The following is a 57,671-nucleotide window of genomic DNA, read 5'->3' on the forward strand; positions in this document are numbered from 1 at the left end:
GACGTCGTCGTGAACCGACACGCCGAGCTGAGATGCGAAGCGGGCCGCGCGCATCATCCGCAGCGGATCGTCCGAGAAGGACGCTTCAGGAGCGCCGGGCGTTGCGAGCTCGGAGGCATGGAGGTCGCGGACGCCGCCGAAGGGGTCCACCAGTTCCAAGCTCGGCAACCGCAACGCCATGGCGTTGATGGTGAAGTCGCGGCGGAGAAGGTCGTCGGTCAGGGAGTTGCCGAACGCCACTACTGGCTTGCGTGAATCGGGGTCGTACGCTTCGGCGCGGTAGGTGGTGATTTCAATCTGGAAGCCGCTCTTCTTCATCCCGATGGTGCCGAAGGCGCGTCCGATTTCCCAGAAGTTGTCCGCCCACTTCTTGATGACGGAAATGGTCTGGTCCGGCGTGGCGTCAGTGGTGAAGTCGAGGTCCGGGGAGGTCCTGCCGAGGAAGAGGTCGCGCACGGGCCCGCCCACCAGGGATAGCTCGAAGCCGGCATCGACAAAGCGCTGCCCGAGGTCGAGCACCACCGGATCGATGGTGAAGTTAACAGAAGAGCTGTCCAGTACGTGCGCCATAGTCCCTTAAGCTTGGCAGATTTTTACTCGGCAGTGGGCCACTGTTCCATGCAATATCAGGCATGCATCCGTGGACCGTCTCTTGGAGTCCATCTTGTGGCCATGTCCCGGTCATCACTCCGGGGCAAGAGTCGTTAGAGTGGACCTCATGGCCAACCCGATCCCGAGCGCTCCTGGCAGGAGGACAAACGCACCGTTGCCGTCGGCAATCGGCGCGCACGTCGCCCCTGCCCCGCAGCACCCGGTGCAGGCCTCCCTTCCTACTGTGGAGGAAGTGTCGGCGGGTGGCGTTGTAGTAGACACGTCCGACGGCGAACTCCGGGTTGCGATTATCGCCCGCCTTAATAGGGGTGGCCGGCTTGAGTGGTGCCTGCCTAAGGGCCACCCGGAAGGCCGCGAGAACAACGAGGAAGCTGCAGTCCGCGAGATCGCCGAGGAAACCGGCATCGAAGGCAGCATCCTGGCTCCTTTGGGGAGCATCGACTACTGGTTCACCGTCAGCGGCCACCGAGTCCACAAGACCGTGCACCATTTCCTGCTCCAGGCCACAGGTGGCGAGCTGACCATCGAGAACGATCCCGACCAGGAAGCCGTGGACGCTGCCTGGGTTCCCATCCAGGAACTCGCCCGCAAACTGTCCTTCCCGAACGAACGCCGCATCGCTGATTTGGCACGGGAAGTGCTGCCCGAACACCTCTGACCCGGGTACATGGGACGATAAAGGCGATGTCTGAAGCCAAAACCACTGAGTCCGTTCAATCCGGAGAAGCACGTTCCAGCGCCATCATGGCAGCAGGAACGCTCGTTTCCCGGTTCCTAGGCTTCGCCAAAACGTGGATGCTCGGCGCCGCGCTCGGCCTTGGTTCCACGGTCAATGACACGTTCATTAACGCGAACAACCTGCCGAACCTGATCTTCCTGCTGGTGGCGGGCGGCGTGTTCAATGCCGTCCTCGTCCCGCAGATCATCAAGGCCAGCAAGGCCCCGGACCGCGGTGCGGACTACATCAGCCGTCTGCTCACACTCGCTGTCCTGGTGCTGTTGGCCCTGACGGCCCTGGTGACGCTGGCGGCGCCCCTGGTCATCGACCTCACCACGCAGGGGTATTCCGAGCAACAAAAAGCCTTGGCTGTGACTTTTGCGTTCTGGTGCCTTCCCCAGATCTTCTTCTACGGGCTCTATGCCCTGCTGACACAAGTCCTGAATGCCCATGGCGCGTTCGGTCCGGCCATGTGGGCGCCCATCCTGAACAACCTCGTGGCCATCGCCGGCCTGGGCATGTTCATCTGGATCCTGGGCGCCAACATCGACAACCCGCACACCATAGATAATTGGGGCCCAACGCAGACGTTCCTGATCGCGGGGTTCGCCACCTTCGGTGTTATTGCCCAAACAGCCATCCTGCTGATCCCCGTCTTCCGCCTGCGCCTCGGCTTGCGTCCCCGCTTCGGTTGGCGCGGCGTTGGACTGGGCCAGGCTGCCAAGCTGAGCGTCTGGACGCTGGCGACTGCCGCCGTCGGGCAGTTGGCTTTCCTCTATGTCATGAGGATCGCCACGATCCCCGGCGCTGAACGTCTCCGCCTGAGCAACGCGGGAAACAACGTTGCCGCAGCCGTCCTGCCGGGTAACGCCGTCCTGGAAGTCGCCAGCCAGCTGTACCTGCTGCCGCACTCGATCATCGCTTTGTCCTTGGCCACCGTCCTCTTTAACCGGATGACACGGGCCTCCCAAGATGGCAACAAAGCCGAGCTCCGCGATGCCTTGTCCCACGGCCTGCGCACCATGGCCGTTGCCACGGTTTTCGGTGCCTTGGCCCTGTTCGCCTTGGCCGGACCACTGGGTATGTTCTTCTCCGGAGGGGAGCCGCAGGACGGCGTCATGCTGGCCCAAACGCTCACCATCCTGGCCCTTAGTACCCCGTTCCTGAGCGCTAACTTCATGATGTCCCGCGTGTTCTACGCCAACGAGGACGCCCGCACGCCCCTGTATGTCCAGTTGTGGCTTGCCGTGATCTACGTGGTGGGCGCCTTCTTCATCCAGTTCCTGCCCGTCGGCCAGATCATTTACGCGATCGCCATCCTCTACACGCTGGGCAACATCCTCTCCGTGGTCATCAGCGTGGTCTTCTTGCGCAGGCTTCTGGGTCACCTTGACGGGCCGAGGATCGCCAACTCGTACATCCGCATGGGATACGCAGGTTTGGGTTCCGCGCTTGCCGGCGCCGCCGCGCTGTGGCTCCTGGGAAGCTACCGGGCGGACGGTTTCGCGTGGAGCAGCCGCCCGGCCGCCCTGGTGACCGTAGTCGTCGTCGGGCCGGTCATGCTGCTGGCCTATCTGGTCCTGCTCCGCGTCTTCCACGTCACTGAACTTCGCGACCTCCTCCGCCCGCTGATGGGCCGCTTGGGACGCGGCGCACCAGCGCCTGCCGGAGCCGCAGCAGAACCCACGACGGCGGCACGCGCCACGGTCTCGGACGATACCGGCTTGATTCCGCGCATTTCCGGTGAGTTCGACGCCGCCTCCTTCAGGGCAGGCCCGGCCGTTGAACCCCGGCGGGTCGCCCCGACGCCTGCCCCTGATGCTCCCAAGACCTACCTGCCCGACGAAGACGTGCCCAGCACGGCCCAAGGCGGCAAGTTCCGTCCGCAGGTCCCGTTGCCGGGTCGACGCACCTACCAAGGCGATGCAGGCCGCAATCCATACTTCCCCAGCGGGCGGAAACGGAAGTGAGCCGGTGCCGCCAACACGGGCGGCGGACGCTAATCGGCTAGGCTAGAAACGAATATAGGTAGTTGCAAAAGCGGTTGAACCGGCTCGCCGGGCCAGCCGCGTGCAGGACCCGCAGCTCCCGGACAGCCTAGGAGGAACACGTGTCCCACCCGATCGACGTCGGATCAGTACTTGGCGGCCGCTACAAGGTCACGGCCAATGTGTTGACCTCGCATGACCAAGATCAGGTGCTCGACGGCGTGGACCAGGTCCTCAACCGTCCCGTGAGCATCCTGGTGGCCGGACCTGGGAACGCCGAACAGGTGGCGCAGAGCGCCCGTGAAGTGGCAACCGGGGAGCGCCCCGGACACGTCCAGATCTTGGACCTCGGCGTCAGCGACAACACCACCTACCTCATCACCAACCACAGCACCGCTCCGGACCTCCTGGACCTCGTGGTGGCTACCAACCCGCCGTACATTGAGCCGTTCTTCACGGAAACGCTCGGCAGTGAGATCTTTGGCCAACCGCGCACATATGAGCCGGAAACGTACGACGGGCTGTATGAGGACGACGAGCACGACGCCGAATACATCCAGTACGACGAAAACGGCTACCCCATCCCGTCCGAGGACGACGCTGAGCCTGAAGCAGCTGGCTCCCAGCCCGGCCATGTGCCGCCCATGCCTTCCGCCAGCCCGTCGTCGTCCAAGAGCGGCATCGCCGGTAAGTTGGCCGCTGCCGCAGCGGGCGCGGGCGCAGCCGGTCTCGCAGCTGCCGCTGCGCTGAAGAACTCGGGTTCCAAGAATCACGACGCCGGTGCGGCCACCGGCGCTGGCGCCGCCGCTTCCGCCGGGGGAGCATCGCCTGCAGTGCCGGCCCAGCCACCTACCCAGGCCGTAGCTTCGCAGCCCACCGCCGCGCCTGCCGCACCGGTCGAACCGCCGACGCAAGCAGTCACCTCGCAACCGGCGCCGGCCCGGGAGCCTGCCGACCCCAAGGTTTCGCTCTGGTCCGAAGAGGACTACGGCTTTGCTGGGGGAGGCGGCGCTGCTGCTGGCCGCAGTACCCCGGACGCAGGTTACGACCGCGCGCCAACCAGCTTCCCGGCGTCGGCCGCTGTCCAGGACGACTACCAGGATGAAGAGGTCTACGAGGACGAAGCTCCCGAAAAGGAGCCCCGTTCCTTGCGCTGGCTGGTGGGCGGCCTGCTCGCTGCTGTACTTGTAGTGGGCCTCGTCCTCGCCGTCACCAACCTTGGCAGCCTGTTGCCCAGCAACACTCCTGCAGCGACGCAGAACACCACGGCTCCGCAGTCCACCGGCACGGAAACCGAAGAGCCCGGGCCAACCCAGGCTCCGCCGCCCGCGGCACCGCCCGCAATCGAGGGGATCACGCGCCTCGGCGACTTCCCCTTCGCAGCTACCTACGACAAGGACCTCGTACGGGCCTTCGATGGCAATGCGGCCAGCTACTGGTCGGATATGGAATTCGCCACGGCAGACTGGGGTGGACTCTTCGTTGATATGCCGCTGGTCATCAAGCTCAAGGAGAAGACCGAGGTCAAGTCCATTGTGCTGAACCAGTTGGGCGGCTCCGGCGGCAGCATCAGCGTTTACACCAACGACCGTCCCGCCATGGACGGCGCGAAGCTGGTGGGCACCAACAGCTTCACCTCCCCGGAGCTGACCATGCCGCTCGCAGCGCCCACCCAGACGCAGTACGTCATTGTGGTCATCAAGGCTCTTCCCAAGCTGGCTGCACCGAAGACCCGCTTCGGCTTCGGCCTGCGCCTGGCGGAAGTCACTGTCCAGTAGTACCCCTTCTGTGACCGTTGGGGCTGCCGGTCATTCGGGGTCCCCACTTCGATTCGGCGTGTCCGCAGACGGTACCCTGAATGTTGGTGGCTTTTAAGGTCCCCAACTCCAACGGAATATTTGGGGCATTACAGGGGTTGAGTCAGGTGGCTGCCCCGAAAGCCGCAGCATCGACTAAGGAAGAGGTTCACGCCACGTGAGCATTGCAGAAAACAGCGCATCGCAGGTGCGTGACGTCATCATCGTAGGTTCAGGCCCGGCCGGCTACACAGCCGCCGTTTACACCGCCCGCGCCAACATGAAGCCTCTGCTCATTGCCGGTTCCGTCACCGCTGGTGGCGAACTCATGAACACCACCGACGTGGAAAACTACCCGGGCTTCCCCGACGGCATCATGGGCCCGGACCTGATGGAGAACTTCGAGAAGCAGGCCGCCCGGTTCGGCACGGAGATCCAGTTTGAGGATGTCACCGAACTGGATCTCGACGGCGACATCAAGACCGTCACCATCGGCACGGGGGAGACCTTCCAGGCGAAGGCCATCATCCTGTCCACGGGTTCGGCCTACCGCGAGCTTGGCTTGGCCAATGAAAAGCGCCTGTCAGGCCACGGCGTTAGCTGGTGTGCAACCTGCGACGGTTTCTTCTTCAAGGACCAGGACATCGCCGTTATTGGTGGTGGCGACTCCGCTATGGAGGAAGCACTGTTCCTGACCAAGTTCGCTAAGTCAGTAACTGTTATCCACCGCCGCGATACCCTGAAGGCTTCCAAGATCATGGGTGACCGCGCCCAGGCACACGAGAAGATCAACTTCGTCTGGAACACGGCCGTTGAGGACGTCCTCGGTGAGGATAAGGTCACTGGACTGAAGCTGAAGAACCTGGTGGATGGCACTGAGTCCGAGCTCGCAGTCACCGGCGTTTTCGTGGCCATCGGCAACGACCCCCGCACGGATCTCATCAAGGGCAAGGTTGATCTGACCCCTGAGGGAACCATCGCCGTCGAGGGCCGCAGCTCCCGTACCAGTATTAAGGGTGTCTTCGCTGCCGGCGATGTCATCGATCCCACCTACCGCCAGGCCATCACGGCCTCGGGTTCCGGTTGTGTGGCTGCTCTCGATGTTGAGCACTACCTCGCAGACCTGCACTCCTAAGCTGCATCCAAGCAACCATACGAAGGGAAGAGTTATGAGCAACGCAAAAGACGTAACTGACGCAAGCTTCAGCACGGATGTCCTGGCTTCAGAAAAGCCGGTCATCGTGGACTTCTGGGCAGAATGGTGCGGCCCCTGCCGCAAGCTCGGCCCCATCCTCGACGAGATCTCCGTTGAGTACAGCGAGAAGGTTGACGTCGTGAAACTCAACGTTGACGACAACCCTGCCATCGCAGCCGAATACGGCATCACGTCCATCCCGGCCGTGTACCTGTTCAGCGGGGGAGAAGTTAAGAGCACAGTCATCGGTGCCAAGCCGAAGCAGTTCTTCGAAAAGGAATTCGCGGACGTCCTGTCCTAGTTCCACACTGATCACCTGAAACCGGCGGTTGCTGCTCCCGAGGGAGTGGGAACCGCCGGTTTTTTTGTTGTTTCTTAGTGAAATGAACGTCATCAGGTAGTTTTTCTACGTTTCGTTCTCTGAGCCGGTTTGTGGGACGTACTGCTGCTACGTTTCACTTCGCCTTACCTGGGGTAGGGGCGAATCGTCCCTCTCTCACCTCCCACCCCCACTACCGTCGTCCCTCTCTCACCTCCCACCCCCATACCGTCGTCCCTCTCTCACCTCCCACCCCCATACCGCCGTCCCTCTCTCACCTCCCACCCCCATACCGCCGTCCCTCTCTCACCTCCCACCCCCATACCGCCGTCCCTCTCCCACCTCCCACCCCCATTACCCCGGCCGCCTCGGCTTGCTTTACAGATCCCCCTAGCTACTCGCGTGCCGCGTCTAACGTCTCACATGAGAACCTGTTCGAGAGAAACAACAGGAGCGCGGGGCGCGCTATACGGCTTTCAATTGGTGGCGATAGTGCACACGCAAAGGTTCGCTAACGGTGCCTACGTGTTTCACGTGAAACACCTTAGGGATGCACGGCGCAGGGCTAGTTCTCCGACGAATTCCTGGCTGTCACCCGCTCGTTTCACACAGAACGTCGGCCTATGGCCAAGGTTGTCCGAAACCAGCTATTGACTTTCCATGCGACGAAGCCATCGCCGACACTAAGACTGTCATCGCTGGAATCAGGCACCTAGGACTCTCGACGCATACGGGTGGTTGGCTGAGCTTTCACCACATCGATGCAGCTCCACTGTCGTCCAAAAGCGCTTGATGATCATAGGCTGCGGTCGCTTGAATGGACGCACTAAGCCCTATTCGGTGGAATCGTCACGACCTTTAGTAGTGCAAAGATCTGCGAGGCAGCAACGCCCTCGGACTTCTCAAGACCGCTATCGTTTCCTGCATGGCAACTGACTTCGCATGGTTAGCGACAGCCACTGCCGCTAAGCATGCGTTCATCTGGAGCTACCTGCGCAGACTGTTGGGAACTCACCAGCGAACCATGGGCCAGCCCATCCCACCGTTGACCGCCAATCGCGCGTATCGGAGGGAGAAATAGGGGCTCACTACGTGTGATTGTGCTTTCCTAACCCGACTTCTATCGCCGTGTTCCACCTAGCTGGCGGGCACACTGAAGATGAGTCGGTCCAACGATGCTCCCTTCTGACCGCCGGTCCACCCTTCTGACAACGCCTCTCGCTCTATCCGCCCAAATGAGGCCGTACAGGCCGAGGACATAGTCAGCAGGCCACGGTGGAGAATCATCTTAGGTCAACTAAACGGGTATCGATGCAATAGAACCCGGTTGGAGGCCTATACGTTTGCACTTCGTCAGCCGAAAAGATGTAGTAGAGCCGCTCCGGCCAACGGGGTAACTACGCTAGGCCCTATGCCGGCTACTCCGAGGCTCGGCGTCAGTTCGTGACCCGGGCGCCGGTCTGGATCAGGCAAACGCGCACCAGTGCGACATACGGCAGTTCTAGCGGTCAGTGGCATCGGCCAGCGAGCCCAGGCGGTCTAGGTTTAAGGCATCGCTCCACGGGGCCAGTACGACCCGTAGATGCATCGTCTCAGCTCAACGCGGCGCCGCGACAGGCATAAACGTACGGCTCGCCTAGTTGAGAAGCACCCCACACGCCATCTGTACACCGTGTGCTGGTGGGTAAGAGCAGCTATTTACACCGGCTAAACGAGTCGCCAGGGCTTCTTTTAGGCTGTCAGCCTGCGTCTGCACCGTGCCACCGTTCATGACCGCCTGGGCCAACGAGGCGGCAGTTGGGAATTTCTGCTACCCAGGTGGGTATCGTCTGTTGGCCGCGTTTCGCGGGTCGCCCACCGGAGACCCCTGCTCTAGCACAGCTATCTGTCGTTGCATCTGGGTGAGTTCGTATCAGACCTGATTTCCTAGCGACTTGTGCGGCGTAAGGGCAGTTTGTGGCTTCTCCTGCTCTGACGCTGGGCGTCCCAGGCAAGCAGCATCCTAAAACTTGGCTCGGAATATTGGCGTCGTCCTGATCTACAAAGAGCTTGACCGAACTGCAGCAACCCGCTGTGGCTCATGTTTCACGTGAAACACAGGTACCGAGACTAAGGTGCCCCCGGTTCTTCCCAACGTCGTACACCGAGGACTGTCTCATTTACATCCCTCGGCATCACCGGCCTGCCTCGTCGCGCGCCTAGTCGGAATACTGAGCGATTTACATGGGCTAAAGCCGCCCGAAACGTGAACGTGTCAGCTCCATGCGAGAGGTCCCTTATCGGACAAGGATCTGAGCCGGGGGAGCTGGCGCACCGACTAAGAGAGGAAGGCGTCTACGGCACCCCCACCGCGACCGAATGACGAAGGGAAATTCAAGTATCTATCCTCAGCGACAGTCTTCACGCCATTCGGCCATAGTGTCTTTGATGGCGGGCCCGCAACTTCGATTACGCCTTCCTGGCCTTGTTTCGCGTGTAAGGTCTCCACATCCTTTCCGATGCCAATTAGGCCTGTCGCTCGGGTCAGCACCGCTACTGCAGTGTTTCACGTGAAACGGAACCGCCAAAGAGCATGCACCCCGTCCTAACCACCGGCTGGGGTCGCGAGCCCGATCAGCCAATGCGGCTGCACCCACACTACACGAGCTGAGAACACGGGGGAGCTGTCAGTCGAAACCACAGCCAAGCATGAGCCAGTACCCACGCTCAACGTGGGTGGAAGTCTCGTGAAAACAGAATGCTCCAATACCCCCTAACAGCCTGCTTCCTCAACGGAGGGGACTCATCCGTAAGTGGTATCTCAGCCCCGCACCCTTGGTCAGTGTGCCCGCGTCCTAATGACAGCAGACGCACATCGGAGTCCGGAACTGGCATCTTTCCACCTTCCCATGATCATCAGAGCTCTTGCCGTCCGTCAGTGTCACGGGTCCACTGCATATCCGGCATACCCCGGATTGCACAATAGGATGCGGAGACATCGGATCTATACCTACCAACCCGTTCGACGACAGCCCGCCGCCGAATCGGGATCTCCGCCTCGCAGTTTCGGGAACCTGGAAGAACAGCAGATGAACGATCATGCCTAGTCGCGAGGTGCAGTATTGGCTGTACCAGGGATGCGGTGTGATCCCACACTCGTGTCGGAACACCACTCATGAGCTCCGCGGGTCCAGGCATCTTCTTGGCCTCTGACCATATGGACATGGCTTGAGTCCGGCTTCGCATGACAAGTTTTGCACAACTTTATCCACAGGCTTATCCACTGCTCATGAGACTGACCACAGCTCAGCGGATGGCCGGAGAGATTGAGCATCCTATATAGAGATTCAACATCTCAGTACTCGACATATAGGTGGGAGAGCCAGCAGCCCCCCTTAGCCTGCGAAGATCCCTATAAATCAATGAAATACAGGCGTTATGCGCTTCATCATGACTGGAAGATGCGTAGGGCACCCAGCGTGAAGTGGATGGAGGTCCGGGCCAGTGGGACGCACATTCATCAGTGCCGACTATAGTCATCACCCCGCCCGTATCAAGCCGCAAGGAAGCTCTTTGTCCACAAAGTTATCCCCACTGTTTTCCACAGGGATATCCACTGGGTTATCCACGTCTCCGGTCCTTGAAGCTATTGGTCCCGGCGCCGAGTAGAGCGTCGCACTGCGGCTCCGTTTCACGTGAAACACTGCAGCCTTTGGTCGCCTTCGGATTTGCCGAATTTGGCGTTCAGGATCTGTCTCGACGGGCTGCCTGAGTCACGGTCACTGTCACGAGCCGCAGCACAAACTAGCACCAACGACGATCTTCAAAGATGACATATCAACATCGGACCAATCGCCCACTGAACTTCAGTCTTTGAGTCCAATTCGCCATCTTGTACGTACGTAATACCAGCCCCTCGCTCATGAGATTCCGGTCTGGCGAGGATGGTTGGAATATGTGGCAGGCAGCCCGGTTTGGAGACAATGAACAGACCATTCCAGGGTCACAGTGAGTCCGGAAGACGCCTACGGCAGAGTACCCGTGGTCAGCTGAGGCGTGCGTCCCACTGGATGCCTTCGTCACAGCCCGCTCAAACGGGTGTCGAGCCGCCCAGGCGATCGACATCCCCCGTATGTAGCCATGTCAAGGTCTAGGTGCGTTGCTCGTGCCTAGGAGGCTTTGCGCTGACCACAGGGGACACCCACACGAGGTACGCATGCTCCAAATAGCTTCCACTACCATTTCACTGGCGACAGATCAGAAAGGCGCTCAGAACCGTCAACGCCTAGAGTGGACCTCGTGGTTCGTGCAGCCGCCGCTAATGCGAATATTGCAGCATCTTTGGAGAACCTGGAACCCTGTGGGTTGTACCGGTCACTATTGATGCGCCTTCCTTCAGGCCGCTAATGGTGCGTTGGGGGAGCGTGGTGCGCTGATCCTTCTCACCCGGGACTCCGTTTATCCCTTGGGATATATAGAGCGGAACGAAGCGCATAGTGCCGAACATAGAATCGGCCCGCTCGGTCCGCTCCGTCCGCACCCACGCCCACGCGAGTTCGAGGCCCATAAGCCCGACTAGTCGGCAACCGCCTGCATGAGGCAACCAGCAAGCCTGTTATCCGTATGCTGACGAGAACACGATCGCGGGCACAACTCAAGTACTTCGTGGACTGTCGGATGGTAACCAGGTTTTGGATGAATGGGCTGAGCTCTGCATGGATGCGCGTGCACGAATCACATCGGAGCCGCCTTCCCAATTCGCTGTCGCGCTCGTCCATTTACCTGGTCACGGTCTCCTGGTGAAACCGAATCGGCAGTGAGGTGCCCGACTGATTCACAACCAAGATTAGGACGGTTCTCCCGCCTGCCCGTCACGGTCCCTAAGAGGTGCACTCGGCCCGTTTAGGTTTCATTACACTTGAGGGATCGGATGATGTTTCACGTGAAACCGTGCGCTGTGATCCTACCCTTTACACAGCCGGCTACTGGACCATTAGTCTATGTTGCTAACACCAAGATTCCCCCCCCCCCCCGAATGGGGATCGTGTTGTTGCCCATAAATTTGTCTAGTGAATGCTGTCCTTTCGAGCATCGGCCGCTCATTACACTGCCTCATGTCCCTGCGGGCCCCATTCATATCGGTGTCCCCGACTCACTTCTCATTTCGAGACTGCCCATCTACCAGATTTGGGATGGTGAATCCTACTTCGTGTTTCACGTGAAACACCAACACGTAAGGGGTTGCCACGCCACGCCACGCCACGCCACGCCACGCCGAGTATTGTTGAGTCCTCCACGCGATTAATACCCTAGCGATACAGGAATTGCTCTCGCCCGGGTTTCGGAGAACAAAAGCAGTTTACGATGACAATCACGGTCCATGGGGAAGCCCTCACCTCCAGAAAAATCCCTCTTGGGTGATGGAATTTACTTACAAGGCAATGTCTGTACCCGAGAGGCCCTACGGAGACTCCCTAGGGGGACTGCAACGCAGCTGACATACCGCCGTGTGCACACCGGCGTGATCGAGCCGCGCTGATGGCCCATGACTACGTAATTTGGTGTAGTCCATAGAGTCGCACGGAAGGGAACGCGCTTCGGAGCTTAGCAGGTCACAACTTGCACGGAATCCGGCCGCTCAAAGGGAGCATCAGCGTCATGTTTCACGTGAAACGAAAATTCAAAAGGATGCGGTGAGGGCGCGAGCAGTGCAGGGGAAGGGTTCGGGTGCCGCTAAACATTCAGTGAGTCAGTGTGTAAGTCGGAGAAAGCACATCTAGTCGCCAACCCAGGCCAGACTTGCAGTTCATCTGGCAACAAGGTGAACAGAGGACGCCGAAGCCGGGGCGCACTGCATGTGGGTACCACTAGCACCAAATGCTCTATTCATCGCATCGGGGTAACAACTCGTTCCCACCATGGACTCATAGAGTACATGTGAGGACCATCTCCGCTGTCGGCATCGCGTATCTGGAACAACTGATTAGCACTAATGCATAGGGAGCGTACCCGAATCCAATGAAGTAGGGCTTCGGGACCGATTCGTATCAATGGCCGCCTAACACACCGGTCAACAAGCCACTAAACAATAGGGCACCCACCAGATCGGGTCGACCTAGTTCAGCCGACCCGATAACAAGCCACTTTGAACAAGTAGGCCACATACCGTTTCACGTGAAACATTCCCTAGAGATGCGACAGCTTAACTATGTATGACCGTCCCGACGCCCGAACCGCCAAGACGAGAAAAATGGGGCCCACATCAAATGTGAACCCCATTCCATTGAAACAGTCGACTTAGTCCTCTGCGCCTGGACCCAAAACGTCCATAATGCGGTTGAGATCCTCAACACTTGCAAACTCGATACTCACGCGTCCCTTTCGGGCGCCAAGGGTGATCTTCACGTTCGTATCCAGCCGATCGGAAAGCGACGAAGCGAGGTAGTCAAGACGCTCATGGCGGGCATTCGGCTTGGGAATGCTGCTCTTCGCAGGAGTTGCAGGGTCCTGGTAAAGCGCAACGGCTTCCTCTGTGGCCCGCACGGACATACCCTCTGCCACGATCCTCTGGGCAAGGCGTTCCATTGCAGCGGCATCCGGAAGTGCGAGCAGGGCACGTGCATGGCCAGCAGAGAGAACGCTCGCAGCTACACGGCGTTGAACCAGCGGGGGAAGCTTCAGCAAGCGAAGTGTATTGGAAACCTGCGGGCGTGAGCGACCGATGCGGTCTGCCAACTGCTCGTGGGTGGTACCAAAGTCTTCCAAAAGCTGCTGGTAAGCCGCAGCTTCTTCCAAGGGGTTCAGCTGACTGCGGTGCAGGTTCTCCAGGAGGGCATCCCGGAGAAGGTCGTCGTCGGTGGTGTCACGAACAATGGCGGGGATGGTTTCGAGCCCAGCCGCCTGCACAGCGCGCCAACGACGCTCACCCATGACCAGCTCGTACGGTTCTCCACCCTTTTCGGTTGAAGTCCGTACAACAATTGGCTGGAGGACGCCTATTTCCTTGACGGAGTGCACCAGCTCGGCCATGTCGTCTTCATCGAAGACGGAACGCGGCTGTTTGCGGTTCGGGTGGATATCGCCGACTGGAATCTCGGCGAACCGGGCACCAGGTACCTCCACCAACTCGACGTCGGGAGCTACGGGCGCGGCAGCCGCCGTCGACCGTTCCGTAGTATCAGCAACGTCCGGAACAGTGCGCTTGGCAGCCGGCTTAGACGCCGGCGCCTTCGTGGGTGACTTAACCGCAGCTGGCGCCTTGGCGGCAGCAGACTTGGCGGCCGGCTTCATTGGAGCATCAGCCTTAGCAGACTTGGTGGAGGGCTTAGCCGCGGGTGCCGTGGAATCAGCACTCGGTTCATCCCGAGGTGCATCTACCGTGGGCTCCGCCGTCTTCCGTGCCTCTGGGAAAAACAGATCGACGGGACGCGACGGCGCAGCACCGTTGCCCTGGGCCGCGGCCGAGCTAGGAATGAGAGCCCCAAGACCCCTGCCGAGGCCCCTTCGCTTTTCGCTCATTGATTCATCCCTCCGATGGAATAGCCGAGCACGAATCGGCCCTGGCTGTTGCAGTGTTTCAAGAATTCTAGCGTTCAGCGATTTCGGCAGCGGCTTCCATGTAGGACAACGCGCCGCTCGATGAAGGATCGTACGTCATGACCGTTTGCTGATAGCTCGGAGCTTCAGAGATGCGCACGGAACGGGGAACCACAGCACCCAGGACCTGGTCCGGGAAGTGCTGGCGGACCTCGGACGCCACCTGCGCTGCCAGGTTTGTCCGGCCGTCATACATGGTCAGGAGGATGGTGGAGACTACCAAGTCTGCATTCAGGTGCTTCTGGATCATCTCAATGTTCTTGAGAAGCTGGCTCAAGCCTTCCAGGGCATAGTACTCGCACTGGATGGGGATGAGTACTTCGCTGGCAGCGCAGAAGGCATTGACGGTCAGAAGGCCAAGGCTTGGCGGGCAGTCTATGAAGATGAAGTCCAGCCGTCCCTCACCGTTCTTCTCGCGTTCCTTGGCGTAGACGTCGATAGCACGGCGAAGCCGTTGTTCGCGGGCTACCAGCGACACAAGCTCAATCTCGGCGCCGGCCAAGTGAATGGTTGCGGGCGCGCAGATCAAATTGGGGATGTCTGGGCACGGTGCCACGACGTCCTTCAACGGAAGATCGTTGATCAAGACGTCGTAGATGCTGTCCACGTCGGCGTGGTGCTCAATACCCAAAGCAGTGGAGGCATTGCCTTGGGGATCAATGTCGATCACCAGCACGTTGAGGCCGGCAGATGCCAGAGCGGCCGCGATATTCACGGTGGTAGTAGTTTTGCCTACCCCGCCCTTTTGATTGGACACAGTGAAGATTCGGGTCCGGTCCGGCTTAGGCAGTTCGCGGCCAATCAACCGCTCTCGACGACGCGTCTCGTTGGCCAACTGCCGAGCGATAGGGCTTGAATCATCGATGGAATCCATAACGTTATGCGCTCCATCTGAAACAGTTTCACGTGAAACGGCAACGTTTTCAACCGAATCAGTACGCACAATCGCGGACTGGAGAGATGCAGAGGGTGTAGCCATGGCCCGCGCGGACCCCAAAGACATAAACGGGGGAATCCGCTGCGTGGAGGTTTCACTACTACCCACTGGTCACACTCTCACTCTCATTTCGGCGCTTGCTGCCGTTCTCTAGCCTAACCGCTCAGCCGCCGACACGCGGGAAACCGAGCGGGACCTAGGCCGTCTTTCCGGGCTTGTTGACGATGATCCTCACCACGGTGGTGGGTTCCTCCAAAAGCTCCTGTCCGCAAACAACAACGGATGTCGCCACGCCGCCAAGTTTGCGGATGACCTTTGTGGCCTTCTCGATCTCTTCGGCAGCACTGCGTCCCTTGATCGCAACCACTTCACCATGGCCGTTCAACAAAGGAATGGTCAGGCCGGCGAGATTAGTCAGAGCAGAAACGGCGCGAGCCGTCACGACGTCCGCGTCCACCATCCCCACTGCAAGCTCAGCGCGCGTACGCATAATGGTCACGTTGTCCAAGCCGAGGTCGTCAACGACTTCCTGAAGCCAGATAACACGACGTTCCAGCGGCTCTATCAACGTCAGCTCGAGATCCGGACGGGCAATGGCAAGGCAAAGACCCGGCAGGCCTGCGCCGGATCCGACGTCGGCGACGTGGCTGTCCATGGCAATCGCAGACTCGATGACGGCACAGTTCAGGACATGCCTGCTCCACAACCGCGGGATCTCGCGGGGGCCAATCAGTCCACGTTCAGTACCCGACGTAGCCAGGTGTTCAACGTAGCGCTTGGCCAGATCCAAGCGCTCCCCAAAAATCTTTTCGGCCGCTTCCAGTTCAGCTACGGTGATTTCAACCATGAGCTGCTAGTCAGCCGAGACGACGATGTGGCGGCCGGCGCCTTCGCCTTCGGACTCAGAAACGAATCCAAGGTCAGCTACGGCGTCATGGACAATCTTGCGCTCGTAAGCGCTCATCGGTTCAAGGGCAACGGTTCCGCCGGATTCCTTGACCTTGGCCACAGCGTCTTCGGCGATCTGCTGAAGAACGCCGGCGCGCTCCTTGCGGTAACCGTTGATGTCCAGAACGAGGCGTGAGCGGCTTTCCGTGGCGGACAGGACCGAAAGACGGGCCAGTTCCTGCAGTGCCTCCAGGACCTCGCCGTCGCGTCCGACGAGGCTGTCCAGGGCCGCGGACTCTTCATCAGCACCGATGGAGATGTACGTGCGTCCGTTGCGGATCTCGATATCGATGTCGCCGTCGATATCGGCGATATCAAGAAGTTCTTCGAGGTAGTCGGCGGCGATGTCGCCCTCCTCTTCCAAGCGGCTGGCCGTCTTGGACTGCGTCTCCTGGGGCTCTTCCTGCTCTTCAGTCACAGCGGCGATAACTTCTTCGGTGCTCTCGGCAGACATTACTTCTTCTTCCTGTTCTTACGTTGTGGCTGGACGCGCTGGGCCCGGATCTCGGCGGCTGCAGCGGCAGCAGCTTCGGCTTCGGCGGCGGCGTCCGCGGTCTTTTTACCACCCAGCAGCGGGGGCAGGCCCTTGGCGGCGCGGCGCTCCTCCAGTGCCTTGGCGGCAGGGGAACCCGGGGTGGGCATACGGCGGATGACGAAGAACTGCTGGCCCATGGTCCAGAGGTTGGTGGTGGTCCAGTAGATGAGGACACCGATCGGGAAGTTGATGCCACCAATGCCGAACACGAGCGGCAGGATGTAGAGCATCATCTTCTGCTGGCGCATGAACGGGCTGGCCATGGCCTCTTCGGACATGTTCTTGGCCATGATCTGCTTTTGGGTGATGAACTGCGAGGCCGTCATGGCGATGATCATCACGATGCTGAGAACCCAGACAGCAACAGCGCTGTTTCCACCACTCGGATCGCCATGCAGCAGTGAAGCGGACAGTGGCGCGCCGAAGATGCTGGACGAATCGAACTGGACAACCTGTTCGTGGCTCATGGCGCCCACGCCCTGGCCCGCCTTGGCGTTCGTCGAAATACCCGACAGCACCTGGAACAGTGCGAAGAAGAACGGCATCTGGATCAGCATCGGCAAACATGCCGAGAACGGGTTGGTTCCGTGCTTCTTGTACAGTGCCATCTGCTCCTGCGCCATGGCCTGGCGGGAGAGCTGATCGGTCTTGCCCTTGTACTTGGTCTGAAGTTTCTTCAGGTCCGGCTGTAGCAGCTGCATGCCGCGCTGCGCTTTGATCTGCTTGACGAAGACAGGAATCAGGGCGGCACGGATCACCAACACGAGGCCGATGATGGACAGAGTCCACGTCCAGCCGTTCGCGGCGGGCAGGCCAATGAAGCTCAGTCCCTCGTGGAAGCCAACCATGATGATTGACACCAGCCACTTGAACGGAAACATGATTGTTTCAAAGAAGTCCATACGATATCCCTATTCGTTAGGCCGCCGAGCGGCCTTCTTCATCAGCCTGAGCAGCCAGGAACTGGTCCGGGTTGTTCAGTACAACAATTGTGGGCGTCCGGCCTTCGGGCCAGTGACGGTGGCCAGCGGGGACATGGTCCACTCCGCCGGCGTTCCAAGGGTGGCATTTGGCGAGCCTTTTGGCTGCGAGCCAGGTACCCTTCACGGCACCATGCACCGTCACTGCTTCCAAGGCATAGGCCGAGCAGGAGGGAAAGAAACGGCAGACCTGGCCGTACAGGGGCGAAACGACCTTACGGTACGTCTTCAGCAAAAGAATGAGGATGTTGCGGGGCAGGTTCCAGAGAAACGTGCCAACCACCGCCGGCATGGTCCTTTCAGGAACCTTGCCGGAGGGGTCGCTTGAAGAAGGAACGACGGCGGTGCTTATGTCATGCACGCGGTGTCCCTTCCGTTGTGGTGCCGTTGTGGTCCGGCGAAGCGTTGCGTGGAGCTGAGCCACCCAATCGCTTCGTCGTCACTGCCAATGCGGCGTTGTAGTCCGAAAGCAGCTGCTCCCAGCTGGCATGTGCAGCTGCGGGCAGTGCCCGGACCACGACCGCCAGGCCCGTTCCATGCGTATGCAAAGAAAGTGCGCCTACTTCTCTCAGTCTCCTCTTAACGAGGTTCCTGGTCACGGCGTTCCCGACGGCTTTGGAGACAATGAAGCCGATTCGACTCGGCTCCTCGGCCCCGATAGGGGCCGTATATAACACTAAGTTCCGGCGTCCATTGCGGACGCCGGAACGTACAGTTGTTGAAAAGTCGGTAGACGTCCGCAGACGGTTAGGGGTGGCTAGCACCGTCGAACCCGCAAAAAGACCCTGACCGACAAGTCAGTTATTTACGCCGACAGTTCGACGCGGCCCTTGCCGCGACGGGCAGCCAGGATGGCGCGGCCGGCACGGGTGCGCATACGAAGGCGGAAGCCGTGCTTCTTGGCCCGACGGCGGTTATTCGGCTGAAAAGTCCGCTTGCTCACGTTAGTTACTCCAGTGGATCAAAGGTGCGCCCACCCGATCAAAAAAGGGGAAGAACTGGCCGACGCTAAGTTTTGTATGTGCCTGCCGCCGTTGCCTCCCGCACGCTGAACGTACGGACTTACAACTGATCTCAAAAGCGGACACAAAGGACTTCACAACGTTAGGGCAAAAAGGCACCCTCAGTCAAACCGGGAGACTGCCGGAGGCCTATCCACAGCTGTGTCCAACCACCGTTGCCAGCCTGTGGATGAAGTAGCTCACAGGCCGCTTTAGAGAACCACAACCGTGTAATTATCCACAGGCAAGTTCCCAGCTATCTTCTGGCGATTCCATCCCCTAGAGTGGCTCAGTAGCCCATTGTCCACCCGCTGTGTATAACTCTGTGGATTAACGCCCGGAACAGCGACGCCGGAGACACTTCGGCTGCCAGCAACGCCGGCAAGCAAGTATTTAGGAACTGATTGATGACAGTAGACGAAGCCAACCACGCCAACACTGTCGGAAGTTCCTGGCGCAGGGTGCTGAGCCTCATGGAACAGGACGACCGGGTCACACCCCGTCAGCGCGGTTTCGTCATCCTCGCCCAGGCGCAGGGCCTCATCGGTTCCACCCTTCTGGTGGCCGTTCCCAACGAACTCACCCGCGAGGTGCTGCAGACCCAGGTCAAGGATGCCCTGGACGATGCTCTCCGCAACGTGTTTTCCGACGACATCCGCTGCGCTATAGACGTCGATACCGATCTGGTGCCTGTCCACGCAGAGCCGGAACCCGCCGTCGAGCTTTCCGCAGTCCCGGACTTCGCCGAGCCGAAACCGCAACCTACCCCGCCGAGCACATCGCATGAGTTCGGTCGACTGAACCCGAAGTACATCTTCGACACCTTCGTGATCGGTTCATCCAACCGCTTTGCGCACGCCGCCGCCGTCGCGGTCGCTGAAGCCCCCGCCAAGGCGTACAACCCGCTCTTCATTTACGGTGACTCGGGACTGGGCAAGACCCACCTGTTGCACGCAATCGGCCACTATGCCCGGCGGCTCTACAGCGGCATCCGAGTCCGCTACGTGAACTCCGAAGAATTCACCAACGACTTCATCAACTCCATTCGTGACGACGAAGGCACCAGCTTCAAGACCACGTACCGCAACGTGGATGTCCTCCTCATTGACGACATCCAGTTCCTGGCGGGCAAAGACCGGACACAGGAAGAGTTCTTCCACACGTTCAATGCCCTCCACAATGCCAACAAGCAGGTGGTCATCACCTCAGACCAGCCACCGAAGATGCTCGCCGGCTTCGAGGACCGCATGACGTCCCGCTTCGAATGGGGCCTGCTGACGGACATCCAGCCTCCGGAACTCGAGACCCGAATCGCAATCCTCCGCAAGAAGGGCCTCAGCGAAGGCCTCTCCGCACCGGACGACGCACTTGAGTACATCGCCTCAAAGATCTCCAGCAACATCCGCGAACTCGAAGGTGCCCTGATCCGCGTCACGGCATTTGCCAGCCTCAACCGCCAGCCGGTGGATGTTGCCCTTGCCGAGATGGTCCTCAAGGACCTGATCACGGATGACGGCGCCCAGGAGATCACGGCGAAGCAGATCCTCGACCAGACTGCTGACTATTTCAAACTCAGCATGGAAGAGCTCTGCAGCAAGTCCCGTACGCGCACCCTGGTGACAGCCCGCCAGATCGCCATGTACCTGTGCCGCGAGCTGACGGACATGTCGCTGCCAAAGATCGGTCAGGAACTCGGCGGCCGCGATCACACCACGGTCATCCACGCGGATCGCAAGATCCGCGAGCTGATGGCGGAGCGTCGTGTGATTTACAACCAGGTCACCGAGCTGACCAACCGCATCAAACAGCAGCAACGCGACTCCTGAAACCACATCGCGTCCGCCACTACATACCTTATTAACAGGTGCATGTGGATAAGCCTGTGGATACTTAAGGGGACAAGCGTCCTTAATGGGCTTAAAACCCTTAAGCCGTCTGTGGATCGTTAAAAATGGCCCTGGGAGTTGTCCCCATCCACACCCTGTTTAAAACCCAGTTAACGCACAGTCCGTGAACAGGGCTTAACCGCGGAACTGCGGGGCGAGATGGGGTTATCCACAGTTTCCACAGCAGTTATTAACACTACGAATCCCAAAAAATTGAAATCCCTCAAATAACAATCTCGTTCTGCCACACTTCGAGCCCGGCCAGCGGCCAGGCCAAGGCCAGCCTGCGGCTGTCCACATACGGGGGGTCCGAGCGTGCGGGGATGGGTTAATCGCGGATCTTCCGGCTAAGCTGTCAGCAGCGCTCCCATCCTTGGGTCTGTTTGTAGTTCGCTGAGTGCGGACCATGCAGGTTCACGTGTCGGACCGCGCAGATTTGGCGGCTTCCAAGCAGGAATCCGCAGCGATGACATGGCAGCAGCAATGAAAGGCGGCACCCTTCCGTGAAGTTCAGAGTCGACCGCGACGTCCTGGCAGAAGCCGTTACGTGGACCGCGCGGTCGTTGTCTCCGCGGCCGCCCGTACCTGTGCTTTCCGGCCTCCTCCTCAAAGCTGAGGCAGGAACCGTAAGCCTCTCCAGCTTTGACTACGAGACCTCAGCACGCTTGGAAATCCCGGCGGACATCGCTGTGGAAGGCACCATCCTCGTCTCGGGACGCCTGTTGGCAGATATCTGCCGCAGCCTTCCTTCAGCGCCCGTAGAAGTTGAGACCGACGGCAGTAAAGTCACGCTTACCTGCCGTCGAAGCAGCTTCCACCTCGCCACCATGCCCGAGTCCGAGTACCCGGCCCTGCCGGCCCTGCCGGCAATCAGCGGAACGTTGCCCGGTGACGCCTTCGCCCAGGCTGTTTCACAGGTGATCATCGCTGCCAGCAAGGACGACACCCTGCCGATTCTCACCGGCGTCCGCATGGAGATCGAGGACGACCTAATCACCCTCCTCGCCACGGACAGATACCGCCTTGCCATGCGTGAAGTCCCGTGGAAGCCGGTCACTCCTGGAATTTCCACCAGCGCGCTGGTCAAATCCAAGACCCTGAACGAGGTGGCCAAGACCCTCGGTGGCAGCGGCGACATCAACCTCGCCCTGGCTGACGACGACAGCCGGCTCATCGGCTTTGAAAGCGGCGGACGCACCACTACGTCGCTCCTGGTAGACGGCGACTACCCCAAGATCCGGTCTCTCTTCCCCGATTCCACGCCCATCCACGCAACAGTCCAGACCCAGGAGCTCGTCGAAGCTGTTCGTCGTGTCTCGCTGGTTGCAGAGCGCAACACTCCGGTCCGTCTCGCGTTCACCCAGGGACTCCTGAACCTTGACGCCGGCACAGGCGAAGACGCGCAGGCCTCCGAAGAGCTCGAGGCCCAGCTATCCGGTGAGGACATCACCGTGGCCTTCAACCCGCACTACCTCGTTGAGGGCTTGAGCGTCATCGAAACCAAGTTCGTTCGCTTCTCCTTCACCACCGCCCCAAAGCCGGCCATGATCACGGCCCAGGCTGAAGCAGATGGCGAAGACCAGGACGACTACCGCTACCTTGTGATGCCGGTCCGTCTCCCTAATTAGTCGGTACCGCACCACGTCCACCCGCATTCGCAGAAAAGAGTTCACTGTGCACATCGGACTGATCGGCCTTGGAAAAATGGGTTTCAACATGCGGGAGCGCATGCGGAACGGTGGCATCGAAGTCACAGGTTTTGACCGGAACCCAGAGGTCACCGATGTTGCTTCCGTGGACGAACTCATCGCTGCACTGCCCACTCCGCGACTGGTGTGGGTGATGGTTCCTTCCGGCGCCATCACAGATGCCGTGGTTACGGAACTTGGCGAGAAACTGAGCCCGGGCGACCTTGTGATCGACGGCGGCAACTCACGTTTCACCGAAGACCAGAAGCACGCTGCTGCACTCGCTGAAAAGAGCATCCGCTTCGCAGACTGCGGTGTGTCCGGTGGTGTCTGGGGCCTGGAGAACGGTTACGGACTTATGGCTGGCGGTGCCGATGAAGACATTGAGCTGGCAATGCCGGTCTTCGACGCCCTGCGTCCTGAAGGCGAACGGGCGGACAGCTTTGTGCACGTCGGCGGCGTTGGCGCCGGTCACTACGCCAAGATGGTCCATAACGGAATCGAGTATGGGCTCATGCAGGCGTACGCCGAAGGCTACGAACTGCTTGCAGCGAAGGACATCGTCAAGGACCTTCCGGGAACGTTCCGCGCGTGGCAAAAGGGAACCGTTGTCCGCTCCTGGCTGCTGGACCTCATGGTCAAGGCACTGGACGAGGACCCGGGGCTGGCCTCCATCGACGACTACGTGGAGGACTCAGGCGAAGGCCGTTGGACCGTGGAAGAAGCCATCGCCAACGCGGTGCCCGCCCCGGCCATCACCGCCGCGCTCTTCGCCCGCTTCTCCTCGCGCGAAGACAACTCGCCGGCTATGAAGATGGTCTCCGCCCTGCGCCACCAGTTCGGCGGACACGCCACACGTCCGGCCAACTAGGCCGCAGGAGTCCAGCAAAGACGTGTACCTCGAACATCTTTCGCTGACGGATTTCCGCAGCTACGCCCAGGTGGACCTGAAGCTGGGCCCCGGCGTGACGGTCCTGGTGGGTTCCAACGGAATCGGCAAGACCAACCTCATGGAAGCCATTGGGTACTTGGCCACGCTCAGTTCCCATCGCGTGAGCACGGACGCGCCGCTGCTCCGGTTCGGTGCTGAACGCGCCATGGTTCGGGCCAAGCTGGTGCGCGGCGAACAGTCCACAGTGATCGAACTCGAGATCAACGCCGGGCGGGCTAACCGCGGGCGGATCAACCGCGGCAATCCGGTCCGGGCCAGGGACATCCTGGGCATCTGCCAAACCGTGCTGTTCGCGCCCGAGGATTTAGCGTTGGTCAAAGGTGATCCTTCCAACCGCCGGCGTTTCCTCGACGAGTTGCTGGTCAGCCTCGTTCCACGGCACGCGGCCACCCGCAGCGATTACGATCGCGTCCTTAAACAGCGCAACGCACTCCTGAAATCGGCACGCACCGGCAAGTTCACGTCCGGCCACGAGGCTACCTTGGACGTGTGGGACCAACACATGGCCCGCGCCGGCGCCGAACTCCTGCACGCACGCTTGGAGCTGGTGGAGCGCCTGCGCCCCCACCTTAACAGCGCCTACGCACAACTCACCGACGGTTCCAAGGACGCCGGCGCGGTCTACCGCTCAACTATCCAGGACATCCTGGACGACGACGGCGGGCCGGCCGACCACGGAACGGAACCTTCGGCGTCGGTTGAGGACCTTGGCCTGCTGTCCGTCGACGATCTGACCGAACGCTATGTCCACGCATTCGCAGCGTCCCGGAAGAAGGAACTGGAACGTGGCATATCGCTGGTAGGCCCACACAGGGATGAACTCGAACTCGTCTTGGGTCAGGCCCCCGCGAAGGGCTATGCCTCACACGGCGAAACGTGGTCCATGTGCCTGTCGCTGCGACTGGCTTCCTACTACGTCATGCTGGATGATGCCCGCACCGGCGGCACGGCTCCGATTCTCATCCTGGACGATGTTTTCGCTGAACTCGATGTCCAACGTCGGCGTAAACTGGCTGCAATAGTGGCCGGTGCCGAACAAGTGCTGGTGACTGCCGCCGTCGATGCCGATATCCCCGAGGAGCTGGCCGGACGGCGCGTAACCGTTGTTCCGGGAGGCATCGATGGCGAAGGATAGCCGCGACGGACTTCAACCGGGCCGCGACCCGGACGAAATCGATGCTGCCCAGGCCGCCCTGAACCGCATGCGCGAGGCTGCTGCTGCCCGTGGCGAAGTGCGTCAACGCGCCCCTCGTCCCGGATCGGCCCCGAAACGCAAGGGCTTGCGCGATACCAGGGGCTTCACGCAGTTTCACGGCAGCGGCCGGGACCCTCTTGGTCTCGGCAAAGTTGTTGGTCGTTTGGTGGCCGAACGCGGTTGGACCTCGCCTGTAGCGGTCGGATCGGTCATGGCCGAATGGGAAACCCTGGTTGGCCCGGACATATCCGCCCACTGCACACCGGAGAGTTTCACCGACACCACACTCCATGTCCGTTGCGACTCAACCGCTTGGGCCACCCAATTGAGGCTGCTCAGCAGCAGCCTGTTGGAGATGTTCCGCAACGAACTGGGCGAGGGCGTTGTCACCAGCATTCAGGTGCTGGGGCCTTCGGCTCCAACTTGGCGAAAGGGCGGCCGCAGCGTCAACGGTCGTGGACCCCGGGACACATACGGCTAAACGGCGTGCAGGGCGTTTCAACGCCCCTGAGTCGTATAGGCCCCCATCGGGACCACCGCAGGGCCATTGCAGATAGGGCCAGCGGCCTCCCATGGGCATATTCAGCTCTCGGCTGCCCCTGTATTTGCAAGGATTCGCGCCTATCCACGATAGAATTGGCGTAGATCACTGAGCGCCGGTGAAACGTCGTTGGGGTCCTGAATACACTCTTGTGCCCTCGGAACCCCCTTCGTCGTAGTAATCGGCGCAATCAGTCACGTGCCCGTTGACGGCCTCGGTTCGCCGTGGACAACTTCGGGAACGGCCGACATCGAGTACAGAGGAGTCGAAAGCGCCTGTGGCTAACGACAATGCAGAGACCTTGGCAGTAGAGCCCGTAGAGGAGACTGTTCCTACGCCTGATACGCCCGCGGAGACGCAAAGGGAGTACGGTGCCAGCGACATCACCGTGCTGGAGGGCCTCGAAGCCGTGCGCAAACGCCCCGGCATGTACATCGGATCCACCGGTCCGCGCGGTTTGCACCACCTGGTCTATGAAGTGGTGGACAACTCTGTTGATGAGGCGTTGGCGGGGTATTGCAGCCACATCGAGGTCACGCTCCGTGCCGATGGCGGCGTCCGTGTTGTTGATGACGGCCGCGGCATCCCCGTGGACATCCACCCCACCGAAGGCAAGCCCACGGTTGAAGTGGTCATGACCATCCTGCACGCCGGCGGTAAGTTCGGCGGCGGCGGTTACGCAGTTTCCGGTGGTTTGCACGGTGTGGGTATCTCCGTGGTCAACGCCCTGTCCCGTCGTGTGGACACGGAAGTCCGCCGCCAGGGTCACGTTTGGCGCATGACATTTGCCGACGGCGGCAAGCCCCAGGGCGAACTCGTCAAGGGTGAGGAAACTGAGCGTACCGGGACGTCCCAGACGTTCTACCCGGACGGAACGATCTTCGAGTCCACCGAATTCGACTTCGAAACGCTCCGTGCGCGGTTCCAGCAAATGGCTTTCCTCAACAAGGGTCTGCGGATCACGCTGACTGACGAACGCCCCGTTGCACGCGAGGGCGATGAGGATCTCGACCTTGACGCCGTCGCGACTGAAGGTGAAGTCGCTGCCGAGCACCGCACGGTGGTGTACCAGTACCCTGACGGCCTGCTGGACTACGTCAAGCACCTGAATTCGAGCAAGAAGGTGGAGATCGTCCACGAGGACGTCATCGCTTTCGAAACCGAAGACACTGAGCGGCACATCGCCGTCGAGGTCGCCATGCAGTGGACCACCGCCTACTCGGAAAGCGTCCACACCTACGCGAACACCATCAACACCCACGAGGGCGGAACGCACGAAGAAGGTTTCCGTGCCGCGATGACCTCGCTCATCAACCGTTACGCACGCGAGAAGAGCATCATCAAGGAGAAGGAAGACAACCTCACTGGTGATGACATCCGTGAAGGCCTGACCGCTGTGATCTCGGTGAAGCTTTCCGAACCGCAGTTCGAAGGCCAGACCAAGACCAAGCTGGGCAACTCCGAGGTCAAGGGCTTCGTCCAGCGCGTCGTTACTGACCAGTTGGGTGACTGGCTGGAGCGGAACCCCGGTCCTGCCCGCGACGTTATCCGCAAAGCTATCTCGGCCGCCCAGGCACGCATGGCGGCCCGCAAAGCCCGCGATAACGCCCGGCGAAAGAGCCCGCTGGAATCATTCGGCATGCCCGGCAAGCTTTCTGACTGCTCCTCCAAGGATCCCTCGCGCTGCGAGGTTTACCTGGTGGAGGGTGACTCGGCCGGCGGCTCGGCCAAGCGTGGTCGAAACCCGGAAACGCAGGCCATCCTGCCGCTGCGAGGCAAGATCCTTAACGTTGAACGTGCGCGCCTGGACAAGGCCCTGGGCAACGCCGAAGTCCAGTCCATGATCACTGCCTTCGGCACTGGAATCGGCGAAGACTTCGATATCGCAAAGCTCCGGTACCACAAGATCGTTCTGATGGCCGATGCCGACGTTGATGGTCAGCACATCACCACCCTGTTGATGACGCTGCTGTTCCGTTACATGCGCCCGCTCATTGAAAACGGATACGTGTACCTGGCCCAGCCTCCGCTGTACCGGATCAAGTGGTCCAATGCGGCCCATGACTACGTTTACAGCGACCGTGAACGCGATGAAACCATCCGGAAGGGCGCTGCGATGAACAAGCGCCTTCCCAAGGACAACGGCATCCAGCGCTACAAGGGCTTGGGCGAGATGGACTACACCGAGCTGTGGGACACCACCATGGACCCGGATCGCCGCACGCTGTTGCAGGTCACCATGGACGACGCTTTGGCCGCCGACCAGACTTTCTCCGTGTTGATGGGCGAGGACGTGGAATCACGCCGTAACTTCATCCAGCAGAACGCCAAGGACGTCAGGTTCCTCGATATTTAGCGGCCCGATCGCGGCAACTGAATATTCCAGAACTGACATATACCTGAAACGGAAACCTTAGATTATGAGTGACGAAACTCCCGAAGTCCCGGCGGATTCCAACGCTGATGACGTCGTCCTTGAAGGCGACGTGCTGACTGACCGCGTGGAGCAGGTGGATCTGCAGACCGAAATGCAGCGGTCCTACCTGGACTACGCCATGGCTGTGATCGTAGGCCGCGCCCTCCCGGACGTTCGTGACGGCCTCAAGCCGGTTCACCGTCGCGTTTTGTACGCGATGTTCGACGGCGGTTACCGCCCCGACCGCTCCTTCAACAAGTGTGCGCGCGTGGTGGGCGACGTCATGGGTACGTACCACCCGCACGGTGACATGGCGATTTACGATGCCTTGGTCCGCCTGATCCAGGACTGGACCATGCGCTACCCGCTGGCACTCGGCCAGGGTAACTTCGGTTCGCCGGGTAACGACGGTGCTGCAGCTCCGCGTTACACGGAAACCAAGATGGCGCAGCTGGCCATGGAAATGGTCCGCGACATCGACGAGGAAACCGTCGACTTCCAGGACAACTACGACGGCAAGAACCAGGAACCCACCATCCTGCCGGCTCGTTTCCCCAACCTGCTGGTCAATGGCTCCTCGGGTATCGCCGTCGGTATGGCCACCAACATCCCGCCGCACAACCTCCGTGAGGTAGCCGAAGGCGTGCAGTGGGCACTGGACAACCCCACCGCCTCGCGTGAAGAGCTCCTCGAAGCACTGTTGCTGCGCATCAAGGGGCCCGACTTCCCCACAGGTGCCACCATCCTGGGACACAAGGGCATCGAGGACGCGTACCGTACGGGCCGCGGCTCCATCACCATGCGCGCCGTGGTCAACGTGGAGGAACTCCAAGGCCGTACGTGCCTGGTAGTTACCGAGCTCCCTTACCAGGCCAATCCGGACAACCTGGCCATCAAGATCGCCGAGCTGGTCAAGGACGGCAAGATCCAGGGCATCGCCGACCTCCGCGATGAGACTTCCGGCCGTACCGGCCAACGCCTGGTGATCGTGCTCAAGCGCGATGCCGTGGCCAAGGTGGTCCTCAACAATCTGTACAAGCACACGCAGCTGCAGGACAACTTCTCGGCAAACATGCTGGCAATTGTCGACGGCGTTCCCCGCACCTTGAGCCTGGATGCCTTCATCCGGCACTGGGTTGCGCACCAGATGGACGTCATCGCACGCCGCACCCGCTACCGCCTGCGTAAAGCCGAAGAAGAGGCGCACATCCTGCGTGCACTCCTCAAGGCCTTGGACATGCTGGACGAGGTCATCGCCCTCATCCGTGCGTCCAATACCACGGAAGCAGCCCGCGAAGGCCTCATGGAGCTCCTGGAGATCGACGAACTCCAGGCCCGTGCCATCCTCGACATGCAGCTGCGCCGCCTGGCTGCGCTGGAGCGCCAGAAAATCCAGGACCGGCACGCGGAACTCGAAGCCATGATCGAGGAGTACAACGCGATCCTCGCTTCGGAGGAACGTCAGCGCCAGATCATCAGTGAAGAACTCGCGGAGATCGTAGCCAAGCACGGCGACGATCGCCGCACGCACATCCTGATGGGCTTTGATGGCGACATGTCCATGGAGGACTTGATCCCCGAAGAGGAAATGGTTGTCACCATCACCCGCGGCGGCTATGTCAAGCGCACCCGCAGTGACAACTACCGCTCACAGCAGCGCGGCGGCAAGGGCATTAAGGGTGCCCAGCTCCGTGGTGACGACGTCGTGGAGCACTTCTTCGTGACCACCACCCATCACTGGCTGCTGTTCTTCACCAACTTGGGCCGCGTGTACCGCGCCAAGGCCTACGAACTGGCAGAGGCCGGCCGAGATGCCAAGGGCCAGCACGTTGCCAACCTGTTGGCGTTCCAGCCCGACGAACACATCGCTCAGGTCCTGGACCTGAGGGACTACCAGCAGGCTCCATACCTTGTGCTGGCCACCAAGAACGGTTTGGTCAAGAAGACCAGGCTGGAAGACTATGACACCAACCGCACGGCCGGTGTTATCGCCATCAACCTGCGTGATGGTGACGAACTTGTCTCTGCCCAGCTGGTCAGCGAGACCGACGACCTTCTCCTGGTTTCACGCAAGGGCCAGTCCATCCGCTTCACGGCTACCGATGACGCCCTGCGTCCCATGGGCCGTGCGACGTCCGGTGTGACCGGTATGAAGTTCCGTGAAGACGATGAACTCCTGGCCGCGGATGTGGTCCAGGACGGTTCATTCGTTTTCATCGTGACCGAAGGCGGCTACGCCAAACGGACCGCTGTGGACGAGTACCGACTGCAGGGCCGAGGTGGTCTGGGCATCAAGGTGGCCAAGCTTGCCGAGGACCGCGGCGACCTTGTGGGCGCTTTGATTGTGCAGGAAGAAGATGAAGTCCTGGTGGTCATGGAAGGCGGCAAGGTAGTCCGCTCGGCCGTCACCGGCGTTCCCGCCAAGGGACGCGACACCATGGGAGTCATCTTCGCCAAGCCGGACAAGAACGACCGCATTATCGAGGTTGCACGCAACAGCGAACGTGGTTTGGAAGGCGAAGAGTCCGAGGACGGACTCGACGATGACGTAACGTTGGCTGCAAACGACGGCGCCTCCGAGGCGACCGTGGAGGCCGATACGGAAAACGACGCAGACCCGGAAATCGAAACGGGCGCGGAGCTGAACGAAGACAATACCGGAGGTAACGAGTGAGTAATTCCGACTCATATCCCAAGCCGAGCACAGGTGTCCCCGGCGGACTCCGGCAGCCCTCGGGCAACGCGCAGGCAGGAACGCCCGCACGGCCGCAACAGCGACCTGGAGCCGGGTCTCCCGGGGCCGGAGCTGCAGGTGCGCGTCCCGCGACAGGCACTAACTCCGCCCAGCGTCCCGCCGGGGCTCCCGGGCAGCGCCCCGCACAAGCAGGCCAGCGTCCCGCCGGGGCTCCCGGGCAGCGTCCTGCCCAGCCCGGCCAGCGTCCGGCCGGCGCCGCTGCCCAGCGACCTGCCCAGCAAGGAGCCCCAGGCTTGGTAAAGCCGGCTCCCAAGGCCAAGGTTCGCCGCGCACGCCTGCTCGTCAGCAAGGTTGACCCGTGGTCCGTCCTGAAGATGGCGTTCCTGCTGTCCGTCGCGCTGGGCATTGTCACTGTGGTTGCTGCGATCGTGCTGTGGACCGTGCTGGACCTGACGGGCATCTTCAACCAGGTGGACAGCCTTCTCGGCACGCTGGCCGGTTCCGAGGGTAGTGGATTCGAACTGAAGAAGATTGCTTCCCTGGGGCAGGTGGCTTCCTTCGCCACCATCATTGCTGTGGTGAACGTGGTCCTCCTGACGGCTCTATCCATGCTCTCGGCCGTTCTGTATAACATTTCGGCAACGTTGGTTGGCGGCGTTGGCGTCACTTTGACGGACGACTAGCAAAAATCCGCGGAAATCCGCCTAAACCGGCGGAAAACCACGGCAAGAAAGCCTCGATTTGAGATCGGGCCGGGATGTGCTGTACAGTCATATCTCGGCCCGATGAGGCATCGGGGCGTATAGCTCAGGCGGTTAGAGCGCTTCGCTGATAACGAAGAGGTCCCAGGTTCAAGTCCTGGTACGCCCACGGAACCTACAACAGGTTCAGGTAAAACTGAACTGGAATGAGGTACTTGTGAAGAAGTTGCTGGTAGTAGTGGCAGTCGCAGGTGTCCTGGTCTATAAAAAGGCCCAGGAATCCGAAGCCCGGAAGGATGTCTGGAGCAAGTCAACCGACAAGGTGGACTAGCCGAGGAGCCCGGTTTGAACTGGTAAATACCGGTCCTGACATGGGGTATGATTGACGGGTTGCTTCTTATGGGGGCATGGCGCAATTGGTAGCGCACCTGCTTTGCAAGCAGGGGGTTCGGGGTTCGAGTCCCCGTGCCTCCACCATAAGAAAAGTCCCGGTCAGAAATGACCGGGACTTTTGCATTTAACGTCCTAACCCTCGCGAACACCCAACACAGCCGGTGCCAGTTTGCTATACCCGCGCCACGCGTTTTCGCCCGCGCCACGCGCTTTCGCCCACGCTACGCATATCCGGGTGTCGCCAGCGAATTTGCGCGTCATCAACGAATGCCCGCGGCCCCAATGGGCTACTCAGCTACCCGGAACCTGTTGAAGCGCCCGGTCCAGGAAGGCCTTGAGCTCGCTGTCCCCCAGCACCGGAGTCACGACGCCCAACTCAAGGGTGGGCTGCGTCTTTGCTGTAGCAGCCGTCAACGCGCCCTGGACATTCCTGCGGGCCATAGTCGCGGCCTGGACATCACCGCGCTTTGCGGCCTCCAGCATGACCAAGGCTTCCTCCACGCCGCGTCCATACTGCGCAGCCGCCGTCATCCAGTGGGTAGCATCCGTTGAGAAGCCCGGCTCCGCCATCCTGGGAAGGAGCTCCGGCAGGCGCTGCAGCAGGTCAGCGCGAGCTTTGAGGCCGCCCGAAGGTGATCTTCCGGCGTCGTAGTCTTCCCAAAACTGGTCAATATCACGGCGTAGCTGGGGAGCTGAGGGTGTGAGTGCGTCGTCCTGCCAGTCCTGGTTGAGGTCCACGAAGGCCCTGACAGCTTCTTGGACCTCGGGATCAGGCCCGGCAAGCAGGGAAAGGGCGGCACTCATGGACTTGTCGGGATCATAGCCCGGACCGTTCCATGAGAGATCGGCGTAGTTGAAGACCGCCGGCAGGGAGAGATAGGGCTCAATCATGGGGTTGGTGACGATGCCCCGGACTGACTCATGGAGTTTGGCGTCCCTGCCGATGACGGGCGCCATGAACAGGTGGTCCTGGGAGAAGTCGTTGACGGGATAGTTGTCCCAAATGACCAGACTGCGGGGAGAACCCGGGCTCCCGTAGGTCAGTCCGGCGGTTTCTGCTGAGTCCTGGGTGATACGGTGCGACACGACGTCTTCACCGGTCCACTGCACCACGATCCCCGGGTTCAACGCCTGGCCGAGTTCCCGTTTGTAGGGATTGCTGGCGGATCCGTTGTAGAACGTCGGGACCGTTTCGAGCGGCAGCACGCCCTCGCGTGCAGAGATGAATCGGTCATTCACATCGTTGAGGAAGGAAGCTTGTGCTTTAGCCAGGTTGGCTTGGCCGGAACCGAACTCCCGGAGATCCTCGGCGCACTGAACTTTGGTGGCGATGTCGTCAAGGGGAATCACGAAGGACCGCACACCCAGCGAATACAACGAGTCAAGCTTGGCCACGGCGTCGTCCAAGTCAGACGAACGCGAATAGCAAATGTCGATCCCTGGGGACAACGCGTAGCTGAACCGGATGTGGTTGTCCGCAGCCGCGTCGATCAGCTCCTGCAGTTCCTGGAGTTCCTGATCCGAGTAGAGGTCCCGCCATTTGTCCCTGAGCAGGGGGTCGTCTTTTGGCGAATAGATGTAGGTGTTCATCTTCTGCCGCCCTGCGAATTCGATAACGTCCAAGCGGGCCTGGTGGGACCACGGCGTGCCGTAGAAGCCCTCGATGACGCCGCGTGTTTCCATCAGCGGCCAGTCGGCCACGCGGACCGGAACTACGGAACCGCCTCGGACCAATTGGCGAAGGGTCTGGACCGCGTGGAAGACGCCGTCGCCGTCGCTTCCGGCGAGGACCGCCGTCGGTATTCCTACAGCCTTTCCCGTGGCAAGTGCGTAGCCTTCGGCTCGACCCAAGGCGTACTGGATCTCCGGGTCGCTGTCCAGCCGCAACGCTTGGAGGGCCGAAGAAACAGTTGCAGCGCTCCCCAAAAAGACGGCAGAGGCTCCTTCTCGTGGCGAAGTGAGGGTTGTTACGGCCTCGGCAGTGCCTCCGGCCCCCGCAACCAGGTCCTGAACGGCAGCGATTGACGCTTGATCCGTTCCAGATGGAGCCACGATGTACACGTGGCCGTTCAAAGGAACCGGGCTTCCGGTTCCAGGGCGCGCATGCTGGGGTACCGGGAAGATGTTGGGAACCTCCGTCACCTGTCCCTCAGGTCCGCCGGGGCGGTCCCGCGAAACAACAAACCAGCCGGTGACCACGAGGGCGGCCGTGAGCGCCCCGGCTGCAACCAGCAGCAGGACCGACCGTCTCCGTTTGGTGCCAGCTCCGACGGGTGCGCTGTTCAATCAGGTATCCCCTTGGGTACGCCGTTATCGGCTCACTGGAATGATGAGTCAAGACAATCACACTGTCAGCCCATCAGATAGGGGCAAGACGGTCTGTCCGCCCCACTAAGGTTGATCCGTGAACCTTCTCATCGCAGCTCTGGGAGTACTGGGTGTTGCCTCCTCCGGCCCACTTATCGCAGGCACTCTCGGCGCCACCTCAGTGACTGCGTTGGCCATCGCCTTTTGGCGGAATGCGATCGGCGCAGTGGTGATGGCCGTTCCGGTTGCGATCCGGGAGCCGAAGCAGTTCGGAAGGATCACACGACGCGAATTCGGATGGTCGGCAGTGGCTGCTGTTGCACTCGCCTTCCACTTTGCGTGCTTCATCACCGCGCTGCAGCTGACGTCGGTGGCTGCCGCTACCGCCTTGGTGTGCCTTCAGTCAGGCTGGATTGCTGTCTTCCAGCTGTTCCGGGGGACGCGGCACCGGTGGCCCGTGCTGCTGGGCTTGGGCATAGCGTTCGGGGGCGTTGTGGCCATCACAGGCTTCGACATGGGTTCCTCCCCCGAGGCTTTGCTGGGCGACCTCCTGGCGCTTGCTGGCGGCGCCTTGGCGGGTCTATACACCCTTGCCGGCGGTAAGGCCCGGCAATCGATGGGAACGGGAACGTACACCACCCTCTGCTATGGCATGTGCGCGGGCATTGTGGCTGTGCTGGCTTTGGTCGGCGGCCAACCGCTCACAGGATTCGACGCCGGAGGCTGGCTTGGCATTATCGCCATCACCGTCTGTGCGCAGTTGGTGGGGCACACAGCGTTCAACCACTTGCTGGCCACGATGAGCCCGCTCCTGGTATCCATGATCATCCTGCTGGAAATTCCGGGCGCGGCGATCCTGGCCGCCATTTTCCTAAATGAAACCCTGCCGGCCGGAACATATGCCGGCCTTGCCCTGATCCTTGTGGGGCTGGCAGTGGTGGTTGCCGGGCAGCGGCGTGGCCGGCCTGAAGCAGACCGGCGGGAAGCCGAGCTGGGCACCGACTGACGTACCGGCGTCGGGCGTTTACAGACCGCCGCGGCGGACGCCCTGCGCGGAGTTGGCCGTGTGAATGGCCCGCAGCAGCTTGGCCGGGAAGTACACCGAGAAGAACACCACCATGGGCGCCTTCAGGGCCATTTTCTTAACGTTGTGCGCCTTGTAGGTCCGGTCGAACCGCTGGACGTAGTAGCGGTAGTCGCGGGGTGAGTCCTCGAGTCGGCGGGCCGACATCCCGGAAACCATTTGCGGGAGGTACTGCACCTTGAGGTCGTGCTCAAAGAGGTGCAGGGAGAGATCAATATCCTCATGCATTTCATCCTTGGGATCCAGGCACGCTTCGTCGCGGATGGTCTCCCACGCAGTGCGGCGAAGGGCCATGTTGGAGCCGAAGAGGAAATGGTACTGGTGCTTGGCCAGGCGCAGCATGAGCTGGCGCATCTTGTCATCCGCCTTGAGGCCGAAGCGACGCATGGGCATGTCGTAGTAGACCACCGGCCCCGTGGCGGCAGCGACAGCCGGGTCCATGAATGCTTTCTGGACCTGCTCCACCCAGTCCGGCTCCAGGACGGAATCGGCGTCGATGCGGCCAACGACATCCCCTGTGGCGTTGTTCAGCCCATGGTTACGTGTTGGGATCAGGCCCTGGGTGTCTTCCTGGCTGAGGAGGATAATGGGGCTTTCCGGGTACTCCTGCTGCATTTGCTGCACGATTGTGACCGTGCGGTCCGTGGACAGATTATCCACCACGATGATTTCGTCGGCCGGGACAGACTGGTAAATCGCAGCAATGAGGCACTGGCGAATGACGCTTTCCTCGTTATACGCCGGGATGACGATGGACACGCCCGGTGGTTCCGGAGCATCCTTGAGGGCACCCGCAAAGGGTCTATCGGCTGACATCACTTCAAATCTAACACCCGGGGCACTGCGCCCGATGGAGGCTTTGGTTACAAGCCGGCAAACACTGAAGGGACCCCGGCAACAGCCGGAATCCCTTCAGGTGATCGGAGTGGTGCGTGCTAGCTGTGCGCGCCCTTGGAGCCGGACTCAGTGCCGTCGGCATCCTTGTGCAGGCTCGCCGCGATGTTCTTGACTGCGGTCTTGGCGTCGGTTGCTACCTTCGCCGTGGAGTCCTCAACGTTCTTGAAGGCGTCCTTGGTTGCCTGCTCGGCTTCGGCAGCAGCTTCTTCCGGGGTGATGTCCGTGGCACTGGGTTCAGTTACCGCTGCAGCCGTGGCAGACGCGGCGGCATCAGCCGGAGCCGGGGTGGTTTCGGGCTTGGGCGTCACCGGGGAAGGTGTCTTCCACGGATCCTCCACGGGCTTGGAAGCCTTCCACGCAGCAACGCCTGCCGCAGCGGCCGCGGCGATGACCGTAACGATCAGCCAACCGCGTTTCTTTGGCTTCGGTTCCTTGCCCAACTTGGTGGAAACAGCCTTGGTTGCTTCACCGGCTACTGCCTTGATCTGCTTCCCAGTGGCCTGGGCCTGCTCCTGCACGCTGTGCACAACGCCTGAATCAACAAGCTTCTGTGCGACAGCGTCCACCTGGGCCGGCGCGTTTTCAAGGGCGTGGTGAACAGCTACGGAAGCCTGGCCCAGCTGTTCGGACAGTTTGGGCAGGTATTCGTCCACCACCTTGTCCCGCGCGTGCCCAAGAGCCGGAGTGGCCTTGTTCAGCGTCTCCTGGATCCTGGGTGTTGCGTCCTCCACAGCGTCATGGATCTTCGGCGCTAGGTGCGCCAGTCCATCCTGAATTCGCGGTGTCACAACTGCTACGCCGTCGGCGAGGTTGTGCGCAGCGGACTTCAGCCCCTCTTGGATCTTGGGGGAAGCGGTGTCAATGCCGTGCTGGATACGCGGAACAGCCCAATTCACAGCTGCTTCCACGCGGGGTGCAGCCCAGTCGCGGGCGTTATCCACACCAACCGCAACGGATTGTTCAAGGTCGCGGGCAATACGGTCTGATTTCTTCACAACTACCTCCCGATACACATGCTCGTTTGTTGCTAGCCTACGTCGCCAAGTGAACACCGGCTATTCATCTGCTGGATTAGGCCAGGATTTCACCGAGCGCGGAACCGGCTTTACAGCCATGCCGGCGTTGACCCTGCATGGAAGAATGGGCCCATGACCATTGCAACTGCAAAAGCAACGATCCACACGACCCTCGGCGACATCAAGGTTGACCTCTTCGGCAACCACGCGCCCAAGACGGTCGCCAACTTCATTGGGCTGGCCACGGGCGAAAAGTCCTGGAACCACCCTGAAACCGGCGAAGACAAGACCGGAACGCCCCTTTATGACGGCACCATTTTCCACCGCATCATCAAGGACTTCATGATCCAGGGCGGCGATCCCCTGGGCCGCGGCGTGGGTGGCCCCGGCTACCAGTTCGACGATGAGATCCACCCGGAACTGACGTTCAACGCTCCTTACAAGCTGGCCATGGCGAACGCCGGCATCCAGATGGGTAAGGGCACCAACGGGTCACAGTTCTTCATCACCACCGTGAACACCGACTGGCTCTTCGGCAAGCACAGCATCTTCGGCGAAGTTACCGACGAGGAATCCCGCAAGGTTGTTGACTCGATCGAGGCCGTCCGCACCGGTATGGGCGACCGCCCCGTCGAGGACGTTGTCATCAACAGCATCGACATCGAACAGCTCTAGTCACCCACTGAATCTGAGCTCATGAGTTACGGAATTCCGTCGGCAGAGCCGTCCGCTGATATTCCGGTGTGCCCCAGGCACCCGGACAGGCCCTCCTATGTGCGGTGCCAACGCTGTGGGCGCCCTGCGTGCCCCGAGTGCCAGCGGGCGGCCGCCGTCGGGTTCCAATGCGTTGACTGCGTCAACGAACAACAACGTACGACGCCGACCTACCGCTCCCCGTACGGCGGCGCCTTGGCCGTCGGCCGTCCTTTGGTGACGTTCACCATCATCGGGCTGTGCGTGCTGGTGTATATCCTTCAGTGGATTGTGCCGGGCGATCAGATGTTCAAGAACTTTGCCTTTGCCAATGTTTTCGCTGACCGCGAGCCGTGGCGCATGGTCACTTCCGCTTTCCTCCACTCCCAGGGTTTCCTCCTCCACATCGTGCTCAACATGTACACACTGTGGATCTTCGGACAGGCCCTTGAGCCTTTGCTCGGGCGCATCCGTTTTCTTGCCGTCTATCTGATTTCCGCAGTTGGCGGATCTGTAGGCTTCCTTGTCCTCACCCCGACCACAGTGCCCGCAGTGGGTGTGGTGGGTGCCTCCGGGGCCATCTTTGGCCTGTTTGGCGCCATGCTGGTGGTGCAGAGGCACAGGGGCGGCGAGACTAAGCAACTTTGGGTCCTGATTGCCATCAATGGCGCCATTGGCTTCTTTGTTCCCAGTATTGCCTGGCAAGCCCACTTGGGCGGTTTGATCACGGGTGGCCTCGCTGCTGCCGCGATTGCCTACGCCCCCAAGGGCAAGAACCAAGCGCTGCTCCAGGCAGGTGGACTGGTCCTGGTGGCAGGGCTGTTGGCCTTGATCACCTGGTTCCGCGTCACTGCTGGCTAGCGGCTCCTACTTGGTGTTCTGAGAGACCGGCTGCCGCAGGATGGTTTTGAGCTTTTCCGGTGCCGTACGGCGAGGATCACCAAGATAGATCTCATGGTGCCTGCCGGTCATGGACAGTGATTGCTCCGGTATGAAGTTATTGTGCATCTCCTCAAGTACAGGCCCTTCATGGTCGTAGGGCCCTATGTGGAGTGTCTGCACACTTAGTCCCTCCTCCAGTGGTTCCAGGCGGAGCGACTCCAAAGCCGGGGCCTCTCCTTTCTTGGCGACTACTTGTCGCACCATTTCCATGTGCTCCTGGGTGATCCAGTCGGGGACCATGTTCAACAATGTCCAGTCCCACCGCGACTTGTCCCTGGCGCTGGTGAACGACTCCATGTCATCGGACCACCACAGAGCCTCAAGCGGCATGACGCCATAGTCCTGGCCGAGCTCGGCTTTGCTGAAGAACTTCAACTTGTAGGCGACGGGGTACAGGGTAGTCAGCGCGTCCTTGTACGACTGCGCGGTGTTGGGATCCCCGTGGCCGTCGATCATGAGGAACTGCAAGGTGGGAACGGTAACCACAGAGAATTGGCCGTGCTTGGCGCTGTAGGTGGCGATCAGTTTCTTGAAGTCGCTCTTCATGGCTTCATATCTCCGGGTGTTGGGTACTTCTGAGGTGGGTCCTCACAGATCCACTTTATCCACAGGCGTTATCCACACTGTGTGTAACTTACACAGGTGTAGTTAGGGCTATTCGCCGTCAGCAGCCTCGCCGGAGCGGTAGATATCCCCTGAAAGGCATGAATTTCTCCACAGCTGTGGATAACTTTGTCCCCGTCGAGGTCGAATATGTGGACAAACAGGGCATCTTGAGGCCCGGTGTGGACAACCCTGTTAATCACTCTGTAGAAGACGCTCTATCAACAGGCTTATCAACATTGTTAATAACTTACACAGGTGTAGTTCCGACCCCTTAGAGGGCTGAGAACCCCGGCATGGCAGGGATCTCCTGAGTAAAACCCACACGTTTTCCCCATCTGTGGATAACTTGTGGGTAGGGGGGTGTTGTTAAGTGGGTAACCTCTGGCAGGGCCGTAGGCCGCGAGCGGTGGGGTGGACCCCTTGGTTATCGAGTCCAAGACCCCTCGAAATGACGCTCGGCAAATCCGGCAATCCTGAGATGTTTAACTTTGGGTGAAGCTTGGAGCACTATCCACAGGGCAGTACACAGTGGGTATAAGTGTCCGCGGGAGGTTCCGGGACGTGAATCGGCGGCGTGGCGGCGATTTGCACCGTATATACGTGGATGTCCACAGAAGTTATCCACGCTTGTGGATAAAGTTACGCACTTCTGTGGACAAGAACTGTGGACTACTGGAGGCTTCTCCCACGGCGTGGAGGAAGAATCCCCGCCTGGGCCCAAACCCCGGAAGTCCCCCGACGGTGGCTGTCCAGAAGGTGGGTATCTACGATCCCTACCGCTTCCATCAAGGCGTACATGGTGGTGGGCCCCACGAAGGCAAAGCCCTTTTTCCTCAGCGCCTTGGACAAAGCGATCGACTCAGGGGATGTTGTGGGGATATCGGCCATGGTGCTGGGCGTCGGCGTGCTTTCCGGCTGGAACGACCATACGAAGTCCACCAAACCACCTTCCTCGCGCAGGGCAATGGTGGCCTTCGCGTTGGTGATGGCGGCGTGGATCTTGAGCCGGTTACGAACGATGCCGGCGTCCAACATGAGGCGCTCTACGTCCGCCTCGGTGAAAGCTGCAACGCTTTCCGGATGGAAGTCCAGGAAGGCCTTCCTGAACGCATCCCGTTTCCGAAGGATGGTGGCCCAGGAAAGGCCAGCCTGGAAGGCTTCGAGGCTGATGCGCTCATACATGCCCTGCTCATCGCGGACGGGCATTCCCCATTCGTGGTCGTAGTACGCCTGCATGAGGGGATCAGAGGCAGCCCACAGAGGACGGGCCAAGCCGTCCTCGCCGATGATGGTGCCGTTATCCGGGGTCATGAATGCTCCTCTGCAGCCGAGCCACCCAGGTGGTCCAACCAGTAATTTAGCTTCCGGGGATATTGTGCCCCGTACCCCTGACATTCGAGAGCTGAGCCCGCGGCCTCACGACAATCCAGTGACCCGCATGGTGATGTTGATCCGTCCATGGGACAGGCCGCAGCCAAGCGGCGCCGTCCCCGGGAGGACTTTGGGGATGCCGTGATAGGCAAACCGTGATGGCCCGCCGAAAACGAAAAGGTCTCCGGAACGCAGCTCGACGTCCTTGTAGGGTTTGGTGCGTGTCTGGGCGTTACCGAAACGGAAGACACACGCCTCGCCAATGCTGAGCGACACCACAGGGGCGCTGGAGCGTTCGTCCTTGTCCTGGTGCATTCCCATGGCTGCGCCATCATCGTAAAAGTTCACCAGCGCGGCATCGGGTGTGTAGTCGTCCGCGAGGTTTGCCAGGGGATCATTGTCCTCAATACCAGAGGCGTAGGCCGCGTTAACAGCCTTCCGCCCCAAGCGGACCATCCAATCCGGGAAGTCGAGCACGGGACGCCCGTTGACGTCAGTGGCTTCCCGTGTGTACCGGTAGGGCTGCCAATGCCAGCCCAAGCACACCGTTCGTACGGACATCTGGTGGCCGCCCGGAAGGGTGGCGGCCCGCAACGGAACTGGCCCGTGCGTCCATTCGTCAAAGCGCTCCACTATCCAGCGCTGCTGCTCCATGGTGAGCCAGCCAGGGAGGTGAACAGCCCCCGGCGCTATCAGGCGAGGGCCGGCGTCGTGGTCTTCCGGCTGCACCAGCTCAAGCGGAAACAGGGCGTCGTCACTCACGCCGCTGCCTCAAGGGTGAGCAGTGCGCGTTTGGCGTCGGTTCCACCGAGATAGCCGCCAAAGCTGCCGTCGGATTTCACCACCCGATGGCACGGCACGATGACCGGAAGCGGGTTGGTGGCGCAAGCGGTTCCGACTGCGCGGACCGCGTTCGGGCTGCCTGCGGCTTGGGCAACTTGCGCATAGCTTTCGGTGTTGCCGTAGGCGATGCGAGGCAGGTGCTGAAGTACATTCAGGCGGAAACCGCGGGCCAGGCGGAAATCCAAAATGAGATCGAATTCCCTCCGCTTGCCGCTGAAGTACTCGTCGAGTTGGCGGGCGGCGTCCTCCAACCGCGCTGGTGCTTGAAGGATGCGGGGGCTGACGCTGTTTGCCAGCGCCTGCAGGACCTCGACATGGTCCTCCACTTCGAACGCCACCCGGACGATCCCACGGTCGGTGGCCGCCAGCAGGAGCTTACCCACCGGCGAGTCAACCACCCGGTACGCGACGTCCAGGGTGTGGGTCAGTTGCGCGTCGCGGGCCAGGCGGGCGCGAAGACTGGCGATGGCGGGCTCGAGTCCGTCGTCGAGCGGGTGCAGGAGCTCCGCGACTTCGGAATGGTCCAGGGTTGGATCGAGGGTCATCGGATTTCTCCTTTCGAGGAATGAGCCAGTACGGAACGTTCCGCGAGAGCCAAGCGGAGCGCTTTCACGCCGTCTGCGCCGGCGCGACGTGCGGCCTCCGGGGTGCCACCCAGCAAGATGGCTATGTCCTTGTACGCGAGGCCTGCTAGGTAGTGGTATGCCACGGCCTGGCGCTGTTTCGGTGGAAGATGACTGACGGCGTCGAGCAGTTCCGCATTGCCCGCGCCGGGAATGCCAAGGCCGGAAGGCCGCTCCGGCGGAGAGTCGACGGGGACGGCACGACGGGAACCTGCACGCACATGGTCGATGCACTTGCGGTGGGCGATGGTGACCAGCCAGGCTTGCACGTTCGCCTCACCCGGAAGAGCGGGATAGGCCTGCAGCGCGGACAGGAAGGTGTCGGACCAGGCGTCGTCAGCATCATGCACGCCGAGCACTGCACGGCACACCCGGAGCACAGTGGCGCCATGTTCCTGGACGACTGCCTCGAACGGCACTTTGGCCGTAGCCGACTGATCTAGCTGCATCAGAAAAGCTTTCCCTCTCTCACAGCCGCTGGTTCTTCAAGCTCCAAGAGGAACCGCTTGTTCCGGAGGCCGCCTGCGTATCCAGTGAGGTGTCCTTTGCGGCCCACCACTCGGTGGCACGGGATGATGATGCTGATGGGGTTGCGTCCCACAGCGGATCCGACGGCCTGTGCAAGGTGGGGATCGCCCAGCTCGGCTGCCAACTCGCCGTAACTGACTGTTTCCCCAAAGGGAATATGTCGGAGCCGATCCCAGACCTTTTCCTGGAAGGGGTTCCCACGGGCTTCGCACGGAACCGTGAATTCCGTCCGCTGGCCGGCCAGGTAGTCATCAAGTTCAACCCGGGTCAGCGCAAAAACGGGGTCCTCGAGCTCAGCCGGTTCCCCGAAGTAGTCGGGAGGAGGCATGTGCCAATGACCCTCGTAGAAGATACCCGTCAAGAATTCGCCGCGGGCAGTCATCGTCAACTGCCCTAACGGGGAGTCCATGGTGGTGTGCCGGATGCTCATATCTTGTAGACGTCCTAGGGCACGGAAATGTGAGGTGCGGAATTCCTAGGAGCGCCAGCGAGTGGTCATGAGGAAGCCGACAATCGCGATGCCGAAGCCTGCCACGATGTTCCAGGAGGCCCAGTCGCGGACGGGGAATTGGCCCTCGGTGATGTAGAACGTGATGATCCAAATCAGGCCGATGATCATCAGGCCAAACATGACTGCCTTGTACCAAACCGGGTTGGGCTTGTACTGCTGTGCTGCGGAAGTCTGCTGGGCCTGACGGGCAGGCCGCTTGCGGGGCTTGGACTCGGGCACGGATCCTCCTTGGCTGTTGGTTAATACCCGTTCCTGTCAGCCTTGATATCCTGCAGGAAGGAAAATTCCAGCGGTTAACGGCCACGCGGCGTTCCGGGTTGGTTCTAGCTGTCAAGTCTAGCCGCAACTCGGGGTCCGCCCGCGCCGTCCGTGCCCGATACGAGGAGACCCCGTGGCGCACCAGCAGACGACGGCGGCTTCAGCCGCGCCGTCCGCCGGCAGAGGCCAGCAACAGGGTCCGGGCAGGCCGCTCCGAGCCTCGGACGTCATCCGCAAAATCAGCCAGATCCTGGGCGAACTCCTCATTACTGCAGGCGTTGTCCTGCTGCTCTTCGTGGGCTGGGAACTGTGGTGGACCAACGTGGAAGCCGATGCCAAGCAGACCGAAGCCATCAAGAGCTTTGCCCAGGATTTCAACGGCCCGTTGGAACCCGCAGCACCGGACGTTTCGGTGGACTACGGCGTGCCCGTTGTGGGTACAGCTCCGGGCTACGGCGGGATGATCGGGATCATGTACGTTCCCCGGTTCGGCGCGGACTACACCCGTCCCATCATCGAGGGCACCGACTCCGGCGTCTTGGACACACTCGGCCTGGGCCACTACGGCAGCACCAGCATGCCGGGAGCCGTCGGCAACTTCGCAGTTGCCGGCCACAGGCAAACCCATGGCGCCGTGCTGGACAACATCCACACGTTGGTTCCCGGAGACAAGATCTACGTCCAGACGGCGGACGGCTACTACACCTACGTTTTCCGCAACAACCAGATCGTCCTGCCCGAGCGCACGGATGTTTTGTTGCCGGTTCCCACCCAAGCGGGAGCCGCACCCCAGGAGAGCATCCTCACCATGACCAGTTGCAACCCCCGATTCGGGGCGCAGGAACGCATCATCGCCTACTCCCTGTTGGAAAGTTGGCAACCCGCCTCGGCCGGACCGCCGTCGGAAATCGCCGCCCAAGTAGCCCAAGCAAACGGAAAGGGGTAACGGATGTACGCGTGGATCTTCCGCAACTTGCCCGGCCCCCTCTGGGTGCGAATCCTGACATGCTTGGTACTGGTGGGCGTAGCCCTGGTACTGATGGTGGAGTTTCTCTTCCCCTGGTTCTCCCAATTCACCACATTGACTGACTCGACGATTGGTTTAGTGCAGCAACCATGAGCACAACAAAAATCCTGGTAGTGGATAACTACGACAGCTTCGTCTACACCCTGGTGGGATACCTTCAGGAGCTCGGCGCGGAAACGACCGTGGTCCGCAACGACGACGTGACGCTCGCAGAGGCCACCGAACTCGCAGCAACCCGCGACGGAGTCCTGGTGTCCCCCGGTCCCGGCACGCCCGCCGAAGCCGGCGTCTGCATCGAACTCATCAAATGGTGTGGTGACAACAGCAAGCCGATGTTTGGCGTCTGCCTGGGGCACCAAGCCCTCGCCGAGGCCTACGGTGGCGTGGTCACTCACGCCCCGGAGCTCATGCACGGCAAGACCTCTCCGGTGCGGCATGAAGGCAAGAGCGTGTTCGCCGGTCTTCCCTCGCCCGTGACGGCAACTCGCTACCACTCGCTCGCAGCGGTCCGCGACTCCATCCCGGACGTCCTGGAAATCACGGCCGAGACCACCAACGGCGTGGTGATGGGGTTGCAGCACAAGACCGCTCCCCTCTGCGGTGTCCAGTTCCACCCGGAATCGGTGCTCACTGAAGGCGGCTACCAGATGCTCGGCAACTGGCTGGAATCCCTCGGAATGACCGGCGCCGCCGAACGCGCTTCCAAGCTGAGCCCGCTCATCAAGCAGTAGCTGAGGGAGGCTGGCACCGCCGCGGTCCGACAGCTATTTCTTGGTTTCCGTCGGCTTCGGGGACGGCTTGTCCTTGTCCGTGGGGGTCGGCGTAGGCGTGGGGACTACCGGAGCCTTCGCCACCGTCACTGTGACCGACTTGCCCTGATCCACCTCGGTGTTGAAGGTCTCGCTCTGGGCAGTGACCGTGCCCGGTGCCACCTGGGAGTTCTCCTGCTCCACCACCGCCATGACCAGTCCGTTGGCCTTGAGCGTGGCTTCCGCTTCGGCCAACGGGAGCCCAATCAGCTGCGGCATGAGTACTTTGCCCGAGGAAACCTGCAGTTCAACCTTGGAGGAAGCCGCAATGGGGCCGCCTGGTGCGGGTCCGGTATTGATCACCAGTCCCACAGGAACAGTGGGGCTGTGTGTCCGGACGGTCACGATATCGCCGGTAATCCCGAGCCTGCGCAGGGCATCACGAGCGTCCGGCTCCGTCCGACCCACGATATCTGCGGGTATGGTGATCGAGCTGGGGCCGCTGGAAATCTTGAGGATGACCTCGGCGTCCCGGTCCAGCATTGAGCCGGCACTGGGTGCGGTTCCGATCGTCATGTCCTTGGCGACCGAATCGCTGGGCTCCCGAACCGTTTTCGGCACCAGCTTGGCCGAGTAGATTTCCTGGATGGCCTGGGATTCGGACATGTTGGCCACCACCGGGACGGCGATCTTGGCCGGGGGCGGCGGCTGCATGTTCATGAGGCTGTACAGCCAGAATCCACCGCCGGCGAGCACCAAGAGCGTGAAGATCACCAGTGTTGCTGCCCATGCACGACGGCGGGACTTTTGGCCTGCTGTCCGCTCGCTCTCCGGCGGGAGGCCCAGGGGAAGGGGCTCTTCCTGGACTTGCTCGGCCGGGTGGTCCCTGAACTGGTCGGCATCGAGGAATCCCACAGCGGTGGCGCTCAGTAGCTGGGTTGCCGGGTCTTCCGTGTCCACGAGGTCGTTCGGGTCGGTAGGAGCCTCGCTGGCCGGCAATGCCGGGACAGGGATGCCGTTGCTGGCGGCGCGCAAGGCGCGGCGGAAAGAAGCGGCGTCCTGGAAACGGTCCGTTCGGTTCTTCTGCAGGGCCTTGGCCAGGACGGAATCCAACGCTTCGGAGACTTCGGGGTTGTGCGCACTGGGCATGTCCGGAATTTCACGGACATGCTGATAGGCAACAGAAACGGGGCTGTCCCCGATGAACGGTGGCCGGCTGGTCAGCAACTCATACAGGAGGCATCCTGCCGAATAGAGGTCGCTGCGGGCGTCCACGGTTTCGCCACGGGCCTGCTCCGGTGAAAGGTACTGCGCGGTACCCACCACGGCCTGCGTCTGCGTCATGGTGGCAGCAGAATCCGCCATGGCACGCGCTATGCCAAAGTCCATGACCTTGACCTCGCCGGTGTCGGCACAGACCATGACGTTGGCCGGCTTGATGTCGCGGTGCACGATTCCGGCCCGGTGGCTGTACTCCAGGGCGGCCAGGACCCCGAGTGTGTACCCAATGGAATCCTCGACGCCCAGCTCGTTCGCTTTGATCATGTCGCGCAGGGTACGTCCGGACACGAACTCCATGACGATGTACGGAACCCGCACGTCCTCTCCGGGACCTCCGGGGACGGAATATTCGCCGGTATCGAAGATCGCCACGATGGAGGGATGGTTCAACGCCGCAACGGCCTGGGCCTCCCGTTTAAAACGGGCCTGAAACTGCGGATCGCGTGCCAGGTCCGCACGCAGGACCTTGACGGCGATGGTCCGGCCCAGGAGCGTGTCCGTTCCGCGGTAGACGTCCGCCATGCCGCCACGACCGATCAACTCACCGAGTTCGTAGCGAGCATTGAGGATGCGCTGTGAAGACACAGGTGTGCTCTCCTCTCGATGCGCGGGACCGGGTCGTGGCGTAGACATGGCGGATTAATTAGTTGTTCGGGCTGCCGGTGCCGCTGGGGCTGGCGCTCGAGGAACCGGGGTTGGTGGGAACGACGTTCCTGGACAGGAAGTAGGTCACGGTGGAGCCTGCTTCCACCTGCGTTCCTGCAGCAGGCGAAGAGCGGACGAACGTGCCCGGCTGCTGGCCAACGGCGCCGTTCACGGGATCCCCTGCCACCCAACGCAGCCCGGCGCCTTCGATAGCTGCCCGAACCTGTGATTCGTTGGCACCTACGCCGATGTTTGGCACGGCCACGAGCTCAGGGCCCTTGGAGTACTGGACTGTGATGGTAGTCCCGGGATCCACGGCACCTGTGGGATTGAGGTTGATGACTGTTCCGGGGGCCGACGCATCGAACACTTCCTGGCCGTCTACACCCAAGCCCGCAGCACGAAGTTCTGCGCTGACCTGGTTAAACGGCCTTCCCAGGAACTGCTCGGGGATGACATTGATCTTTTCCGGAGTGGTCTGCGTAGGAGACGGAGCCTCGGAGGTCTGCGTCTGGGTGGGAGTCGCTGACTGCGATGTCGCCGTCGGGCTGGCGCTCCGGCTGGGGCTGGTGGACGTCGTCTCCGTGGGACCAGGGTTCGGCGAGAAGAATCCCGACTGCGAGATCAGGAAACCAACCAGCGCGAACAGGACCAGCAGGATCAGGGCGACAAGGGGCCAGGTCCAGGGACTGCGCTTCTTGCGTTCCGGCTCGGCGTCGTCGAAGTTTTCGTCGTCGCTGTAGACGACTTCTTCCTCGTCGTTCAGCTGCCGCTCAGCCTCCAAGGCGTTGGCACGGGTCAACGGGTTGTCCGAAGATGCCGCTGCGGCTCCCAAAGCAGCCCCGGCTGCACCGGCGCCGAGCACCGGAAGGGCGGAGGTCGCCGTCGTCGACTGTTCCTTGCCGTAAGGAGAGGTAACGACGCCGGTGGGGGCCGTTGCGGTGTCCACCGGCGCCGTGATGGGTCCCGTGGTGGATTCGAACAACAGCATGCCGGGTACGGCGGCGTGCGCCGTGGCAATGTCGCCGTTGCGGATGGCTTCGGCAGCTTCTGCCAACTTGATGGCATTGGCCGGACGGTTCTTGGGGTCCTTGGCCAGCATGGACATCAAGAGCGCGCGCACGGGGGTGGGCAGCGTCTCCGGAAGGGGCGGCGGGGCGTCGTTGACCTGCGCGAGGGCAATGGCAATCTGCGATTCGCCGGAGAAAGGACGGTGGCCGGTGAGGCATTCGTAGCCGATGACGCCCAAGGAATAGATGTCTGAGGAACCCGTGGCGGTTTGGCCTGTTGCCTGCTCAGGAGCCAAGTACTGGGCGGTGCCCATGACTTGACCGGTCTGCGTCAGCGGCACCTGGTCCGCAAGGCGGGCAATGCCGAAGTCCGTGACTTTGACGCGGTTGTCCGGCGTGATCAGCAGGTTGCCCGGCTTGATGTCGCGGTGGACCAAACCCTGGGCGTGAGCCACGGCAAGGGCCCTGGCCGTCTGCGCGATGATGGAAAGCGTCATATCCGGCGACAGCACCTGCTCGCGCTCAAGGATGCCGCTGAGCGGGTGTCCCGGGACGAGCTCCATGACCAAGTAAGCAGAACCGGCTTCTTCGCCGTAGTCGAAGACATTGGCGATGCCCACGTGGTTCAGGAGGGCGGTGTGGCGCGCCTCGGCACGGAAGCGCTGGAGGAAGCCGGGGTCCCCCGTGTATTCCTCCTTGAGCACCTTAATGGCAACGATCCGGCCCAGGATCTGGTCCTTGGCCTTCCAGACCTCGCCCATGCCGCCAATCGCAATGCGACTGGTCAGCTGGAACCTGCCGCCGAGTGTGATTCCCGAAGTAGGCCTCACTTATTCAACACCGCCTCAAAAATCTTCTTTGCGTTCGGACTGGTTAGCTTGGCACCGCTGAGCACATCCACACCTTCCATGACGATGGTGACGGCTACTTGCGGGTCGTTTGCCGGGGCGAACCCGGTAAACCATGAGTTGTTCAAACCTGAATCTCCGAGCTCGGCGGTACCGGTCTTGCCGGCCACCTTGACGCCCGGAACGGCAGCACCGTTGGCAATGCCGTTGTCCACCGCGCTGGTCATCCACTCGGTGATCTGGCTTGCGATGGGGGCCGTGGTGCTGGTGCGGAGGGATTCGGGCTTGGATTCGCTGATGACGCGAAGGTCCGGAGCGCGGACGGCCTTCACCAGGCTCGGCTTCATCTGAACTCCACCATTGGCGATGGCCGCTGTCATGAGGTTGATTTGCAGCGGGGTTGCCTTGACGTCGCGTTGGCCCACCGAGGACTGCGCCAGTTGAGCCTGGTCCAGATCCTTGGGGAAGATGCTGGGAGCCATTTGGAGCTTGAGTTGATCGCCGAAGTTATCGCCGAAGCCGAACTTCTCCGCCTGTTCCCGAATGGCATCCTGGCCCAGATCAAGGGCGATACTGGCGAACGGTGTGTTGCAGGACTGCTCCAAGGCAAACACGAACGTGGCCGTTTCGCGGACGTTGCAGTTTCCGCCAGCGTAGTTGGGCAGGCTCGCACTGGAACCGGGAAGGGGCAGGCTGCTGGGGTTCGGCAGTTCGCTGTCCTTGTTGTACTTGCCCGAGTTCAGGGCAGCAGCCGTATCAACGAGCTTGAAGACTGAACCGGGCGACAACAGGTTGCCGGTGGGGCCACTGACGTTTTGGTTCAGGTTGATGCCGGGAATTTGGTTCAACTCGGTGTAATTGGCATCGGCCGTGGCGCGATCATGGGAGGCGATCAGATTGGGATCATAGGACGGCTTTGAAGCCATGGCGAGGATGGCACCAGTCTTGGGATTGGTGACCACAATGGATCCGCGCTGCCCGTCGGGAATGAGGTCGAAGGCCAGTTGCTGGATGGCAGGGTCCAAGGTCAGTTCCACGGAGGCGCCCTTGGGCTCGTTGCCCAGGAACATTTGGCTCATGCGATCCAGGAATAGTTGGTCCGAGTTGCCAGCAAGGGTTTCCCCCATCGATTGCTCCAAGCCGGTGGAACCGAAGAACTTGGAGAAATATCCGGTGACGCCTGCATATAGCTCCGGCTGGTTGTACTGCCGCTGGAAGGCGCAGGACTCTGTTCCGGGGACTGATTCCGCGATTGGCTTGCCACCGACGATGATCGATCCCCGCTCGTTGCAGAACGACGCCAGGATGGCCCGCTGGTTCCAGGGGTTGGCGTTGAGGTCATCGGCGCCAATGACCTGCACGTAGCTGATGGCGCCGAAGATCAACGCGAACATGGCGACGGCAGCTATCCAGCTGCTGCGAATTGCCTGATTCATTGTTGCTTCACCGCCTCCGTGGGTGCGCTGGGGGTTTGTGCTGTGACAGGTTTCGGTGCGCCAGGATTGCTGCTGGTTGCTGGTGGTTTATTGACCATGGGAGTGGTGTCTACGGGACCACGTGCCGTGTTGGAGATCATGAGCAGAAGGCCAACGATGATCCAGTTGGCCAGGAGAGATGATCCCCCGGCAGCCAGGAACGGCGTGGTGAGGCCGGTCAACGGGATGAGCCGGGTGACGCCGCCAATAACCACAAAGCACTGGAGCGCGATGGCGAAGGACAAGCCACACGCCAGGAGCTTGCCAAAAGCGTCACGGGTTCCCAGAGCCGCACGGAAGCCACGGGTGAAGAGCAACAGGTAGAGCATCACCACGGCGAAGAGCCCGATCAGGCCCAGTTCTTCGCCGATGAGGGCCACGATCATGTCGCTGTTGGCGAAAGGAACCAGGTCGGGCCTGCCTTGGCCAAGTCCGGTGCCCACCAGGCCACCGTCCGCCATGCCGAACAGGCCCTCGACGATTTGCCCACTGCCGCCTGGGGACCTGCCGAAGACCTCCGGGGTGAACGCATTGATCCAACTGTCGATGCGGAACGCGACGTGGGAGAAGATCTGGGCGGCAATGAAGCCACCGCCCAGGATCAGCAGCAGGCCGATAACCACCCAGGAGATACGGCTGGTGGCCACGTAAATCATCACGATGAACAGGCCGAAGAAGAGGATGGAGGATCCGAGGTCGCGCTGGAAGACGAGCACGCCGATGCTCACCAACCATGCGGTGATCATGGGCCCGAGGTCCTTGAACCTCGGGAACTGCATGGGGCCGATCTTGCGGCCGGCCAAGAGAATCAGGTCCCGGTTGGAGGAAAGATACCCGGCGAAGAAGATTGCCAGCGTGATCTTCGCAATTTCGCCCGGTTGGAAGGTCATTGGACCCACGCGGATCCAAACCCGCGCACCCAGGATCTCACCAGCGGAGATACCCGGAATCAAGGGGAGAAGCAGAAGGAAAGCACTTGCCGCCAGCGAGATGTACGTAAACCGGCGCAGGATTCGGTGGTCCTTGAGGAACCAAATCACGGCAATCGAGACAGCCATGGCAATCAACGTCCAACGGAGTTGGTTGTTGCCAGTGTCGTCGCCGGGGCCGTCCATCCGGTGGATCAGGGCAAGGCCGAGCCCGTTCAGGGCCACGACGATAGGAAGTATTACCGGATCGGCATACTTCGCCCGAAGCCTGAGGACAATGTGGAACGCGAACGCTGCTACCGCGAGCAAGCTCGACTGGAACCAGAAGTCATTGTCCAGGCCGGACTCGGAGTTGATGCTCACCAAGGCGCTGGCGCCGATTCCTACGGCCAAGGCCAAGACGATGAGCACCAGCTCTACGTTCCGGCGGGGCTTGGGAGTTGTCTCAGTCTGGATCATTTGGCCGCCTCACAGAGAGTCGGGACGGGCGAAGGGCTGGGGGTAGCGACGGCCGCTGTGCTGGGCACGGGCACGCTGGTGGTGGGGGACGGCGTTGGGGTAGCGCTTGTCGTGGGGCAGTTGGCGGAGGCACTGCCGGTGTTCTTCAGGTTTTCCACAATCCGCTGGGCGTCGTCGAGGTCGCCTGCGGGGACGGTCTGGCGCACGCTCTGCTGGCCGTATTCCGGCAATGAGTCCACCCTGACGTCGGTAACGGCTTCGAGCCTGGAAAGCTGGATAGGCCCAAGCCGCTGCGAAATGCCGTTGAAAATGGCAACACGCTGATCGAACTCGCCCACGTAGTAGCGCGTCTGCGTCCAGGCATAGCCGAGCCACAGGCCCACCACGACGCCAAGGACTACGACGGCAGCGACCGCCGGCATGAGCCAGCGGACACGGCGACGTGGCGGTTCCTCGGCTTCAAGACGATCCTGCTCAGCCTTGTGGGTCAGGACAGTGGCGGCCCGACGAGCGACAGTGCGTCCTGCGACTGTGGGAATGGAACCTGATTCGGCTGCGGTGGCCGCGGCCCCCACGAGTTCATGGGGCCGGCTTGCGAGTTCTTCGCGCAGGACCTCGGCAGACAGGTGCTCACCGAGATGCGGGTCGGTAGTGGCAGGAGGCTCACTGGACCCGTTCGAAGACTCAGGCGCATCGGGGGATTCGTTCTTTGGCGCAGTTGGATCGCCGGCGCTGAACGAGGATCCTCCGTCGGGCGTGGCCTGCGGACCCGGTTGGGTGTCGTCTGCCGTTTTGGTCGCCGAAGGACCTTCTGCGGACTTGGAGGCGGTAACAGCTTCAGGCTCGTCCACGGCGGCAAGCATCGCGGCCGGAACGACGTCGACGGCGGCCGTGTTGACGTCGTCGTCGGTTTCTTCTGCTATCTCCACCATCACCACGGTGACGTTGTCCGGGGCCCCGGCTTCCAGCGTGAGGTCCACGAGGATCTCTGCGCACTCGCGCAGGTCCTTGGTCTCGCGGACCATGCGCTCCACGACGTGGCCCGCTACGTAGTTGAGGCCATCGGAGCACAGCAGCCAGCGTTCGCCGGGTTCGACGTCGAGAACGTCCAAGTCCAGTTCAGGGCTGGCGTCGACGTCGCCGAGGACTCGCATCAGGACGTTCTTATGGGGGTGGGTCTCGGCTTCTTCGGGGCGGAGACGGCCTTCGTCAATAAGGCGCTGTACGAACGTGTGGTCCACGCTGACTTGCTCGAATTTTTTGTTTCGCAGGCGGTACGCGCGGGAGTCGCCGATGTGCGCAAAGTGGAGTTTGCGGTCTTCAAGGAGCAGGGCGGTGACCGTGGTTCCCATTCCGGAAAGCTTGGGATTCTGGTGGACCAGCTCTGAAAGGAGCGAATTGGCAGTCTGGATCTCGTCGGCCAGGACCGTCTCGGCGCCGTCCGGATAATCGTCGTGATCCAGGTGGATCATGTCCAGGACCGTTGAAGCTGAGGCGACGTCGCCGCCGGCGTGACCGCCCATGCCGTCGGCCACGACTGCAAGATGGCGGCCCACGTATGCGGAGTCGTCATTCTTGGAGCGGATCCGGCCGACGTCGGAGCGCGCAGCGTAGCGCATGATGAGGGGGCGCTCCGCGGGCGTTTCCTTGCCTTCGGGGGTCTCGGGGGAGGCCATTGGGCTACGGCCTCAATTCAATGACCGTCTTGCCGATTCTCACGGGGACGCCAAGCTCAACCGGCAAAGCGCGGGTGAGCTGTTGATCGGCCAAGTAGGTGCCGTTGGTGGAGCCGAGGTCCTCGATGAACCATCGGCTGCCCTGCGGGAACAGGCGGGCGTGCCGGCCGGAAGCGTAATCGTCTTCCAGGACAAGGGTGGCTTCCTGTGCCCGGCCGAGCAAGATGGGGCTTGCTGCCAAGGGAACAGTAGTGCCCTTGAGTGGGCCCTCGGTGACCACCAGGGTGCGCGCATGTTGGATTGCCGGCGGCGGAGACGCGGCCAATTCGGGGTGCTTGCGGACTTCGCGTGCCGTGGGAACTCCGGTCACTGCCTTGCGGCCGATCTGGAAATCGCGGCGCATGGTGGACACGATGCTGAAGATCAGGACCCACAGCAGAAGGAGGAACCCGAAACGCAGCGCTGTGATGGTCAGCTCGCTGATGTCGTTCACGCGTGGCCACCCGGGGTTTGGGGGAGGAGGCGGAAAATGATCTTGGTACGTCCCATCGTGATGGTTGAGCCGTCTGTGAGCTCCACGCTGCCGTTTACCTTATGTCCGTTGACGTAGCTGCCATTGGTGGAGCCCATGTCAACGGCCCACGTGCTGCCGTTCTGAGTGCGAATCTCAAGGTGCTTCCGGGAGACGCCCGTGTCATCCACCAGGATGTCGGCTTCCGAGGAGCGACCCAGCACCACGGACTGGGCGTTGAGGGAATAGCGCTGGCCTCCGATGTCCAAAACAGGTTGGAGGCGGGTGGGCTGCCGTGCCGGAGCTGCCGGCACGTGGGCCCGGGGAGCTTGCGGAGCCGGAGCTGCGTCGTCGGACGATTTCTCGGTCCGGGAAGCGATTTCAAAGTGGCCGGCGCGTTCTTCGTCATTTCGACGGAACGAGATCCTTACCGCGCCCTGGAGCGTGTAGCCCTGGCTTCGGACGTGCTGGATGACGACGTCGCAGAGTTCCTCGGCCAGGGGAGTTCCCCATTCCTGGGCCCGGGCGAAGTCTTCGTCACTGAGGAGGACATCGAAAACGTTGGGTGCAAGTGTGCGGCCGGCGGCGATGGTGATGGACTTGTTGTCCAGTTCCCGCCTCAGCTTGCTTGCGATCTCCACTGGCTCAACACGCGCCCGCGACCCCGTGGAGAAGACGTTGCGGACGGCTTTTTCAATGCCACGTTCGACTTTGTCCAGCAAACCCATGGTCCTTCTCCTTTCCTTGCCGCGGCACCCGTTGTGCCTGTCCGATAGTCCGTCCATCTGTCCGTCTGTGCACACGGCGAAGTACGCGCCTGACGGCCCTTCCACTTCCCGATACTACTGGGACTGACTGGGAATGGCCTTAATCCACAACGCCTTGCGACCCGGAAAAGTTCGATCCCGGCCCTTGCTGACGCGGGAGTGGGGGCGAGAAATTTCCATGGAGTTCAAGCTCTGTTGGGCGTCTTTCGGCACCGTCCACGGGGGCCACTACCACTCGATTGGTGTTTTGCCGGGGATGTCCGTTATGCTTGATCTCGCTGCTTTTGAAGGAAACGAAGCTGGGAGACCAGCTGAAGTCCGGAAAAAGAAGTTGCGCGCGAGTGGCGGAACGGCAGACGCGCTGGCTTCAGGTGCCAGTATCCGAAAGGGTGTGGGGGTTCAAATCCCCCCTCGCGCACGCAATCGAAAGAGCCCCGGTCTTAGGATCGGGGCTCTTTTGTTTTTCCCGGAGGGATGCGTGTTTGATTCTTGGTGGGACGCGCGGAACCGTCAGCCGCGTGCTGAAGCCGCGAACCGGCGTCGTGAGTTGCTCAAGTGCAGGCGCATGGCTGCTGCGGCAGCCACTTGGTCGCCCTCTGCGATTGCTTCGTATATAGAGGAATGCTCGTGCACCACTTGCTCGAAGCGTTCGCGGGAGTTTTGCTCATCACCGGCCACAAGACGCGGGCGCGGCATGGTGATCATGGTTTGGCCCAGGGCGGAGATGCAGTCCGTATAAAAAGGATTGCCGGTGGCGGCTGCAACTGCGCGGTGGAACTCGAAGTCCGCCTTCATGGAGTGGGCAGGGTGGCCCGAGCTCGCAATGAATTGCTCCAAGGCGCCATGCGCGGCCTTAAGTTGGCGTTCAGTGTGGTTCCGCGCGGCTAAAGCGGCGGCTTCGGTTTCGACGCCGATGCGGAAGTCGAGCATCTGAAGCCGCTCTGCCATGCTGGAAACGGCTCGCGTTCCAGGCGCGGGCGAGGGGCCTTCCGCGGGCGGAGTCAGCGCAAAGCTGCCCCGCCCACGTTCGGTTTCCACTAGTCCCTCGGCCTGCAGGTGGGTCAGGGCGGAGCGGACGACTGTCCGGCTCACCCCAAACTCGCTGATGAGGGTGTTTTCGCTGGGGAGCTTCTCACCTGGCTGGATGACGCCGTCGACGATGCGGTTGCGAAGGTCGGCGGCAAGATCCGCGGTCAGGTTTCGGCTCATGGATTCAAGATTACGCGCCGAACTCCACGGATTCGGTGGTCCAGGCACGGGCCTGCTCGCTCAGGGTGACGCCCAGTCCGGGGCGGTCCGGAACGATCATGCGGCCGTTCTTGGTTTCCAGGCGCTCCTCGAACAGCGGGTCCAGCCAGTCGAAGTGCTCCACCCACGGCTCGCGCGGGTAGGCGGCGGCCAAGTGGAGGTGGATTTCCATGGCGAAGTGCGGAGCCAGGCCAAGGCCTCTTTCATCCGCCAAGGCGGCGAGGCGCAGGAATTGGGTGATACCGCCGACGCGGGGGGCATCGGGCTGGATGATGTCGCAGCTGTTGGCGTTGATGAGGCCCTTGTGTTCTGCGACGGACGCGAGCATTTCACCGGTGGCGATGGGCGTGTCCAGGACCTGTGCCAGATGTGCGTGGCCCTCGAAATCGTAGGCATCCAGAGGTTCTTCGATCCAGATGAGGTTGAATTCCTCGAGTTGGCGCCCCATGCGCAGCGCTGTGGCCCTGTCCCACTGTTGGTTGGCGTCCACCATGAGCGGGACGTCCCAGCCGATGTGCTCACGGACTCCGGCCACACGGCGCAGGTCTTCCTTGGAGTCGGGCAGGCCAACCTTGATCTTGATGCCGCCGATGCCGTCGTCGAGGGATTGCGTGGCGCGCTCCTTGACCTCGTCCAAGGTGGCGTTGAGGAAGCCGCCGGAGGTGTTGTAGGTCTGGACGGAGTCGCGGTAGGAACCCAGGAGCTTGGCCAGGGGGAGTCCGGCGCGCTTGGCCTTGAGGTCGTAGAGCGCAATGTCGATCGCGGCGAGAGCCTGGGTTGCCACACCCGAGCGGCCCACCGAGGCGCCGGCCCAGAGGAGCTTGGTGTAGATCTTGCCGATGTCGTTGGGATCCTCACCGATGATGCCTTCGGCGACTTCCTTGGCGTGGGCGTACTGGGCCGGCCCGCCGGCGCGCTTGGAGTAGCTGAAGCCCAGGCCGCTGTGGCCCTGCTCCGTGGTGATCTCGGCGAAGAGGAACACCACTTCCGTCATGGGCTTCTGCCTGCCGGTGAAGACTTTGGCATCGCTGATGGGTACGGTGAGGGGCAAACGTGCCGTGGACAGCTTGACGTGGCGAATGAGATCTACGGTGCTCATGGTTCTCCTAATGGGGCGGGGCGTCCTTGCCTGCCACTTAGGATACAAGTTTCAAACTTGTACTACAAGGGTTTGAAGTTATTGTGAAGAGTGCAAGGAACGGCGGCTGAAACTCGGGCGGTCCGTTCCGTTCGCGTGAACGGCGTTTCAGGAGGCGGGCTGATCGGGCGCGACAATCGCTAGATCCACCCCTGTTGCCAAGCCTTTTCGGCGGCGTCGTGCCGGGATACCGCGCCAAGTTTCATCATGGCGGAGGACAAGTAATTGCGTACGGTACCAGGGGCGAGCCGCAACTGTTCGGCTACCTGCGAGACGCTGGAGGTCGACCGGCTGTACCTCAAGGCGTCCAACTCGCGGTCAGTGAGCGGGCAGCGCTCGGCGGCCAGGGCCGTCGCGGCTATTTCGGGATCGATGTAACGCTTGCCTGCCGCGACGTCACGGATAACGTCGGCCAGATCTTCGGCGGGGGTTGATTTCGGGACGAAGCCCGAGACCTTCGAGGCCAAGGCCCTGCGCAACACCCCGGGCCGGGCATGACGCGTGACGATGATCACGCGCGTCTTGACCGTGGACAGGATCCGGGCAGCTGCTTCGACTCCGTCCATCCGGGGCATTTCCAGATCCAGGAGGCAGATATCCGGCCGTACTTCCAAGGCCAACTCTGCTGCGGTCACACCGTTGTCGGCGCTGGCAACCACCTCGATATCCGGTTCCAACCCCAGGAGCGCTTCCAAAGCGCCGCGTATGAGATGTTCATCGTCGGCAATCAGCAAACGAATGTTCTGCGGGCCGTCAGGGTTGTTCACTGTGCGTTTCCTTTGGACGGGACCGAAGCCTGAAGCTCAAAGAATCCGGCGTTAGTGGTTGTTTCGAGGTTGCCGCCCAATGCCGAGATCCGCTCACGGAGGCCGGCAAGGCCGTTGCCGGGTGTTCGGCTGCCGGTTGCCTCACTGGTAACCCCATTGTTGCTGACCGTGAGGATGCAGCCGTTTGCGGAGGCCGCCAGGGTGATGGAAGCCAAGGTTGCGTTGCTGTGCCTGAGGATGTTGGTGGTGGCCTCGCGGACCGCCATGGCCAACGCCTTGTGAGCGTCAGGATTTTCAGGGACGGGATCAATGGTGAGTTCGCATTGCGCTCCTGCGGCCGACAGTACTTCGCGGGCGTTCTCAAGCTCATTCTTGAGGACTGTGCCGCGGT

At 61.3% G+C, this 57,671-nt stretch carries 49 protein-coding genes and 3 tRNA genes (2 of these 52 cut by a window edge); 22 read left to right on the top strand and 30 right to left on the bottom strand.

The genetic code is table 11. The annotated features are described in order from the left end of the window. Window positions 1–570 carry the beginning of a CCA tRNA nucleotidyltransferase gene (locus FQP90_RS06845; protein ID WP_144648962.1) on the bottom strand. Its footprint begins 900 nt before the window's first position, so 570 of the gene's 1,470 nt are visible here — the first part of the coding sequence; the start codon lies at window positions 568–570; its stop codon lies beyond the left edge, outside the window. Window positions 571–766: 196 nt separating this feature from the next. Between FQP90_RS06845 and FQP90_RS06850 the strand changes: the two genes are divergently transcribed. The 5 genes from FQP90_RS06850 to trxA all read left to right on the top strand — a co-directional run bounded on the left by FQP90_RS06850 (window position 767) and on the right by trxA (window position 6,610). Next, window positions 767–1,270, top strand: a complete 504-nt coding sequence (locus FQP90_RS06850) for an NUDIX hydrolase (protein WP_090822121.1) — start codon at window positions 767–769, stop codon at window positions 1,268–1,270. Between the two features lie 26 nt (window positions 1,271–1,296). Next, complete coding sequence (gene murJ / locus FQP90_RS06855; RefSeq protein ID WP_144648963.1) at window positions 1,297–3,300, top strand: murein biosynthesis integral membrane protein MurJ; 2,004 nt, start codon at window positions 1,297–1,299, stop codon at window positions 3,298–3,300. A 140-nt stretch (window positions 3,301–3,440) separates the two neighbouring features. Then, window positions 3,441–5,096, top strand: a complete 1,656-nt coding sequence (locus FQP90_RS06860; protein WP_144648965.1) for an ABC transporter substrate-binding protein — start codon at window positions 3,441–3,443, stop codon at window positions 5,094–5,096. A gap of 196 nt (window positions 5,097–5,292) precedes the next feature. Further along, window positions 5,293–6,249, top strand: coding sequence for a thioredoxin-disulfide reductase (gene trxB, locus FQP90_RS06865; protein WP_144648966.1), 957 nt, complete (start codon window positions 5,293–5,295; stop codon window positions 6,247–6,249). Window positions 6,250–6,283: 34 nt separating this feature from the next. Then, entirely contained in the window at window positions 6,284–6,610 is a 327-nt protein-coding gene (gene trxA, locus FQP90_RS06870; RefSeq protein ID WP_014923339.1) for a thioredoxin, read from the top strand. Between the two features lie 6,294 nt (window positions 6,611–12,904). Here the strand turns inward: trxA and FQP90_RS06875 are convergent. The 8 genes from FQP90_RS06875 to rpmH form a co-directional block, all read right to left on the bottom strand. Then, window positions 12,905–14,125, bottom strand: a complete 1,221-nt coding sequence (locus FQP90_RS06875) for a ParB/RepB/Spo0J family partition protein (protein WP_144648968.1) — start codon at window positions 14,123–14,125, stop codon at window positions 12,905–12,907. 67 nt (window positions 14,126–14,192) lie between these two features. Further along, complete coding sequence (locus FQP90_RS06880) at window positions 14,193–15,206, bottom strand: ParA family protein (RefSeq protein WP_144649118.1); 1,014 nt, start codon at window positions 15,204–15,206, stop codon at window positions 14,193–14,195. A gap of 130 nt (window positions 15,207–15,336) precedes the next feature. Beyond that, window positions 15,337–15,987, bottom strand: coding sequence for a 16S rRNA (guanine(527)-N(7))-methyltransferase RsmG (rsmG, locus tag FQP90_RS06885; protein WP_144648971.1), 651 nt, complete (start codon window positions 15,985–15,987; stop codon window positions 15,337–15,339). 6 nt (window positions 15,988–15,993) lie between these two features. Beyond that, the gene (locus FQP90_RS06890; protein WP_144648972.1) at window positions 15,994–16,542 is read right to left on the bottom strand and encodes a Jag family protein; all 549 of its coding nucleotides are present in this window, start codon (window positions 16,540–16,542) and stop codon (window positions 15,994–15,996) included. Then, entirely contained in the window at window positions 16,542–17,525 is a 984-nt protein-coding gene (yidC, locus tag FQP90_RS06895) for a membrane protein insertase YidC (protein WP_144648974.1), read from the bottom strand. The genes FQP90_RS06890 and yidC overlap by 1 nt, the downstream gene beginning before the upstream one ends. A 16-nt stretch (window positions 17,526–17,541) precedes the next feature. After that, complete coding sequence (yidD, locus tag FQP90_RS06900) at window positions 17,542–18,027, bottom strand: membrane protein insertion efficiency factor YidD (RefSeq protein WP_144648976.1); 486 nt, start codon at window positions 18,025–18,027, stop codon at window positions 17,542–17,544. Then, complete coding sequence (rnpA, locus tag FQP90_RS06905) at window positions 17,957–18,367, bottom strand: ribonuclease P protein component (protein ID WP_144648978.1); 411 nt, start codon at window positions 18,365–18,367, stop codon at window positions 17,957–17,959. Before rnpA ends, yidD begins: the two co-directional genes overlap by 71 nt. Window positions 18,368–18,408: 41 nt before the next feature. Continuing rightward, window positions 18,409–18,546 (bottom strand): 50S ribosomal protein L34, encoded by a 138-nt coding sequence (gene rpmH / locus FQP90_RS06910; RefSeq protein WP_011776797.1) that lies wholly within the window; start codon window positions 18,544–18,546, stop codon window positions 18,409–18,411. Between the two features lie 465 nt (window positions 18,547–19,011). On the opposite strand from rpmH, the gene dnaA reads away from it, so the two are divergent. The 11 genes from dnaA (at window position 19,012) to FQP90_RS06960 (ending at window position 31,155) form a co-directional block, all read left to right on the top strand. Further along, entirely contained in the window at window positions 19,012–20,430 is a 1,419-nt protein-coding gene (gene dnaA, locus FQP90_RS06915) for a chromosomal replication initiator protein DnaA (protein WP_144648980.1), read from the top strand. Window positions 20,431–20,993: 563 nt separating this feature from the next. Beyond that, the gene (gene dnaN / locus FQP90_RS06920) at window positions 20,994–22,118 is read left to right on the top strand and encodes a DNA polymerase III subunit beta (RefSeq protein ID WP_144648982.1); all 1,125 of its coding nucleotides are present in this window, start codon (window positions 20,994–20,996) and stop codon (window positions 22,116–22,118) included. A gap of 46 nt (window positions 22,119–22,164) precedes the next feature. Then, window positions 22,165–23,049, top strand: a complete 885-nt coding sequence (gene gnd, locus FQP90_RS06925) for a phosphogluconate dehydrogenase (NAD(+)-dependent, decarboxylating) (RefSeq protein ID WP_144648983.1) — start codon at window positions 22,165–22,167, stop codon at window positions 23,047–23,049. A gap of 22 nt (window positions 23,050–23,071) precedes the next feature. Further along, window positions 23,072–24,265: a DNA replication/repair protein RecF gene (recF, locus tag FQP90_RS06930; protein ID WP_144648985.1), complete on the top strand. Its 1,194-nt coding sequence runs from the start codon at window positions 23,072–23,074 to the stop codon at window positions 24,263–24,265. After that, window positions 24,252–24,806 (top strand): DUF721 domain-containing protein, encoded by a 555-nt coding sequence (locus FQP90_RS06935; RefSeq protein WP_144648987.1) that lies wholly within the window; start codon window positions 24,252–24,254, stop codon window positions 24,804–24,806. The genes recF and FQP90_RS06935 overlap by 14 nt, the downstream gene beginning before the upstream one ends. A gap of 337 nt (window positions 24,807–25,143) precedes the next feature. Then, on the top strand, window positions 25,144–27,222 hold the full coding sequence (gyrB, locus tag FQP90_RS06940; protein WP_144648989.1) for a DNA topoisomerase (ATP-hydrolyzing) subunit B: 2,079 nt from the start codon (window positions 25,144–25,146) through the stop codon (window positions 27,220–27,222). A gap of 64 nt (window positions 27,223–27,286) precedes the next feature. After that, window positions 27,287–29,956, top strand: a complete 2,670-nt coding sequence (gene gyrA / locus FQP90_RS06945; RefSeq protein WP_144648991.1) for a DNA gyrase subunit A — start codon at window positions 27,287–27,289, stop codon at window positions 29,954–29,956. Further along, window positions 29,953–30,660 (top strand): DUF3566 domain-containing protein, encoded by a 708-nt coding sequence (locus FQP90_RS06950; RefSeq protein WP_144648993.1) that lies wholly within the window; start codon window positions 29,953–29,955, stop codon window positions 30,658–30,660. Before gyrA ends, FQP90_RS06950 begins: the two co-directional genes overlap by 4 nt. A gap of 113 nt (window positions 30,661–30,773) precedes the next feature. Continuing rightward, window positions 30,774–30,847, top strand: a tRNA-Ile gene (locus FQP90_RS06955). Window positions 30,848–30,895: 48 nt separating this feature from the next. Next, window positions 30,896–31,009, top strand: coding sequence for a DLW-39 family protein (locus FQP90_RS23600; RefSeq protein ID WP_244296562.1), 114 nt, complete (start codon window positions 30,896–30,898; stop codon window positions 31,007–31,009). Between the two features lie 70 nt (window positions 31,010–31,079). After that, window positions 31,080–31,155, top strand: a tRNA-Ala gene (locus FQP90_RS06960). Window positions 31,156–31,362: 207 nt separating this feature from the next. Here FQP90_RS06960 and FQP90_RS06965 read toward each other — a convergent pair. Further along, on the bottom strand, window positions 31,363–33,357 hold the full coding sequence (locus FQP90_RS06965; RefSeq protein ID WP_144648995.1) for a beta-N-acetylhexosaminidase family protein: 1,995 nt from the start codon (window positions 33,355–33,357) through the stop codon (window positions 31,363–31,365). Window positions 33,358–33,475: 118 nt separating this feature from the next. Between FQP90_RS06965 and FQP90_RS06970 the strand changes: the two genes are divergently transcribed. Continuing rightward, the gene (locus FQP90_RS06970; RefSeq protein WP_144648996.1) at window positions 33,476–34,384 is read left to right on the top strand and encodes a DMT family transporter; all 909 of its coding nucleotides are present in this window, start codon (window positions 33,476–33,478) and stop codon (window positions 34,382–34,384) included. A gap of 18 nt (window positions 34,385–34,402) precedes the next feature. Here the strand turns inward: FQP90_RS06970 and FQP90_RS06975 are convergent, their stop codons facing one another. Then, window positions 34,403–35,278 carry a glycosyltransferase gene (locus FQP90_RS06975; RefSeq protein ID WP_144648997.1) on the bottom strand — a complete coding sequence of 292 codons (876 nt, stop codon included), beginning with the start codon at window positions 35,276–35,278 and terminating at the stop codon, window positions 34,403–34,405. A gap of 119 nt (window positions 35,279–35,397) precedes the next feature. Next, entirely contained in the window at window positions 35,398–36,354 is a 957-nt protein-coding gene (locus tag FQP90_RS06980; protein WP_144648998.1) for a hypothetical protein, read from the bottom strand. A gap of 153 nt (window positions 36,355–36,507) precedes the next feature. On the opposite strand from FQP90_RS06980, the gene FQP90_RS06985 reads away from it, so the two are divergent. Both FQP90_RS06985 and FQP90_RS06990 read left to right on the top strand, forming a co-directional pair. Then, window positions 36,508–37,050 carry a peptidylprolyl isomerase gene (locus FQP90_RS06985; protein WP_026541003.1) on the top strand — a complete coding sequence of 181 codons (543 nt, stop codon included), beginning with the start codon at window positions 36,508–36,510 and terminating at the stop codon, window positions 37,048–37,050. Window positions 37,051–37,071: 21 nt separating this feature from the next. After that, window positions 37,072–37,929 (top strand): rhomboid family intramembrane serine protease, encoded by an 858-nt coding sequence (locus tag FQP90_RS06990; protein WP_144648999.1) that lies wholly within the window; start codon window positions 37,072–37,074, stop codon window positions 37,927–37,929. Between the two features lie 6 nt (window positions 37,930–37,935). On the opposite strand, the gene FQP90_RS06995 is transcribed toward FQP90_RS06990, so the two are convergent. The 7 genes from FQP90_RS06995 to FQP90_RS07025 form a co-directional block, all read right to left on the bottom strand. Next, window positions 37,936–38,556, bottom strand: coding sequence for a GyrI-like domain-containing protein (locus FQP90_RS06995; protein ID WP_144649000.1), 621 nt, complete (start codon window positions 38,554–38,556; stop codon window positions 37,936–37,938). Window positions 38,557–39,285: 729 nt separating this feature from the next. After that, entirely contained in the window at window positions 39,286–39,927 is a 642-nt protein-coding gene (locus FQP90_RS07000) for a DNA-3-methyladenine glycosylase I (protein WP_144649001.1), read from the bottom strand. 105 nt (window positions 39,928–40,032) lie between these two features. Next, window positions 40,033–40,749: an alpha-ketoglutarate-dependent dioxygenase AlkB family protein gene (locus FQP90_RS07005; protein WP_144649002.1), complete on the bottom strand. Its 717-nt coding sequence runs from the start codon at window positions 40,747–40,749 to the stop codon at window positions 40,033–40,035. Further along, complete coding sequence (locus FQP90_RS07010; RefSeq protein ID WP_144649003.1) at window positions 40,746–41,375, bottom strand: methylated-DNA--[protein]-cysteine S-methyltransferase; 630 nt, start codon at window positions 41,373–41,375, stop codon at window positions 40,746–40,748. Before FQP90_RS07010 ends, FQP90_RS07005 begins: the two co-directional genes overlap by 4 nt. Further along, window positions 41,372–41,902 carry an RNA polymerase sigma factor gene (locus FQP90_RS07015; RefSeq protein ID WP_144649004.1) on the bottom strand — a complete coding sequence of 177 codons (531 nt, stop codon included), beginning with the start codon at window positions 41,900–41,902 and terminating at the stop codon, window positions 41,372–41,374. Before FQP90_RS07015 ends, FQP90_RS07010 begins: the two co-directional genes overlap by 4 nt. Further along, window positions 41,902–42,411: a methylated-DNA--[protein]-cysteine S-methyltransferase gene (locus FQP90_RS07020; RefSeq protein WP_144649005.1), complete on the bottom strand. Its 510-nt coding sequence runs from the start codon at window positions 42,409–42,411 to the stop codon at window positions 41,902–41,904. Before FQP90_RS07020 ends, FQP90_RS07015 begins: the two co-directional genes overlap by 1 nt. 45 nt (window positions 42,412–42,456) lie before the next feature. Beyond that, complete coding sequence (locus FQP90_RS07025) at window positions 42,457–42,711, bottom strand: cell division protein CrgA (protein ID WP_144649006.1); 255 nt, start codon at window positions 42,709–42,711, stop codon at window positions 42,457–42,459. 157 nt (window positions 42,712–42,868) lie between these two features. Between FQP90_RS07025 and FQP90_RS07030 the strand changes: the two genes are divergently transcribed. Both FQP90_RS07030 and FQP90_RS07035 read left to right on the top strand, forming a co-directional pair. Beyond that, window positions 42,869–43,696: a class E sortase gene (locus FQP90_RS07030; RefSeq protein ID WP_144649007.1), complete on the top strand. Its 828-nt coding sequence runs from the start codon at window positions 42,869–42,871 to the stop codon at window positions 43,694–43,696. 170 nt (window positions 43,697–43,866) lie between these two features. Beyond that, on the top strand, window positions 43,867–44,508 hold the full coding sequence (locus FQP90_RS07035) for an aminodeoxychorismate/anthranilate synthase component II (RefSeq protein WP_144649008.1): 642 nt from the start codon (window positions 43,867–43,869) through the stop codon (window positions 44,506–44,508). Between the two features lie 33 nt (window positions 44,509–44,541). Here the strand turns inward: FQP90_RS07035 and pknB are convergent, their stop codons facing one another. The 7 genes from pknB to FQP90_RS07070 are packed head-to-tail and all read right to left on the bottom strand — an operon-like array spanning window position 44,542 to window position 54,088. Then, window positions 44,542–46,440 carry a Stk1 family PASTA domain-containing Ser/Thr kinase gene (gene pknB, locus FQP90_RS07040; protein WP_144649009.1) on the bottom strand — a complete coding sequence of 633 codons (1,899 nt, stop codon included), beginning with the start codon at window positions 46,438–46,440 and terminating at the stop codon, window positions 44,542–44,544. A gap of 10 nt (window positions 46,441–46,450) precedes the next feature. Then, complete coding sequence (locus tag FQP90_RS07045) at window positions 46,451–48,292, bottom strand: protein kinase domain-containing protein (RefSeq protein ID WP_144649010.1); 1,842 nt, start codon at window positions 48,290–48,292, stop codon at window positions 46,451–46,453. Then, complete coding sequence (locus FQP90_RS07050; protein WP_144649011.1) at window positions 48,289–49,746, bottom strand: penicillin-binding transpeptidase domain-containing protein; 1,458 nt, start codon at window positions 49,744–49,746, stop codon at window positions 48,289–48,291. Before FQP90_RS07050 ends, FQP90_RS07045 begins: the two co-directional genes overlap by 4 nt. Continuing rightward, a complete protein-coding gene (locus FQP90_RS07055) occupies window positions 49,743–51,173 on the bottom strand; it encodes an FtsW/RodA/SpoVE family cell cycle protein (RefSeq protein ID WP_144649012.1) in 1,431 nt (476 codons plus the stop codon). Before FQP90_RS07055 ends, FQP90_RS07050 begins: the two co-directional genes overlap by 4 nt. Beyond that, window positions 51,170–52,849, bottom strand: coding sequence for a PP2C family protein-serine/threonine phosphatase (locus FQP90_RS07060; protein ID WP_144649013.1), 1,680 nt, complete (start codon window positions 52,847–52,849; stop codon window positions 51,170–51,172). Before FQP90_RS07060 ends, FQP90_RS07055 begins: the two co-directional genes overlap by 4 nt. A 4-nt stretch (window positions 52,850–52,853) precedes the next feature. Further along, a complete protein-coding gene (locus FQP90_RS07065; RefSeq protein WP_089597073.1) occupies window positions 52,854–53,333 on the bottom strand; it encodes an FHA domain-containing protein FhaB/FipA in 480 nt (159 codons plus the stop codon). A 5-nt stretch (window positions 53,334–53,338) separates the two neighbouring features. Further along, on the bottom strand, window positions 53,339–54,088 hold the full coding sequence (locus tag FQP90_RS07070) for an FhaA domain-containing protein (RefSeq protein ID WP_144649014.1): 750 nt from the start codon (window positions 54,086–54,088) through the stop codon (window positions 53,339–53,341). A 374-nt stretch (window positions 54,089–54,462) separates the two neighbouring features. Between FQP90_RS07070 and FQP90_RS07075 the strand changes: the two genes are divergently transcribed. Further along, window positions 54,463–54,545 (top strand) — tRNA-Leu (locus tag FQP90_RS07075). Window positions 54,546–54,637: 92 nt separating this feature from the next. Here the strand turns inward: FQP90_RS07075 and FQP90_RS07080 are convergent. The 4 genes from FQP90_RS07080 to FQP90_RS07095 form a co-directional block, all read right to left on the bottom strand. Next, window positions 54,638–55,336: a FadR/GntR family transcriptional regulator gene (locus FQP90_RS07080; protein ID WP_144649015.1), complete on the bottom strand. Its 699-nt coding sequence runs from the start codon at window positions 55,334–55,336 to the stop codon at window positions 54,638–54,640. 10 nt (window positions 55,337–55,346) lie between these two features. Then, entirely contained in the window at window positions 55,347–56,474 is a 1,128-nt protein-coding gene (locus FQP90_RS07085; protein ID WP_144649016.1) for an L-talarate/galactarate dehydratase, read from the bottom strand. A 179-nt stretch (window positions 56,475–56,653) separates the two neighbouring features. Continuing rightward, window positions 56,654–57,280 (bottom strand): response regulator transcription factor, encoded by a 627-nt coding sequence (locus FQP90_RS07090; protein ID WP_144649017.1) that lies wholly within the window; start codon window positions 57,278–57,280, stop codon window positions 56,654–56,656. Then, window positions 57,277–57,671, bottom strand: partial view of a sensor histidine kinase gene (locus FQP90_RS07095; protein ID WP_144649018.1) — the 3' end only. Its footprint extends 823 nt past the window's final position; only the last 395 of its 1,218 coding nucleotides appear in the window; the start codon falls outside the window, past its right edge; the stop codon is at window positions 57,277–57,279. The genes FQP90_RS07090 and FQP90_RS07095 overlap by 4 nt, the downstream gene beginning before the upstream one ends.

The sequence above is a fragment of the Paenarthrobacter nitroguajacolicus genome, from assembly GCF_007786235.1.
GTDB classification, from domain to species: domain Bacteria; phylum Actinomycetota; class Actinomycetes; order Actinomycetales; family Micrococcaceae; genus Arthrobacter; species Arthrobacter nitroguajacolicus_A.

Bases quoted from the DNA above. Each gene is read 5' to 3' on its own strand.
- FQP90_RS06975 (WP_144648997.1), bottom strand. From the start codon at position 35,278: ATGTCAGCCGATAGACCCTTTGCGGGTGCCCTCAAGGATGCTCCGGAA.
- FQP90_RS06935 (WP_144648987.1), top strand. From the start codon at position 24,252: ATGGCGAAGGATAGCCGCGACGGACTTCAACCGGGCCGCGACCCGGAC.
- dnaA (WP_144648980.1), top strand. From the start codon at position 19,012: ATGACAGTAGACGAAGCCAACCACGCCAACACTGTCGGAAGTTCCTGG.
- FQP90_RS06990 (WP_144648999.1), top strand. From the start codon at position 37,072: ATGAGTTACGGAATTCCGTCGGCAGAGCCGTCCGCTGATATTCCGGTG.
- FQP90_RS06875 (WP_144648968.1), bottom strand. From the start codon at position 14,125: ATGAGCGAAAAGCGAAGGGGCCTCGGCAGGGGTCTTGGGGCTCTCATT.
- FQP90_RS06880 (WP_144649118.1), bottom strand. From the start codon at position 15,206: ATGTCTTTGGGGTCCGCGCGGGCCATGGCTACACCCTCTGCATCTCTC.
- FQP90_RS06985 (WP_026541003.1), top strand. From the start codon at position 36,508: ATGACCATTGCAACTGCAAAAGCAACGATCCACACGACCCTCGGCGAC.
- FQP90_RS07035 (WP_144649008.1), top strand. From the start codon at position 43,867: ATGAGCACAACAAAAATCCTGGTAGTGGATAACTACGACAGCTTCGTC.
- trxA (WP_014923339.1), top strand. From the start codon at position 6,284: ATGAGCAACGCAAAAGACGTAACTGACGCAAGCTTCAGCACGGATGTC.
- FQP90_RS07085 (WP_144649016.1), bottom strand. From the start codon at position 56,474: ATGAGCACCGTAGATCTCATTCGCCACGTCAAGCTGTCCACGGCACGT.
- FQP90_RS06890 (WP_144648972.1), bottom strand. From the start codon at position 16,542: ATGTCTGCCGAGAGCACCGAAGAAGTTATCGCCGCTGTGACTGAAGAG.
- pknB (WP_144649009.1), bottom strand. From the start codon at position 46,440: ATGTCTACGCCACGACCCGGTCCCGCGCATCGAGAGGAGAGCACACCT.
- FQP90_RS07070 (WP_144649014.1), bottom strand. From the start codon at position 54,088: ATGGGTTTGCTGGACAAAGTCGAACGTGGCATTGAAAAAGCCGTCCGC.
- FQP90_RS07000 (WP_144649001.1), bottom strand. From the start codon at position 39,927: ATGACCCCGGATAACGGCACCATCATCGGCGAGGACGGCTTGGCCCGT.
- FQP90_RS06995 (WP_144649000.1), bottom strand. From the start codon at position 38,556: ATGAAGAGCGACTTCAAGAAACTGATCGCCACCTACAGCGCCAAGCAC.
- FQP90_RS07080 (WP_144649015.1), bottom strand. From the start codon at position 55,336: ATGAGCCGAAACCTGACCGCGGATCTTGCCGCCGACCTTCGCAACCGC.
- rsmG (WP_144648971.1), bottom strand. From the start codon at position 15,987: ATGGTTGAAATCACCGTAGCTGAACTGGAAGCGGCCGAAAAGATTTTT.
- murJ (WP_144648963.1), top strand. From the start codon at position 1,297: ATGTCTGAAGCCAAAACCACTGAGTCCGTTCAATCCGGAGAAGCACGT.
- FQP90_RS07010 (WP_144649003.1), bottom strand. From the start codon at position 41,375: ATGACCCTCGATCCAACCCTGGACCATTCCGAAGTCGCGGAGCTCCTG.
- FQP90_RS07055 (WP_144649012.1), bottom strand. From the start codon at position 51,173: ATGATCCAGACTGAGACAACTCCCAAGCCCCGCCGGAACGTAGAGCTG.
- gyrA (WP_144648991.1), top strand. From the start codon at position 27,287: ATGAGTGACGAAACTCCCGAAGTCCCGGCGGATTCCAACGCTGATGAC.
- FQP90_RS07060 (WP_144649013.1), bottom strand. From the start codon at position 52,849: ATGGCCTCCCCCGAGACCCCCGAAGGCAAGGAAACGCCCGCGGAGCGC.
- FQP90_RS07050 (WP_144649011.1), bottom strand. From the start codon at position 49,746: ATGAATCAGGCAATTCGCAGCAGCTGGATAGCTGCCGTCGCCATGTTC.
- yidC (WP_144648974.1), bottom strand. From the start codon at position 17,525: ATGGACTTCTTTGAAACAATCATGTTTCCGTTCAAGTGGCTGGTGTCA.
- FQP90_RS07020 (WP_144649005.1), bottom strand. From the start codon at position 42,411: ATGAGCATCCGGCACACCACCATGGACTCCCCGTTAGGGCAGTTGACG.
- FQP90_RS07015 (WP_144649004.1), bottom strand. From the start codon at position 41,902: ATGCAGCTAGATCAGTCGGCTACGGCCAAAGTGCCGTTCGAGGCAGTC.